53 protein-coding genes (1 of these 53 running past the window's edge) are annotated in these 56,894 nt (G+C 74.7%); 24 read left to right on the plus strand and 29 right to left on the minus strand.

Translation table 11 applies throughout. From position 1 onward, the window contains the following. Position 1 precedes the first annotated feature (1 nt). Both BLT39_RS21085 and BLT39_RS21090 read right to left on the minus strand, forming a co-directional pair. Positions 2-1,564 (minus strand): class I SAM-dependent DNA methyltransferase, encoded by a 1,563-nt coding sequence (locus BLT39_RS21085; protein ID WP_242658600.1) that lies wholly within the window; start codon positions 1,562-1,564, stop codon positions 2-4. 44 nt (positions 1,565-1,608) lie between these two features. After that, entirely contained in the window at positions 1,609-3,468 is a 1,860-nt protein-coding gene (locus BLT39_RS21090; RefSeq protein WP_091069043.1) for a hypothetical protein, read from the minus strand. Between the two features lie 171 nt (positions 3,469-3,639). Between BLT39_RS21090 and BLT39_RS21095 the strand changes: the two genes are divergently transcribed. Then, positions 3,640-5,064 carry a hypothetical protein gene (locus tag BLT39_RS21095; RefSeq protein ID WP_091069046.1) on the plus strand — a complete coding sequence of 475 codons (1,425 nt, stop codon included), beginning with the start codon at positions 3,640-3,642 and terminating at the stop codon, positions 5,062-5,064. A 58-nt stretch (positions 5,065-5,122) separates the two neighbouring features. On the opposite strand, the gene BLT39_RS21100 is transcribed toward BLT39_RS21095, so the two are convergent. Further along, a complete protein-coding gene (locus tag BLT39_RS21100) occupies positions 5,123-6,154 on the minus strand; it encodes an aldo/keto reductase (protein ID WP_242658601.1) in 1,032 nt (343 codons plus the stop codon). Between the two features lie 73 nt (positions 6,155-6,227). On the opposite strand from BLT39_RS21100, the gene BLT39_RS23595 reads away from it, so the two are divergent. Together BLT39_RS23595 and BLT39_RS21110 are read left to right on the plus strand one after the other, a co-directional pair. Then, positions 6,228-6,860, plus strand: a complete 633-nt coding sequence (locus BLT39_RS23595; RefSeq protein ID WP_207508298.1) for a MerR family transcriptional regulator — start codon at positions 6,228-6,230, stop codon at positions 6,858-6,860. After that, positions 6,857-7,714 (plus strand): hypothetical protein, encoded by an 858-nt coding sequence (locus tag BLT39_RS21110; RefSeq protein WP_091069056.1) that lies wholly within the window; start codon positions 6,857-6,859, stop codon positions 7,712-7,714. The genes BLT39_RS23595 and BLT39_RS21110 overlap by 4 nt, the downstream gene beginning before the upstream one ends. Positions 7,715-7,802: 88 nt before the next feature. Here BLT39_RS21110 and BLT39_RS21115 read toward each other — a convergent pair whose 3' ends face one another. After that, positions 7,803-8,351 carry a GIY-YIG nuclease family protein gene (locus BLT39_RS21115; protein ID WP_131801534.1) on the minus strand — a complete coding sequence of 183 codons (549 nt, stop codon included), beginning with the start codon at positions 8,349-8,351 and terminating at the stop codon, positions 7,803-7,805. A gap of 37 nt (positions 8,352-8,388) precedes the next feature. On the opposite strand from BLT39_RS21115, the gene BLT39_RS21120 reads away from it, so the two are divergent. From BLT39_RS21120 to BLT39_RS21135, 4 genes are all read left to right on the plus strand, one after another. Further along, positions 8,389-9,573 (plus strand): hypothetical protein, encoded by a 1,185-nt coding sequence (locus BLT39_RS21120; protein WP_091069064.1) that lies wholly within the window; start codon positions 8,389-8,391, stop codon positions 9,571-9,573. Between the two features lie 147 nt (positions 9,574-9,720). Next, complete coding sequence (locus BLT39_RS21125; protein ID WP_091069068.1) at positions 9,721-10,917, plus strand: NADH:flavin oxidoreductase/NADH oxidase; 1,197 nt, start codon at positions 9,721-9,723, stop codon at positions 10,915-10,917. A gap of 151 nt (positions 10,918-11,068) precedes the next feature. After that, the gene (locus tag BLT39_RS21130; protein WP_207508300.1) at positions 11,069-11,722 is read left to right on the plus strand and encodes a type IV toxin-antitoxin system AbiEi family antitoxin domain-containing protein; all 654 of its coding nucleotides are present in this window, start codon (positions 11,069-11,071) and stop codon (positions 11,720-11,722) included. After that, complete coding sequence (locus BLT39_RS21135; protein ID WP_207508302.1) at positions 11,632-12,504, plus strand: nucleotidyl transferase AbiEii/AbiGii toxin family protein; 873 nt, start codon at positions 11,632-11,634, stop codon at positions 12,502-12,504. Before BLT39_RS21130 ends, BLT39_RS21135 begins: the two co-directional genes overlap by 91 nt. A gap of 19 nt (positions 12,505-12,523) precedes the next feature. On the opposite strand, the gene BLT39_RS21140 is transcribed toward BLT39_RS21135, so the two are convergent. The 3 genes from BLT39_RS21140 to BLT39_RS21150 form a co-directional block, all read right to left on the minus strand. Next, positions 12,524-12,991, minus strand: a complete 468-nt coding sequence (locus tag BLT39_RS21140; protein ID WP_131801535.1) for a hypothetical protein — start codon at positions 12,989-12,991, stop codon at positions 12,524-12,526. A gap of 120 nt (positions 12,992-13,111) precedes the next feature. After that, positions 13,112-14,239, minus strand: coding sequence for an RNA polymerase sigma factor (locus BLT39_RS21145; RefSeq protein WP_091069077.1), 1,128 nt, complete (start codon positions 14,237-14,239; stop codon positions 13,112-13,114). Next, positions 14,236-14,643 carry a YciI family protein gene (locus BLT39_RS21150; protein ID WP_091069079.1) on the minus strand — a complete coding sequence of 136 codons (408 nt, stop codon included), beginning with the start codon at positions 14,641-14,643 and terminating at the stop codon, positions 14,236-14,238. Before BLT39_RS21150 ends, BLT39_RS21145 begins: the two co-directional genes overlap by 4 nt. 187 nt (positions 14,644-14,830) lie before the next feature. Here BLT39_RS21150 and BLT39_RS21155 point away from each other — a divergent pair, with 187 nt between their 5' ends. Next, complete coding sequence (locus BLT39_RS21155) at positions 14,831-15,283, plus strand: PASTA domain-containing protein (protein ID WP_091069082.1); 453 nt, start codon at positions 14,831-14,833, stop codon at positions 15,281-15,283. A gap of 40 nt (positions 15,284-15,323) precedes the next feature. On the opposite strand, the gene BLT39_RS21160 is transcribed toward BLT39_RS21155, so the two are convergent. The 3 genes from BLT39_RS21160 to BLT39_RS21170 all read right to left on the minus strand — a co-directional run bounded on the left by BLT39_RS21160 (position 15,324) and on the right by BLT39_RS21170 (position 18,164). Next, positions 15,324-16,697, minus strand: a complete 1,374-nt coding sequence (locus tag BLT39_RS21160) for a DUF4407 domain-containing protein (RefSeq protein ID WP_165640357.1) — start codon at positions 16,695-16,697, stop codon at positions 15,324-15,326. A 17-nt stretch (positions 16,698-16,714) separates the two neighbouring features. After that, positions 16,715-17,557, minus strand: a complete 843-nt coding sequence (locus BLT39_RS21165; protein ID WP_131801536.1) for a hypothetical protein — start codon at positions 17,555-17,557, stop codon at positions 16,715-16,717. A gap of 112 nt (positions 17,558-17,669) precedes the next feature. Next, positions 17,670-18,164, minus strand: coding sequence for a MarR family winged helix-turn-helix transcriptional regulator (locus tag BLT39_RS21170; RefSeq protein ID WP_091069090.1), 495 nt, complete (start codon positions 18,162-18,164; stop codon positions 17,670-17,672). Between the two features lie 36 nt (positions 18,165-18,200). Between BLT39_RS21170 and BLT39_RS21175 the strand changes: the two genes are divergently transcribed. The 11 genes from BLT39_RS21175 (at position 18,201) to BLT39_RS21225 (ending at position 32,986) form a co-directional block, all read left to right on the plus strand. After that, the gene (locus BLT39_RS21175) at positions 18,201-19,382 is read left to right on the plus strand and encodes an FAD-dependent monooxygenase (protein ID WP_091069093.1); all 1,182 of its coding nucleotides are present in this window, start codon (positions 18,201-18,203) and stop codon (positions 19,380-19,382) included. Beyond that, the gene (locus BLT39_RS21180; protein ID WP_091069096.1) at positions 19,379-20,077 is read left to right on the plus strand and encodes an SDR family NAD(P)-dependent oxidoreductase; all 699 of its coding nucleotides are present in this window, start codon (positions 19,379-19,381) and stop codon (positions 20,075-20,077) included. Before BLT39_RS21175 ends, BLT39_RS21180 begins: the two co-directional genes overlap by 4 nt. Continuing rightward, complete coding sequence (locus tag BLT39_RS21185; RefSeq protein WP_091069099.1) at positions 20,071-20,652, plus strand: fasciclin domain-containing protein; 582 nt, start codon at positions 20,071-20,073, stop codon at positions 20,650-20,652. Before BLT39_RS21180 ends, BLT39_RS21185 begins: the two co-directional genes overlap by 7 nt. A 137-nt stretch (positions 20,653-20,789) precedes the next feature. Beyond that, positions 20,790-21,164 (plus strand): hypothetical protein, encoded by a 375-nt coding sequence (locus tag BLT39_RS21190; protein WP_091069103.1) that lies wholly within the window; start codon positions 20,790-20,792, stop codon positions 21,162-21,164. A 96-nt stretch (positions 21,165-21,260) separates the two neighbouring features. Then, positions 21,261-21,983, plus strand: a complete 723-nt coding sequence (locus BLT39_RS21195) for a class F sortase (RefSeq protein ID WP_242658602.1) — start codon at positions 21,261-21,263, stop codon at positions 21,981-21,983. Between the two features lie 98 nt (positions 21,984-22,081). Further along, positions 22,082-22,903: a hypothetical protein gene (locus BLT39_RS21200; protein ID WP_131801537.1), complete on the plus strand. Its 822-nt coding sequence runs from the start codon at positions 22,082-22,084 to the stop codon at positions 22,901-22,903. A 56-nt stretch (positions 22,904-22,959) separates the two neighbouring features. Continuing rightward, positions 22,960-25,134 carry a putative bifunctional diguanylate cyclase/phosphodiesterase gene (locus tag BLT39_RS21205; RefSeq protein ID WP_091069110.1) on the plus strand — a complete coding sequence of 725 codons (2,175 nt, stop codon included), beginning with the start codon at positions 22,960-22,962 and terminating at the stop codon, positions 25,132-25,134. 52 nt (positions 25,135-25,186) lie between these two features. Then, positions 25,187-27,352 (plus strand): putative bifunctional diguanylate cyclase/phosphodiesterase, encoded by a 2,166-nt coding sequence (locus tag BLT39_RS21210; RefSeq protein ID WP_131801538.1) that lies wholly within the window; start codon positions 25,187-25,189, stop codon positions 27,350-27,352. Positions 27,353-27,444: 92 nt separating this feature from the next. After that, on the plus strand, positions 27,445-28,878 hold the full coding sequence (locus tag BLT39_RS21215) for a DUF3375 domain-containing protein (RefSeq protein WP_091069115.1): 1,434 nt from the start codon (positions 27,445-27,447) through the stop codon (positions 28,876-28,878). Next, the gene (locus BLT39_RS21220) at positions 28,875-29,507 is read left to right on the plus strand and encodes a DUF4194 domain-containing protein (protein WP_091069118.1); all 633 of its coding nucleotides are present in this window, start codon (positions 28,875-28,877) and stop codon (positions 29,505-29,507) included. The genes BLT39_RS21215 and BLT39_RS21220 overlap by 4 nt, the downstream gene beginning before the upstream one ends. Beyond that, the gene (locus tag BLT39_RS21225) at positions 29,504-32,986 is read left to right on the plus strand and encodes an ATP-binding protein (protein ID WP_242658603.1); all 3,483 of its coding nucleotides are present in this window, start codon (positions 29,504-29,506) and stop codon (positions 32,984-32,986) included. The genes BLT39_RS21220 and BLT39_RS21225 overlap by 4 nt, the downstream gene beginning before the upstream one ends. Here the strand turns inward: BLT39_RS21225 and BLT39_RS21230 are convergent. From BLT39_RS21230 to BLT39_RS21250, 5 genes are all read right to left on the minus strand, one after another. Then, positions 32,970-33,755 (minus strand): alpha/beta fold hydrolase, encoded by a 786-nt coding sequence (locus BLT39_RS21230; protein ID WP_091069121.1) that lies wholly within the window; start codon positions 33,753-33,755, stop codon positions 32,970-32,972. The genes BLT39_RS21225 and BLT39_RS21230 overlap by 17 nt on opposite strands. 17 nt (positions 33,756-33,772) lie before the next feature. Beyond that, positions 33,773-34,687 (minus strand): zinc metalloprotease, encoded by a 915-nt coding sequence (locus tag BLT39_RS21235; RefSeq protein ID WP_091069124.1) that lies wholly within the window; start codon positions 34,685-34,687, stop codon positions 33,773-33,775. A gap of 37 nt (positions 34,688-34,724) precedes the next feature. After that, positions 34,725-35,258: an NUDIX hydrolase family protein gene (locus BLT39_RS21240; protein WP_091069218.1), complete on the minus strand. Its 534-nt coding sequence runs from the start codon at positions 35,256-35,258 to the stop codon at positions 34,725-34,727. Between the two features lie 29 nt (positions 35,259-35,287). Then, positions 35,288-35,971 carry a zinc metalloprotease gene (locus BLT39_RS21245; RefSeq protein ID WP_131801539.1) on the minus strand — a complete coding sequence of 228 codons (684 nt, stop codon included), beginning with the start codon at positions 35,969-35,971 and terminating at the stop codon, positions 35,288-35,290. A 78-nt stretch (positions 35,972-36,049) separates the two neighbouring features. Further along, a complete protein-coding gene (locus tag BLT39_RS21250; protein WP_242658604.1) occupies positions 36,050-36,958 on the minus strand; it encodes an HNH endonuclease family protein in 909 nt (302 codons plus the stop codon). Between the two features lie 68 nt (positions 36,959-37,026). Between BLT39_RS21250 and BLT39_RS21255 the strand changes: the two genes are divergently transcribed. Further along, on the plus strand, positions 37,027-37,518 hold the full coding sequence (locus BLT39_RS21255; protein WP_242658605.1) for an acyl-CoA thioesterase: 492 nt from the start codon (positions 37,027-37,029) through the stop codon (positions 37,516-37,518). Between the two features lie 6 nt (positions 37,519-37,524). Here the strand turns inward: BLT39_RS21255 and BLT39_RS21260 are convergent, their stop codons facing one another. The 9 genes from BLT39_RS21260 to BLT39_RS21300 form a co-directional block, all read right to left on the minus strand. Then, positions 37,525-39,024: a class I adenylate-forming enzyme family protein gene (locus BLT39_RS21260; RefSeq protein WP_091069135.1), complete on the minus strand. Its 1,500-nt coding sequence runs from the start codon at positions 39,022-39,024 to the stop codon at positions 37,525-37,527. Continuing rightward, positions 39,021-39,998 (minus strand): LLM class F420-dependent oxidoreductase, encoded by a 978-nt coding sequence (locus BLT39_RS21265; RefSeq protein ID WP_207508306.1) that lies wholly within the window; start codon positions 39,996-39,998, stop codon positions 39,021-39,023. The genes BLT39_RS21260 and BLT39_RS21265 overlap by 4 nt, the downstream gene beginning before the upstream one ends. Continuing rightward, entirely contained in the window at positions 39,995-40,390 is a 396-nt protein-coding gene (locus tag BLT39_RS21270) for a nuclear transport factor 2 family protein (RefSeq protein WP_207508308.1), read from the minus strand. The genes BLT39_RS21265 and BLT39_RS21270 overlap by 4 nt, the downstream gene beginning before the upstream one ends. Then, entirely contained in the window at positions 40,387-42,111 is a 1,725-nt protein-coding gene (locus tag BLT39_RS21275) for a class I adenylate-forming enzyme family protein (protein WP_091069139.1), read from the minus strand. Before BLT39_RS21275 ends, BLT39_RS21270 begins: the two co-directional genes overlap by 4 nt. Before the next feature lie 64 nt (positions 42,112-42,175). Continuing rightward, entirely contained in the window at positions 42,176-43,471 is a 1,296-nt protein-coding gene (locus BLT39_RS21280) for an ABC transporter substrate-binding protein (protein WP_091069144.1), read from the minus strand. Beyond that, complete coding sequence (locus BLT39_RS21285; protein WP_207508310.1) at positions 43,468-44,634, minus strand: branched-chain amino acid ABC transporter permease; 1,167 nt, start codon at positions 44,632-44,634, stop codon at positions 43,468-43,470. Before BLT39_RS21285 ends, BLT39_RS21280 begins: the two co-directional genes overlap by 4 nt. After that, positions 44,631-45,527, minus strand: coding sequence for a branched-chain amino acid ABC transporter permease (locus BLT39_RS21290; protein WP_091069147.1), 897 nt, complete (start codon positions 45,525-45,527; stop codon positions 44,631-44,633). The genes BLT39_RS21285 and BLT39_RS21290 overlap by 4 nt, the downstream gene beginning before the upstream one ends. 13 nt (positions 45,528-45,540) lie before the next feature. Continuing rightward, positions 45,541-46,248, minus strand: coding sequence for an ABC transporter ATP-binding protein (locus BLT39_RS21295; RefSeq protein WP_091069162.1), 708 nt, complete (start codon positions 46,246-46,248; stop codon positions 45,541-45,543). Beyond that, positions 46,245-47,030: an ABC transporter ATP-binding protein gene (locus BLT39_RS21300; protein ID WP_207508311.1), complete on the minus strand. Its 786-nt coding sequence runs from the start codon at positions 47,028-47,030 to the stop codon at positions 46,245-46,247. Before BLT39_RS21300 ends, BLT39_RS21295 begins: the two co-directional genes overlap by 4 nt. 215 nt (positions 47,031-47,245) lie before the next feature. On the opposite strand from BLT39_RS21300, the gene BLT39_RS21305 reads away from it, so the two are divergent. From BLT39_RS21305 to BLT39_RS21320, 4 genes are read left to right on the plus strand one after another with little or no spacing between them, the layout of a single operon-like run. Next, the gene (locus BLT39_RS21305; protein ID WP_207508312.1) at positions 47,246-47,821 is read left to right on the plus strand and encodes a nuclear transport factor 2 family protein; all 576 of its coding nucleotides are present in this window, start codon (positions 47,246-47,248) and stop codon (positions 47,819-47,821) included. After that, positions 47,818-48,588 (plus strand): SDR family oxidoreductase, encoded by a 771-nt coding sequence (locus BLT39_RS21310; RefSeq protein WP_091069165.1) that lies wholly within the window; start codon positions 47,818-47,820, stop codon positions 48,586-48,588. The genes BLT39_RS21305 and BLT39_RS21310 overlap by 4 nt, the downstream gene beginning before the upstream one ends. Next, positions 48,585-49,655, plus strand: coding sequence for an NAD(P)H-dependent amine dehydrogenase family protein (locus BLT39_RS21315; RefSeq protein ID WP_091069167.1), 1,071 nt, complete (start codon positions 48,585-48,587; stop codon positions 49,653-49,655). Before BLT39_RS21310 ends, BLT39_RS21315 begins: the two co-directional genes overlap by 4 nt. Continuing rightward, entirely contained in the window at positions 49,652-51,295 is a 1,644-nt protein-coding gene (locus BLT39_RS21320) for an AMP-binding protein (protein ID WP_091069169.1), read from the plus strand. The genes BLT39_RS21315 and BLT39_RS21320 overlap by 4 nt, the downstream gene beginning before the upstream one ends. Before the next feature lie 49 nt (positions 51,296-51,344). On the opposite strand, the gene BLT39_RS21325 is transcribed toward BLT39_RS21320, so the two are convergent. The 5 genes in view from BLT39_RS21325 to BLT39_RS21345 are tightly spaced (at most 29 nt apart) and all read right to left on the minus strand, a layout consistent with a single transcriptional unit that may run on beyond the window. Beyond that, a complete protein-coding gene (locus BLT39_RS21325) occupies positions 51,345-52,097 on the minus strand; it encodes a hypothetical protein (protein ID WP_207508313.1) in 753 nt (250 codons plus the stop codon). Then, positions 52,094-53,659 carry a long-chain-fatty-acid--CoA ligase gene (locus BLT39_RS21330; protein WP_165640358.1) on the minus strand — a complete coding sequence of 522 codons (1,566 nt, stop codon included), beginning with the start codon at positions 53,657-53,659 and terminating at the stop codon, positions 52,094-52,096. Before BLT39_RS21330 ends, BLT39_RS21325 begins: the two co-directional genes overlap by 4 nt. Next, positions 53,656-54,669: a winged helix-turn-helix transcriptional regulator gene (locus tag BLT39_RS21335; protein WP_207508314.1), complete on the minus strand. Its 1,014-nt coding sequence runs from the start codon at positions 54,667-54,669 to the stop codon at positions 53,656-53,658. The genes BLT39_RS21330 and BLT39_RS21335 overlap by 4 nt, the downstream gene beginning before the upstream one ends. Then, positions 54,666-56,183 carry a carotenoid oxygenase family protein gene (locus BLT39_RS21340; protein ID WP_091069171.1) on the minus strand — a complete coding sequence of 506 codons (1,518 nt, stop codon included), beginning with the start codon at positions 56,181-56,183 and terminating at the stop codon, positions 54,666-54,668. The genes BLT39_RS21335 and BLT39_RS21340 overlap by 4 nt, the downstream gene beginning before the upstream one ends. A gap of 29 nt (positions 56,184-56,212) precedes the next feature. Next, positions 56,213-56,894 carry the 3' portion of an acetyl-CoA acetyltransferase gene (locus BLT39_RS21345; RefSeq protein ID WP_091069173.1) on the minus strand. Its footprint extends 554 nt past the window's final position, so only the last 682 of its 1,236 coding nucleotides appear in the window; the start codon falls outside the window, past its right edge; it ends in the stop codon at positions 56,213-56,215.

A 56,894-nucleotide genomic window follows, 5' to 3' on the forward strand; every position in this document is an offset into this window, starting at 1 on the left:
CTCAGGCATGGAGGCGCTCCAGTTGGGTGCGGACGAGCTGTTCGAGTCGGTTGGATTCGTCGAAGGCGGCCAGGAGCTCGCCGCGGAGCCGGTCGATCTTTGCGTCCAGGGGTTCGCCGTCGTCCTCGACCGCGGCCGCCCCCACGTAGCGGCCGGGGGTCAGCGCGTAGTCGGCTTCCTTGATCTCGGCCAGTGGCACCGAGCGGCAGAAGCCGGGCACGTCCTCGTACGACAGCCCCTTCGCGACGGCCGATTGCGAGCCGCGCCAGGCGTGGAAGGTGTCGCCGATCCGGACGACCTCTTCGTCGGTGAGCGCCCGCTCGGCCCGGTCGACCATCACACCCAGCTCCCGGGCGTCGATGAACAGCACCTCACCGGCGCGGGCACCCTTATCGCGCGCGAAGAACCACAGGCACACCGGGATCCCGGTCGAGCGGAACAGCTGCGTGGGCAGCGCCACCATGCACGACACCAGGTCGGCCTCGACGATCGCCGCCCGGATGTCGCCCTCACCGTTGCTCTGCGAGGACATCGATCCGTTGGCCATCACCACGCCGGCCTGTCCGCGGGGCGCGAGCTTGGACAAGATGTGCTGAATCCACGCGTAGTTGGCGTTGTTCGCCGGCGGCACCCCGTACACCCAGCGCGGGTCGTCCGTGCTGCGCGTCCAGTCCTTCACGTTGAAGGGCGGGTTGGCGAGCACGTAGTTCATCTGCACATCGCCGTGTTGGTCGCGCGCGAAGGTGTCACCCCACCGCGCACCAAGGCCCTTGTTCTCGATGCCGTGGATGGCCAAGTTCATCTTCGCCATCCGCCAGGTCTCCTCGATCGACTCCTGACCGAAGATCGCCACCTCGCTCGGGTCGCCGTCGTGCTCGCGCAGAAACTTCGTCGTCTGCACGAACATGCCCCCCGAGCCGCAGCACGGGTCATAGACCCGGCCCTTGGTCGGCTCCAACACCTCGACCAGCACCCGCACCACCGACGGCGGGGTGAAGAACTCCCCACCGCGCTTACCCTCCGCCCGCGCGAAGTTGCCCAGGAAGTACTCGTAGACCTCGCCCATCAGGTCCCGGGCCCGGTGCTCGCCCTGCCGGCTGAACCGGGCGCTGTTGAACAGGTCGATCAGCTCGCCCAGACGGCGCTGGTCGATGTTGTCGTTGTTGTAGAGCCGGGGCAGCGTGCCGCGCAGGTTCTCGTTGGCCACCATGAGCGCGTCCATCGCCGCCACGATCAGCTCACCGATCGTGCGATCGGGTTCGTGGCCCTCGGCCGGCTTGCCCTTGGCGTACTGCGCCAGATAGGCCCACCGAGCCACCGGCGGGACGACGAACACCCCGTACCCCTGGTACTCGTCCCGGTCGTCGATCAGCCCGGCGATCTGGTCCTCGGTCCACCCGTCTGCCTCGGCATCGGCACGGATCTGCTCGCGCCGCTCGTCAAAGGCGTCGGACACGTACTTCAAGAACACCAGCCCCAGGATCACGTCCTTGTACTGGTGCGCCGACAACGAACCGCGCAGCTTGTCGGCGGCCTTCCACAGAGTGTCCTTCAGCTCCTTCATCGTCGAAGGAGCCGTGGACTGCTTGGCACGTGGAGGCACGAGGCTCACCTGTTCTCGAGAGTTGTAGTGGTATCCGGGACAGCCAGCGAACCCGCCGCAACCCCTCGGACGAGCGCGTCAGCCCAGGCGGTTAGCGCCTGTTCCTTCCGACGGAGTTCGGTGCGGTAACGGGTGACCTCAGCGAGCCGGGTGCTAAGTGCCTGCGCCTCGGCGCGTGGGAGCGCAGGCACCTCCCAGGTCTGCCACTCGGTGCCCGGCCGAGCCTGGTTGATCCGCGCGGCCAGTATGTGGGCACTGACCGGCGCGTTTTCGGCCAGGCGCAGGATGCGACTTGGTGTAGCCACCAGGTTGCCGCCGCGGGTGTCGACCATGGCCCGGGGCTGTGGCCTCTCCAGGAAGACGACGTCCCCGGGCTCGGTCCAGCCGCCGCTGCGGGCGCGGGCGTCGAAGGGGTCAAGCCGGACGGCATCCAAAGCCCCGTCGGCGGTGAGTACGTGCACCGTGCCGGTGAGGTCGGCGTCCGTGGGCGCGATGCGCCGGCCCTGACGCAACGTCAGCCGCTTGGCGGCGACGAGCTGACCCAGCGACACCAAGCTCACGACCATCCGCCCGTGCCCCGCCGTGACTGCTGTCGTGACCTCAGGCAGTGGCTCGGAGAGCACCGCCGCCGCCGCGTGGGCACGGTCCAGTAGTCCGTCCTCGACGAGTAGATGCTGGGCCCGGGCGCCGCGCGGCACGAGCGGACCGCCGGCCAGCACCCCCTCGCGTTCCCCAGAGCGCAGATAACGGTAGGCGCGCGCTTCGGTCCTCCCGCTGCCCATCGGCGCCAGCGCCTGGGCGATGTCGGCAGACAGGTCGGTCAGATCGAGGGCGGCTCCGTCGTCCAGGTCTGCGAGACGCACGTCTCTGCGACCGGCGCCACCAGTCAGAACCCAGATCGCTGCGCTCTGCCGATGGGCGGTACGCCACATCCCCCGGGGGAGACGGAGCACGGCGGCCAACGGCCCGGGGCGCACCGTCATGGCGCGCAGCTTCTCGGCTTGGCCGGTAAGCGCGTCGGTCATCGTCGCCGCAGGTCCGAGCGCTACTGCGACATCCCCCGGTCCGAGACCCACCGCCAACTTGTCCAGAGCATCCAGGACGTCGTCCCGAGGCCGACCGAGCAGCGACCGCACCCGGACGACGGGGCTGGTGGTCTCACCGGTCGTCACGGCCCAGCCCAGGATGGCGGCCTGACGACGAAGCCTGCGGTCGTCGGACAGCACAGCGGCGAAGTGCGGCGCCAACGCTCGGTCCAGCCGCTTGTCACCGGTCGGGTCAAGGACGGCGTCCTTGCGCCCGGCGGTGGCGACGCTGGTGACCAGGTCGACCAGCTCCGGGGTGCAGCCGCGGTCGCCCACCTGACGGGCGAGGCGGCTGCCGTCCAGGCGGTTCAGCGCATCCTCGGGGCCGAGGGAGGCGGCGACCAGCTCGTCGATGTGACCGGCGAGGTCAGCGGGCCAACCTCCATCGCGCACCTCGCCGAGCAGGAAGGCGTCGTCCGGATCTACCTCGGTGGCCAGCGCGACGAGATCAGCGCGGGCCAGGTCCTCGCCGGTGACCAAGGCCAGCGTCAGCAGCATCTCGGCAGAGGTGTGACCGGCATCAACCGGTGATGCCATCGTCGGGGCGTCCAGCGCGTACTCCGGGTTACGACCGCGTCCGGTGGCGGCCAGGTAGGCGACGACGTCGTCCATGGCGAAGTACTCGACACTGTTGATGACATCGACAGCGACCGGAAACGGGATCGTCTCGCCGCGGACGGAGGTCCGGGTACGCCACATCGACGGCACCGGGCGTTGCACGCCGGCCAGGGCCGCGATGTCAGGCAGGGTGAGCAGGCGGGCTGGAGTGGACGTCGACATCGGGCACCTCCTCGTATCGATTGGCATGACCGTAGCCCACGACGAGTCACCTGCCGGCTGCGAATCGTGATAAGCCCCCTTATCAGTGATAATTTTTGGCAGGTGGACCAAACGTAGAGACGGTGGACGCAGGTCATCCGCCGCGTGGCCCCACTTCCGAGGAGCTGCGCCATGACCCAGCACGAGCCCCACGAGCCCGCCGTCCACCTCGACCTACGCGAGCCCGCGCTCGTCGTCCGCACCCTCCGCCTGACGGATGAGGCCGTGGTCCGGGAGGCGCGGCACTGGACGACGGGCCGGCGTGGGCCGGCGGTCGAAGGCGTCAACACGGACGCCGATCTGTCGGTGTTCCTGACCGAGGCCGTGGTGCTCGGGGCGCGGGCCCTGGCAGCGATGGGACAGTCCGGTGAGGCCCGTGCCGTGGAGGCAATGCTCCGGGAGGTCAGGGAGAAGACGGCCTCTGCCACGCATGAGGCCGCGCAGCTGACCCGGCGCACCGTGTCGGCTGCTGCCGAGACGATGGACAAGGCGACCACATCGGCCAAGCGGTCGATCACCGAGGCCGAGGAGCGCAGCCGTAAGGAGCTGACGGCGGCGGTGGACGCAGCGCAGAAGGCCATCGTCGCGGAGATGCAGCGCACTCTCGGCGGGGAGAACCCCGCCCTGGTGGAACGGTTGAGGCCCCTGCTCGACGCCTTCGGTACCAGCGTCGGTGAGTCTGCGCGATCTGCCACGGATGAGCTGCTCCGTCAGGCGGTCAAGCAGTTCGACCCGGCCGACCCGACCTCTCCGGTGGCCAAGCTGGCTTCCGCACTCGCCCAGCAACAGGAAGTCGTCACCGCCAAGCTGGACAAGAACCACGCCGAGCTGGCGGTCGCTGTCGCTGAGCTGGCCACTGTGGTCAAGGTCGAGCGGGGCAAGTCGAACGTCGTCCACCTGACCACGCTGAAGGGCCGCCCGTTCGAGGACTCCGTCGGCGGGCTGCTGCGAGAGCTCGCCGCCGGCCTTGGGGACGAGTACGCGGTGACAGGCACCAGCGCTGGTCGGCTGCCGAACAGCAAGAAGGGTGACGCCGTCCTGCACGTGGGCGGTGCAGACGTCCGAGTAGTGGTCGAGGTGACGGACTCGACCGCCCGCCGGCAGTGGATCCCGTACTTCGACGAGGCAGAGCGGAACCGGGATGCGCTCGCCGCGCTGGGCGTCGTCCGGACCATCGAGCAGAACGGGGGTCAGCACGTCCGGATCCTCGGTCCGCGGCGGGTGGTCGTCGCCTTCGACCCGGAGCATGACGAGCCGGAGCTGTTGCGCACCGTCCTGCAGCTCCTGCGGGCCGCCGCCTTGGCAGCAAGTGCACGAAGTGGGGCTGCGGAGGTAATAACTGCCACTGAGCACATCGCCGCCGCAGTCGCTCAGCTCAGCGTCGTCGACAGCATCAAGAAGGCAGCCGCCGGCATCCAGAAGAGCGGGTTCGCCATCGAAGGGGACTGCGCGAAGGTCACCACTGCGATCCGTCGTTCGCTGGACCTGGCGCTGGCCGCTCTGGGCGGCATCACATCGTCTGAGCTCTCGTCCGCTGAGAAGTTCGGCGCCGCCTGAGCGCACGGACCAGCTCAGGGTGCCGCGGCACCTTGAGCTGGTCAGATGACCCTTCCGATCACCTCCGACGCAGGGCCGCATCCGTGATCGCGGGCGGGGCGTAGCCGGCGTCGTCCGCGCGGATGTTCGTCCCCGGCGGCACGATCGCGTCGATGGCGTCCAGGACGTCGTCCGACAGCTCGACGTCCACCGCCGGCAACTGACTCGTCAGCTGCTCCATCGTCCGCGGGCCGATGATCGACGACGTCACTCCCGGGTGCCGGATCGTGAACGCGATCGCCAGCTGCGGCAGGCTCACCCCCGCCTGCTCGGCCACCCCGGCCAACGCGTCGGCGGCGTCCAGCTTGCGCTGGTTGACCGGGTCCGAGAGGTCGTAACGCGACGCCATCCGGCCACCCATCAGCGACGCACGTGCCGTCTGCGGCGCATCGGCACCCTTGCGCCACTTGCCCGACAGCCACCCACCGGCCAGCGGGCTCCACACCAACGTCCCCATGCCGTACTCCTGCGTCACCGGCAGCAGCTCGCGCTCGATCCCGCGCACGAGCATCGAGTACGGCGGCTGCTCGGCCACGAACCGCCCGCTGTGCCGCACCGACGCAGCCCACTGCGCCTGCACCACCTGCGACGGCAGGAACGTCGAGCTGCCGAAGTAGCGGATCTTGCCCGCCCGCACCAGGTCGGTCAGCGCGTCGAGGGTCTCCTCGATCTCCGTCTCGGGCGACGGACGGTGGATCTGGTATAGGTCGATGTGGTCGGTCTGCAGCCGCCGCAGGCTGTTCTCCACCTCGGTCACCAGCCACCGCCGGCTGTTGCCCTGCTGGTTGGGGTCCTCCCCCATCGCGCCGTGCGCCTTGGTCGCCAGCACCACGTTCTCCCGCCGTCCACCGGCGAGCGCCTTGCCGACGATCTCCTCGCTCTCCCCCGCCGAGTACACGTCCGCGGTGTCCACGAAGTTGATCCCGGCGTCGAGCGCGGCGTGGATGATCCGCACCGACTCGTCGTGGTCGGGGTTGCCCCACGCCCCGAACATCATCGCCCCCAGGCAGAGCGGGCTGACCTTCACACCGGTGCGTCCGAGCGTGCGCATCTCCATGTCCCCTTCCTACGCCTCGCGGCTGCGCCGGGTTGACAGCATCACTATCGATAGTGATGCTGTCGACGTGCGCATCGCCGAGCTGGCCGAACGGAGCGGGGTCAGCGCCGCCTCGATCAAGTGGTACGTCAGCGAGGGGCTGCTGCCCGCCGGCGAGCGCACCGGCTACAACCAGACCTCCTACGACGACGACCACCTGGCCCGGCTCCGGCTCATCCGCTCGCTGATCGAGGTCGGCGGGCTGTCGGTTGCCGCGGCCAAGGACGTCCTCGCCGCCGCCGACGACCCCGACCACCCGTTCGGCAACACCCTCGGCGTCGCGCAGGCCTCGCTCCCCCGCGTCGCCGCCCCGCCGTCCGCGGAGTCGCTCCGCCGCGTCGCCGACGTCGCCCGCCGTCAGGGCTGGACCGTCCACGACGGCAACCCCGGCCTGGTCGCGGCCGCCGCCGTCCTCGACCGGTACCTCGCCCTGGGACGCGACGATCTCGCCGCCGTCCTGCCCGCCTACGCCCGCGCCGTCGAGCTCGTCGCCGAGGCCGACATCGACACCATCAGCAAGACCCTGGACGCCGGCCCCGCGACCGCCGCCCAGACCGTCGTCGTCGGCACCGTGCTCGGCGACGCCCTCCTCGCCGGACTGCGCCGCATGGCGCAGGAGAGCGAGTCCGTCCGCCGCTTCGGAACCGGGAGCCCGTCATGACCGCCGTCCTCGACCGCCCCACCACCACCCCGCCCCGGCTGAACCGCGTGCTGCTCGCCGTCGCCGGGGTCATGGTTGCGACCGCCGTCGTCACCGCCGTCCTGGCCGTGGTCGACCCCGTGCAGATCATCGGCCGCAACGGGTGGCTCAAGCCGCTGAAGTTCTCGATCTCGATCGCCGTCTACGCGCTCACCATCGCCTGGCTGCTCACCCTGCTGCCCGCCCGCCGCCAGCGGCTGGGCCGGGGCATCGCCTGGGTCATCGCGATCGCCATGGCCGTCGAGATGACCGCCATCGTCGGCGCGGTCGCACTCGGTACGACCAGCCACTTCAACGTCTCCACCCCGCTGCACAGCGCGGTGTGGGCGTCGATGGGCACCGCGATCGCCGCCGTCTGGCTGGTCACCGTGGCGCTCGCCGTCCTGCTGTGGCGGGCCGTCGACGACCCCGCCCGGCGGCTGGCGATCCGGGCCGGGCTGGTCATCGGCCTGGCCGGGATGGCCGTCGCGTTCCTCATGACCTCGCCCACCGCCGACCAGCTGAACGACTACTCCGGGATCGTCGGCGCGCACGCGGTCGGGGTGCCGGATGACGGCCCGGGCCTGCCGCTGCTGGGCTGGTCCACCACCGGCGGCGACCTGCGGGTGCCGCACTTCGTCGGCATGCACGCCCTGCAGGCGCTGCCGTTGCTCGCCTTCGGCCTCGAGGCACTGCGCCGGCGCGTTCCTGCCCTCGACAGCCCGCGCAGCCGGTTCCGGGTCGTCGCCGCCGCGTCGGTGGGCTATGCCGCGCTGGTCGGGTTCTTGACCTGGCAGGCGCTGGCCGGCATCCCGGTCACCGGCTTCCTGGGCTGACGCGCAGGAAGTTGATCATCGCCAGGTGGCTGGTCGACACCCCGTCGGCGGCAGCCACCTGACGATGATCAACTGCGCGGTGGAGGCATCAGCGGCCGGCGGCCCGGGCCTCCTCCCGCCACCGCTTGCGGGCGGCCGCAACGACGGCGTGCATCGGGTGCGAGCGGTTCTCGGCCTGGTTCAGCGGCGGCTCCAGCTCGACGATGACGTCGGCCTCCACCGACCACGGCTCCTGGTGCTCGGCCCAGCTGACGTGCAGGGTCGCCGCCATCCACTCCGACAACGCCAGCTCGTCGCGGTTCAGCAGCACCGGCCGTGTCGTCCACCGGCTGCGCCACCCCTGCTGCTCCACCAGCAGCGCCGCCAGCGACCGGCGCAGGGTGGAGGACCCCGTCGTCCCGCGGATGTGATCGCCCACGACGCGCGACCGCAGGGTCGCCGCCGACGTCGGCCCGTTCGGCGCGATGCCGACGTACAGCAGCTGCACCGGCGCGGTCGGGTGCCTCGGGCCCGAGACCCCGGGCAGCGCACCGAAGCGGCCCCACCAGGCGTAGAGACCGGCTGCCTTCGGGATCGCGTCGGGCACCTCGGGCACCGGCAGGGGCACCGAGCGGAGGGCGTCGAGCACGGGTTTCACGGCTCCAGTCAACCGCCGGCCCTGCGAGCATGTCCCGATGCGTCCCCGCCTCGTCGTCCTCGGCGCCGCGCTCGCGCTGACCGCCTGCACCTCCTCCGCACCGGACGACGCCCCGCAGGCCGACCTGCCCAGCGGCGTCCTGCTCGACCAGGTGCAGGACGTCGACACCGGCCTCGCGCTGACCGGCGGCACCGGCCGGCTGCTGCAGGCCGCCCTCGACAGCACCGACACGCCCGTGCTGCTCAGCACCACCGACCCGGCCGGGCAGGCCGGGATCACCCGCGGCACCGACCTGTCCGCCCGCGTGACGATCGCCGCGCTCGGCCAGTTCGGCGGCGTGGCCGAGATGGGCATCGCAGCCGACGACACGGCCGTCCTGGTCGGGGACGCCACCGACGGGCCCGCGGTCATCCGCGTGGCCCCCGACGGTGGCGAGCAGGTGCTGCCGGTCGCCCTGCCCGAGGCGCTCGGCATCAATTCGCTGTCCTCGGTCTCCCCGCGCACCGTTGACTTCACGCCCGACGCCTCGCGCGTCGTCGTCACCAGCACCCCGACCGACTACTCCCAGGGCACCCCCGTCGCGACCGGCACGCTGCAGGTCGCCGTCGTCGACACCACCACCGGGACGACGACGCAGGCCACCCAGGTGCAGCTCGCCCAGCCCGCCGCCGTCATCCCCGGGACCGACCCACCGGTCGCCGTCGAGGACACCCTGATCACCGCCGACGGCAGCGTCCTGGTCGCCGTCGGCCTGGCCGGCCAGGAGTCGCAGCTGCTGCGGTTCGACCCGTCGCTGACCCCGGGCGCCACGGCGCTCTACGACCGGCCGGACGTCGACGGCACCACCTTCCTGGCCGCGGACGACGACGGCTCCGCCTACCTGACCCAGACCGGCGTCGGCGTCCAGCTGCTCCGCGTCCCGGTGGGCGGCACCGCGCCGGAGGAGGTCGCCGTGCTCGAGGACGGCCCGGCGACCGTCGGCGGGCTGGTCGTCGCCAGCGGCCACGCCTACTTGTCCGGCATCACCGACACCGAACTCGGCCAGACCGTGCGGGCCGTCGACCTGGCCACCGGCGACACCACCCCGGCGGTCGGGTTCTGCCGCGAGGGGTCGAACTCCGTGCCGGCGCTCGGCAGCTCCGGCGACACGCTGCTGGTGTCCGCGCTGTGCAGCGACGAGTCGACCAACGAGCAGCACCTCTACCTGTTCCGGGCGCCCTGACCGGGGCCTGGCAACCTCCCGGACACGCTCCGCACCGACCCGTCCCGCCGTCCGTGCGGAAAGGTTGACCGCAACTCTTCCTCCGCGGAACCCGGCCGATCCCGGGCGGCGGTGAGCTGGGCTCCTCCCACCGAGAGGACCATTGCCGTGCCCGACCTCTTCTCCCCGTTCACGCTCAAGGGCGTCACCCTGCGCAACCGCATCGCGATGTCGCCGATGACGATGTACGGCTCCACCGACGGCCAGATGGACGACTACCACGTCATGTACCTCGGGGCCCGGGCCGCCGGAGGGTTCGGGCTGGTCTTCCCGGAGCAGATCGCCATCACCCCCGAGGGCCGGACGACGACCTCGTGCGCCGGCATCTGGTCCGACGACCAGGTCGAGGGCCACCGCCGGGTGACGAGCATGATCAAGCGCTTCGGCGGCGTCGCGGGCATCCAGCTCGGCCACACCGGCCGCAAGGGCAGCGAGCTCCCGCCGCACAAGGGCGTCAACGAGATGGGCACCTGGAAGGCGCTGGCCCCCGACCACCCGGACGGCTGGCTGACGTCGGGCCCCTCGGCCATCCCCGCCGGCGGCGACCACTCCTACCCCGTGCACGCGCTGACCGTCGAGGAGATCAAGGGCCTGCACCGCAGCTACGCCGACGCCGCCCGCCGCGCCGCCGACGCCGGCTACGAGTGGCTGGAGATGCACTTCGCGCACGGCTACCTCGCGGCCAGCTTCTTCTCCCCGCTGGCCAACCAGCGCACCGACGAGTACGGCGGGTCGGTCCGCAACCGCGCCCGGTTCCTGCTCGAGGCGCTGGACGCCGTCCGTGAGGTCTGGCCCGAGCACCTGCCGCTGACCATGCGGCTGGGGTCGGACGACTTCCACCCCGACGGCACCCAGTTCGAGGACTCCATCGAGGCCATCGGCTGGATGAAGGAGCACGGCCTGGACCTCGCCGACCTCTCGATGGGCGGCAACACCGACGACATGCGCGACCCGCACTTCTTCAACGAGCCGGCCGGCTTCGTCCCCCGCGCCACCCGGGTCCGCCGCGAGGTGGGCATCCCGGTGGCCACCAGCTGGAACCTCGGCGTCCCGCAGACCGCCGACGCGGTGATCCGCGAGGAGCTCATCGACGTCGCGATGATCGGCCGACCGGCGCTGTCCAACCCGCACTGGCCGGTCTGGGCCGCCCGCGAGCTCGGCCACCCGGCTCCGTTCGACCTGGTGCCGGCCGACTGGCGCTGGTGGCTGTCGAACTTCCGCGGCCACGCCCCGAGCATCGGCCTGCCGCCCACGCCCGAGGAGGCCTTGGCCGCCGCCCAGGCGGGCGCCACGGTCGCTGCCTGACCGGTGCACCCCGGTGGCCCGGAACCCCAGCGGTTCCGGGCCACCGGCGTACGGAGGTCCCGCCGGACCCGCGCTCGCCGAGCGGGCGGTGCACACCCGATGCCTCAAGTCAACCGATGACTAGCCGAATACTTATCCAGAGGATAAGTTCGTGCAGATCATCCGGGAGGTGGATGTGGCCGCTGCACCAGATGCGATGACCCGAGCACCGTTGCGGACTGTCCGCCCGCAGGACCTGGCGAACGTCTACACCCAACCCAACGTGCAGCTTGCCCGACTGGTCCGCCAGGGAGTGGTTCGCAGAGCCGCGCCCGGTCTCTACTACGCCCTCCCCGACGACCGGGAGCGGGACTGGGTGCCGACCCTGGAGGGACTGGCTGCCGGTGCCGCGACGGCGCTGTACGGCGATCGCGTGCCGGTTCTCATGCACCTGACCGCGGCCCGGGTGCACGGCGCGCTCCCGCGAGCCATCGGCGTCGCCGTCGTCGCAGTACCGGGACAGCACCGACCTCTGCAGGTCGCCGATCGAGCCGAGGGGACCATCACCTTCGTCACCCGGGACGTCGACGCACTCGACGCCGTGCTCCTGCGCACCGACCTCGGTCCGGCGCTCGTCACCACGCCCGAGCAGACCGTGCTCGACCTGACCAAGCGGCCCCATCTCGGGGGCCTACCGGCCGAGAGCGAGGACGCCGTCCGCACGCTCCTGCCACGATGCGCGCCGGAGCGGCTCGAACGGCTCGCCGAGGAGCAGCGGATGGGCGCGACGCTCAAGCGGCTGCGCGCAGCGCACGCACCCGCATGACGCGCGGGTCCCGCGGCCCCGACCCGGCACAGCTCGCGACCGTCCGCGACGGCTTCGGCGTCGCGGACGAGCAGGTGCTCCGCGACCACGCCATCAGCCATGTCCTGGCGGCCATCGCCGACAGCGACGTGCAGGACCAGCTGGTGTTCATCGGCGGGACCGCGCTGTCCCGCACGTTCCTGCCGGACCTCAGGCTGAGCGAGGACATCGACCTCCTCGCGACCGGTCCCCGTGCCGCCGTCGCTGCTGCGATCGAGGATGCGGTCCGGAGGGGCCTGCAGCGGACGCACGGGCCGACGACGTGGCAACCGCCGATCGCCAGCACCCGAGGGGCGCAGTCGAGCGTGCTGCTCGTCGGGGACGACATCAGGATCCGGGTCCAGCTGCTCGCCGCGGCCGGCTACCCCGCGTGGCCAGGAGAACGCCGACAGATCGAGCAGCGGTATTCGGACGCGCCACCCGCGACCCTGACGACACCCACCGCCCCCGCCTTCGCCGCCTGGAAGACCGTCACCTGGATGGACCGCCACGCACCCCGCGACCTCTACGACCTCTGGGGTCTCGGTCGCGCCGGCCACATCGACGCCGAGGCCGCCTTGCTCTTCCGCAAGCACGGCCCGACGGCCGGCCCCGTGCAGCCGTGGATGTTCGACCGCGCGCCCGGTCGGACGGACTGGACCACCGCCCTCAGCCACCAGGGACGCATCGAGGTGGGGCCGGAGGAGGCGCGCGACCAGGTGCGCGCCTGGTGGAACGACGCGGTGGCTGCGGCGAGCACCTGATCGAACGCGATGGAAACCGTCAGCAGTCGTCCTGCTTCCACTGCCCCTCCTCGCGGGCCCAGGGCTCCGAGGTCTGGTTGATCGCGGAGACGTCGTAGGTGTAGGTCACGCGGGCCAAATTGCCCGACACCTCGGCCGAGTAGCTCGTGATGGGCAACGCCGAGCCGTACAGCTGGGAGGCCGCCGCGACTATGCCCGTGAACTGAGCCAGCGAGGTCCGGTCCTTGCAGCGAACCGTGAAGAGGTCGTAGGCGGCGACCGCGTCGCCGGTCAGGAAGGCGTTCGAGTAGCTCTGCACCGCGTCGCGGAGACCGTCCTGTGCAGGCTCGCTGCTGGTGGCGGCGCTCGACGTACTGGTGCTCTCGGATGACGTGCTCGTCCCTGCGGGGATCGACGAGGTCGCAGCCGCGGACTCCTCCGGGGTGGACCCGCAGCCTGCGAGGCCCAGCAGACCAGCCGCGACGCCCAGGACAACGCTCTTGTTCATGTGCACCGCTTCCGCTCCGGGGAGTCCTTACCTGGGGTAAGGACAGAGAGGCGGAACCTACCGATTTGGATCCTGTCGCTCCCCCGACCGCCGATGCGGGATCGCTCACACCTCCACGGGTCAGCGCTGCAGCCGCGCGGCCTGGCGCTGGAGGTGGTCGCGCTCGGCGGTGTTGGTCGCCGCCCGCGCGGCCTCGGCGTACAGCTGGGCGGCGCGCGCCAGGTCGCCGTCCTCCTCGTGCAGGTGCGCCGCCACGGCCGCCCACCGCGGCAGCCCGGGGTCGACGAGAGCGAGCGCGGCGAGGCCGGCGCGCGGGCCGTCGGCCTCCCCGACCGCCACGGCCCGGTTGAGCCGCGCCACCGGTGACCCGGTCAGCGCGACCAGCTCGTCGTACCACTCCACGACCTGCACCCAGTCGGTCTCCGCGGCCGAGGCGGCGTCGCAGTGCAGTGCCGCGATCGCCGCCTGCGCCTGGTACTCCCCCAGCCGGTCCTGCGCGAGTGCGGTCTGCAGCAACGAGACGCCCTCGGCGACCAGCCGGGTGTCCCAGAGCGACCGGTCCTGCACCGCGAGCGGCACCAGCGCGCCGTCCGCCGAGAACCGGGCCGGACGGCGGGCCGCGTGCAGCAGCATCAGCGCCAGCAGGCCGGCGACCTCCGGGTGGTCGAACCCGCGGTGCAGCTGCCGGGTGAGCCGGACCGCCTCGGCGACCAGGTCGACGTCCCCGCTGTAGCCCTCGTTGAACACCAGGTACAGCGTCCGCAGCACGGTGCCGACGTCCCCCGGCGCGTCCAGCCGGACGCCGGAGACCATCCGCTTCGCCCGGCTGATCCGCTGCGCCATCGTCGCCTCGGGCACCAGGTAGGCCTCGGCGATCTGCCGGGTGGTCAGCCCGCCGACCGCGCGCAGCGTCAGCGCGACCGCCGACGACGGGGTCAGCGACGGGTGCGCGCAGAGGAAGTACAGCTGCAGCGAGTCGTCCCGCCCGGAGACCTCGACGGGCTCCTCGGGCGGGGCCTCCTCCCGGCGCTGCCGGGCGACGTCCGACCGGACGGCGTCCAGGTACCGCCGCCACGCGACGGTGACCAGCCAGGCGCGGACGTCGCGCGGCGGGTCCGCCGCCCAGGTGCGCAGGCCCTCGACCAGCGCGTCCTGGACGGCGTCCTCGGCGGCGGCGAACTCGGCGCCCCGGCGGACCAGGGCGCCGAGCACCTGCGGGACGGCGGCCCGCAGGTCGGCGTCGGTCACTCCGTGATGACCGGCGGCTCGCTCATCACCGGGCGCAGCTCCAGCCACTCGCCCAGCGGCTTCCCGCCCGCGGCCGGGGCCGACGACAGCTCCCCGGCCAGCTCCAGCGCCCGGTCGTAGTCGGCGACGTCGATGATCATCCAGCCGGCGATGAGGTCCTTGGTCTCGGCGAACGGGCCGTCGGTGACCGGCGGCTTGCCCTCGCCGTCGAAGCGGACCCAGGTGCCCTCGGGCGCGAGCGCGTCGGCGGACACGAACTCGCCGGTGTCCTGCAGCCGCTCGGCGAAGTCGCGCATGAACTGGATGTGGTCGCGCCACTCCTGCGGCGTCCAGTCGTCGCCCGACACGTTGTTGGTCGGGGCGGGCGCGCCGCGGTAGTGCTTGAGCATCAGGTACTTCGGCATGGTCGTCTCCTCGCGTCCGTGCGGCCCATCCTGACCGCCTCCACCCAGGGGACGGAACCGGCTCCGCGTTCTCGACATGCACCGTCCTTCGCCGCACAAAAGGAACTCATCGGTACCGCGTGGTGCAGTCCGTGCCGATGGTGAGGGAGGCCTACGAACGAACACCTGTACCTACGGGGGAACCACAGTGATCACCACCCGCACCGCCCGACTGACCACCTGGGGCATGGCCCTGGCCGTCGTCGCCTCGACCACTCTCACCGGCTGTGGCAGCGACGAACCCACCGCCACCCCTGCGGCCACGTCGGACACCACCTCGGCACCGACCACCGAGGCTCTCCCCACCACCGCCGCCCCGCTGCCGACGACTCAGGCACCGACGAGCTCGGTCGCCGCCCCCGTCGTCGACTTCGTCATGCCCGACCTCGTCGGCATCGATCTGCAGACGGCGCAGAACACCATCCAGACCCTTGGGGTCTTCTACACGGTCTCGCACGACCTGTTCGGCTCCCGCAACCAGGTGCTCGACTCGAACTGGATCGTCTGCGACCAGAACGTCGCAGCCGGCCAGCAGGTCACCGGTGCGGCCGAAGGATCGATCGACTTCGGCGTGGTGAAGCGGGAGGAGACCTGCCCCTGATGTGCCACGGTCGGGGTCGCCCACGGCGACCCCGACCGCCTCAGGTGGCGGGCGGGGCCGACGGACGCCCAGCGCCGGCCATCTCCTCCTCCAACGCGGTGAGCAGAGCCTGGTCGGTCCCCGGGGCCGGTCCCGACGCCGTGAACCGGCTGCGCTGGTCGTCCTTCCACCGCCGCACGCTGTCCCGCGTGACGGCCAGCTGGGCGTCGAGCACCATCCCCGTCGCCTTCGACTCGGCCTCGAGGGTCCGGGCGGCCCGCGCCTCCGCCGCCGCGATGCCCGCACGGGCCATCGTCTCGGCCTCCTCGTACTCGGTCTGCTGCCGCAACCGGGCACGGGCCTCGACCCGCTCCTCGTCCAGGGTCATCAGCCGCTCGTAGAGGGACGGCGGCGCCAGCGCCAGCATGGTCTTGAAGAAGATCGGCAGGCACTCGAGCGCGGTGAGGAAGAGGAACAGCAGCAGGTGCGCCGTGCCGAGGACGGGATCACGGTCCTGGATGCGCTCGAGAGCGGAGAGGCGGGCCAGGATCCCGCCGCTGTTCTCCTGCTCGGCGTCGTGCGACGCAATCGCCGCGGATCGCTGCGTCTCCGCGGCGTCCACCTCGCCCTGCAGACGGTCGACCGTGGCCTGCTGGTCCGCGGTCCGGGTGGCCTCCTCCGCCTCGAGCTGGGTCCGGACCTCGGGGACGAGCGCCGTCAGCTGACCGTCCAGGGCCTGCCACTCCCCCTGCAGCCGGTCCCGCTCGGCCATCTTCGCCAGCGACACGTCGCCCACACCGCGGTCCCCGGTGCCACAGGTGCCGTCGTTCTCGCACTGCACCGCGGCCGCGGCATCGTCGTAACGCAGTCGCGCCTGGTCGACCCGGGCCTGCAGGTCGACCACGGCGGGATCGGCCCGGACGTCGGCGTCGGTCACACCATCGGCGATGTCGGCCTGCAGGCCGGCGATCTGCTGGCGCTTGTCCCCGATGTCGGCGAACCGGCTGTCCGAATCCAGCTGCTGGGCGAAGGCGTTCTCGCTCTCCGCGCTCATCCGCTCGAGCTCCACGTTGATCTCACTGCTGAAGACGGCGAGCGTCAGGGGTGTGGACACCACGGCACCGATCAGGACGGCGAGCAGCACGCGCGGCAGGGCCATGCCCAGGGTGCCGATCTTGCTGCGCAACCGCGGGCTGGACACGACCAGCCAGCGGTCCATGTTGAGGATGATCAAGCCCCACACTGCGCCGCCGACGAGCGCCCACGGCAGCGACGAGTGCAGCGCGATGACCAGCGCGTAGCTGGCAGCCGCGACGGCCAGGCTCGCCACCGAGACGAGGACCGCGCCCATGGCCACCTGCTTGGTCCGCTCCTTCGGCGCCTCGGCGAGCACCTGCCGGTTCGCGCCGGCGACGGTCAGCAGGACCTCGGACACCCTCGACTTCGCCGACATCACCGGTCACCCCCGCGGCGGGACCAGGCCTGCAGCACGACCCGTGGAACACCGACGACCGCAGCCGGGCGGCCCACCGGGCCGCGGATCTCCTGCTGGGCACCGAAGAAGGCGTCCAGCGTCGCGGTGACAGGACGCGCGGCACCGAGGGAGACACCGACGTCAGCGTGCAGGGCGACCGGCGGAGGTGCAGCCGCTGACCCGAGATCGACCTCGGGCACCTGGACGGCGACGACGGTGGGCGTCGCGACGTCGGTCCGCCCACGACGGCCGAACGCGGTCAGCTCGACACGGCGCGTGACGTCGACGAATACGGTCGTCTCGCCGCACGCCGGGTGGCCAGGCACGCCGTCGACCACGACGTCGCCCGCACCCTGGAAGCACCACGTGACGCTGACCCGGGAGCCGGGCCGCACGATCGTGTGGCTGACCGAGAGCGCCCGGACGACGGGCGGACGCTGGTCGCTGCTCTCCCCCAGGTGGCCACCGTGCCGGCAGTGGCCGATGGCCGGACGGGCGGCGTCGGCCGCCGCGACGGCATCCTGCCGACCTTCGCGCAACCAGTTGTCGGTCCAGGGCAGCGCGGTGAAGGGCGCGTGCGGGCGCGGCTTCCCGCCGGGCACACGGTGCTGCAGCCAGAGCCGGAACCATGCGGCCAGCCACAGGAGCATCCCGGACACCAGGACAGCGAGCAGCGTGTCGGCGACGAACCCGCCGACGCGGTCGGCCTCGACGTGTCCGCTCCAGGTCGTGTTGCTGTCGAGGGCGACGACGGCGCCGATCGCGACCAGGAAGGCCCAGCCCACGAACAACGGATCGCGGCGCAGCGGATGACGGAGCACGTTCCCCCCAGCTGAGGGACGCGTGGCGATCCCGGATGAGCGTCGTCGCACGGCCGGCGGCCAGGACGTCGGCTGCAGCATCACGCTCGGTGATCGTCACCGACAGCGACCGTCACCCGGTCGGGCGCACCGGTCTCGTAACTTCACCTGAACCGGTGGACGGGGAGTCACCACTCCGGAGGGCATGCAGCGATGCCACCTCGCGCAGGTAGCGGACCACCACGGCCCGCTCGTCGGGCGTCATGGCGCGGGCGACGGCGTCCATCGCCCGGATGACCGGCTCCCAGTGCGCCCAGCTCTCCGCCGCCCCGGCCGGGGTCACGTCGACCAGCACGCTGCGCCGGTCGTCGGGGTGCGGGCGCCGCACGACCCGACCGGCGGCCACCAGCCGGTCCACCAGCACGGTCGCCGACGCCGTCCGGACGTCGAGCCGCCGCGCCAGCGTCCCCACCGTCATCGGGCCGAGCTGCAGCAGCAGGCCGACCGCGGTCACGTCGGTGACCGGCATGCCGAGGTCGCGGGCGATGCGGGAGGCCAGCTCGCGCGAGGCGTGCATGGCCGCCTGCATGCCCGTGGTCACCTCGGTCAGGTCCGGCAGGCTCTCCATTTGCTAGGCAATCTAGCAACCTGCAGGGTGGTCGGCATGACCTCCGTGCTCGTCTCCGGCGCCAGCGTCGCCGGCCCCACCACCGCCTCCTGGCTCGCCCGCGCCGGCCACGACGTCACCGTCGTCGAACGCGCCGACTCGCTGCGCGACGAGGGCCAGAACATCGACGTCCGCGGCGCCGCCCGCGAGGTGCTGCGCCGGATGGGCCTGGAGGAGACCGCGCTGGCCCACGGCACCGGCGAGCAGGGCACCGTCTTCCTCGGCGAGGGCGGCCGCGAGCTGGCCCGCTTCCCCGCCAGCTCCGACGACACCACCGGCCCGACCGCGGAGCTGGAGATCCTGCGCGGCCGGCTCGGCCAGCTGCTGTTCGACCACACCGAGGACGACGTCGCCTACCGGTTCGGCGACCAGATCACCGCCCTCGACCAGGACCCGGACGGCGTCGACGTCACCTTCGCCTCCGGCACGCAGGAGCGCTACGACCTCGTCGTCCTCGCCGACGGCGTCAACTCCCGCAGCCGCGAGCTGGTGCTGCCCGACGCCCCGCGCCGGTACCTCGGCATGGTCATCGCCTACCTGACCATCCCGCGCGCCGACGACGACACCGACTGGTGGCGTTGGTACGTCGCCGGCCGCGGCCGCGGGGTCAACCTGCGCCCGGACGACACCGGCACCCAGCGCGCGATGCTCAACCTGATGACCGACGTCCGCGGCATCGACGCCCTCGACCGCGACGCCCAGGTCACCCTGCTGCGGCGGGCCTTCGCCGGCGCCGGCTGGCAGACCGACCGCATCCTCGCCGAACTGGACGACGCCCCGATGTACCTCGAGGACCTCGCCCAGATCCACCTCGACCGCTGGTCGGTCGGCCGGGTCGTGCTCACCGGCGACGCCGCCTGGTGCGCCACCCCGGTCAGCGGCATCGGCACCACGCTCGCGCTGACCGGCGCCTACACCCTGGCCGCCTGCCTGGCCGCGCACGACGACCACCGCGCCGCCTTCGCCGACTACGACGCCCGGATGCGCCCCTTCGTCGAGAAGGGCCAGTCGCTGCCGCCGGGCACCCCCGGCCTGGCCAACCCGCAGACCGACCTGGGGCGCAAGCTCCTGGGGACGGCGCTCAAGCTGGCCGCCAGCCCGGTGGCCACGAAGCTCGGCGGCATCGCCGGCCGCTTCGGCAACCCGCCCGCCGACGAGTACGAGCTGCCGGCCGCATGAGCACCGTCCTGGTCACCGGCGCCACCCGCGGCATCGGACGGGAGACCGCCCGGCAGTTCGCCGCGCTGGGCCACACCGTGTTCCTGGGCGCACGGGACCTCGAGCGCGGGCGCGCCGTCGCAGCCGAGGTCGGCGCGCTGCCGGTGCTGCTCGACGTCACCGACACCTCGTCGGTGGCCGGCGCACTGGCCGCGGTCGGTGCACGGTCGGGCCGGCTGGACGTGCTGGTCAACAACGCCGGCGTCCCGGACAACACGGTCGAGGTGGCGGACGTCGACGGCGACACCGCCCTGCGGGTGCTCGACACCAACGTGGCCGGCGTCGTCCGGGTGACCCAGGCCGCGCTGCCGCTGCTGCGGGCAGCCGAGGACCCGGTGGTGGTCAACGTGGGCAGCGGCCTGGGCTCGTTCGCCGCCACCACCGACCCCGACCGGCCGGAGTCGCAGACCCCGCTCATCGTCTACGCGGCCAGCAAGGCGGCCCTGGCCATGCTGACGCTGAAGTACGCGCGGGCGCTGCCCGGCGTCCGGGTGGTCGCGGCCTGCCCCGGCCTCACCGACACCGACTTCGCGGCCGGCTTCCCGGGCGCCCGGCCGGTCGGCGAGGCCGCCGCGGTCGTGGTGTCGGCCGCGCTGGCCGGGCCGGACGGGCCCACCGGCGTCGTCCTCGAGGAGGACGGGCCGCTGGCGTGGTGAGCCGGGGCGCCTCCCTGGTGGTCCTGGTGCTGGCGCTCGCCGGGTGCACCGGCGGCGACCCGGACCTGCCGGACGCGACCGCGACCAGCACGAGCTACCAGCCCTTCGGCGAGCCGTGCGCGACGGTGCCGGCGGGCTACGCCGCGACCAGCGAGCAGCCGGTCTCGGCCGCCATCGCCGGCGAACCGCTGTTGTCCAACCTCGACGTCGTGCTGCAGCAGTCCGGGCTGGGACCCGAGCTGGACGCCGCGCCCGCGTTGACCGTGCTGGCCCCCGTGGACGCCGCCGTCGAGGTGCTGCCCCGCGACACCTACGCGCTCGACCTCACCGGACCGCGCCTGGCGCCGCTGCTGGCCCACCACGTGCTCGACGTCCGGCTCCCCGCCGAGCAGCTCGCCCCCGGGCAGGACACCCGCAACGGCGACCGGGTCACCGTCGAGCAGGCGGACGGCGTCGTCCGGGTACCGGCCGACGGCACGCTGCTCGGCCAGGTCCCGGCCACGGTCTGCGGCACGCTGGAGACGGCGAACGCGACGGTGCTGCTGGTCGACCAGGTGCTCCGCCCGCGCCCCTGACACGCCCGGGGGCGGACGCGCCGCGCCCGGACCACGCGCCCTGCCAGCCGGCACCCGACGGCGTATCAGAACCACACCGTTCCGCCACGCCCGTGCCACAGCTGAATCTCAGGTCACACCACGACCCGGAGGCCACCATGCGCCTGCGCACCGCCCTCACCGTCCTCGCCGCCACCGGCCTGACCCTCTGCACCACGGGCACGGCGTCCGCCGCCGACCTCGACTGCGCCGACTTCCCCAACCAGGCCGCCGCGCAGGCGAACCTGGACGCCAACCCCAGCGACCCGAACGGCCTGGACGCGAACGACAACGGGCGGGCCTGCGAGGACTACGCCTACGCCGCCAGCAGTGGCGCGCAGGTGTCCACCCGGCCCCAGGGCGCGGTGGCGGCCGGCGACGGCAGCGCGTCGGAGGGCCCGGGCGTGCTGCCGTACGCCGTCGGCGGTCTCGCCCTCCTCGGCGCCGCCGGTGCCGGGGTGGCCGCCCGCCGCAGCGCCCGCGCCACCGCCTGACCGCACCACCGGCCGACCACGCCACCGGCGGACCACCCCGTGCGGCACCGCGCACCCGAACCCGACCTCCCTGGGCCGCCGCCCAGGGAGGTCGTGGTGCGCATCGGCGGCCCGTACCCGCCGCCGCTGGTGCACGTCACCCGGTACGAGCGGCCCCGGTCCCGGTACGCCACCCAGGGCTGGACGGCGCTGTCCGCGTCCCTGGCCGCCGTCGGTGTCGGCGTCCTGCTGCTGGCACCCGGCAGCCCGGCCCCGCTCCGGCAGGAGGTCGCGGCGTCGGTCCCGGTGAGTGCCCCGGTTGCGGCCCCGCTGGCCGTGCCCGACGCGGTCCGCGCCGAGCCTGACCTCCCGGGCCCGTTGCTGCTCGCGCCCAGCGAGCCCCTCGCCGTCCGCATTCCGGTGCTCCGCACCACCGCGGACGTCGTCGACCTGGGTCTGGACGACGACGGCGCCCTGGAGACACCCGACGGCGCCGAGCCCGTCGGCTGGTACACCGGCTCCCCCACCCCGGGCGCCCTCGGCCCGGCGGTGCTCGCCGGGCACGTCGACTGGGCCGGCGAGCCGGGCACCTTCCTCGGCCTGCGCGAGCTGCTGCCCGGCGACCAGGTCGAGGTGCAGCGCGCCGACGGCAGCACCGCGGTGTTCGCCGTCGACCGGGTGACCGAGCACGGCAAGGACGACTTCCCCACCGAGGAGGTCTACGGGGACACCACCACCGCCCAGCTGCGGCTGATCACCTGCGGCGGGGCCTTCGACGAGGACACCGGCCAGTACCTGGACAACGTCGTCGTGTTCGCGAGCCTCGTCGGCGTCCGGTGACCATCGGCAGGTGGCCGGTCGACGCGCCGGCGGCGGCAGCCACCCGCCGATGATCACGACGGGAGAGCGCGCGGGAGAGCGGGTGGGACCCTGGGGGGATGCGCACTCGACTGGTGGTCCTGACCAGCCTGCTCGCGCTGGCGGCGTGCGGGCAACAGGGCACCGGCGGCCCGGCCCCGCAGCTGCCCGACGACGGCGACGCCCTCGTGCTGCGGGTGGTCGAGACCGGCGGCTCCGGACCCGGGTTCGACCCGGCCCCGCTGCCCTTCGTCACCGTGCACCGCGACGGCCGCGTGCTCAGCCTGGGCCCGGTCGCGGCGATCTACCCGCCGTTCGCCTGGCCCAACGTGCAGCTGCACCGCGTCGACGACGCCGTGCTGGCCGAGCTGGTGCAGGCCGCGCAGGACGCCGGGGTCACCGGCACCGCCGACCTCGGCGACCCGCAGATCGCCGACGCGCGCACCACGTCGATCACCCTCGTAAACGACCAGGGCACCACCACCCGCGACGTCCCCGCCCTGCGCGAGGGGATCGGCGCCCCCTCGCTGACCGCCGAGCAGACGGCCGCCCGGCGGGCGCTGGTCGCCCTGGTCGACCGGCTCCGCGACCTGGCGACCACCGGGCGCCCGGAGTCCTACCGCCCGACCGCGGTGGCCGCGGTCGCCCGGCCCTGGACCCCGGTCGACGGCCCGCTCCCGGAGCAGCCGGCGGTGTCCTGGCCCGGCCCGGCACTGCCCGGTGAGCCGATCGCCCCCGGTGTCGGCTGCGCCCTGGCCACCGGGGAGCAGGCCGCCGCCCTGGTCCGGGCCGCCACCTCCGCCTCCACGCTCACCCCCTGGACCGACGGCGGCCGCACCTGGGCGGTGACGTTCCGGCCGCTGCTGCCCCACGAGTCCGGGTGCGCCGACCTCGTCCCGTGACCCGCAGGGGTGAGCCCCCGGTCAAGGACCGCCAGAACCGCTCCGACCCGTATCCCATGAGCCCGGCCACCCGTCTGCGCGCCCTCGTGCTGGCGGCGGCCGTCCTCGCCCTCGGTGCCTGGCCCACCACCCGGGTCGCCACCGTCCTGACCATCACCGCGCTGGCCGCGCTCGCACCGCTGGTCGCCGTCCGCCGGTACCGGCCGGACCGGCCCGAGCCGTGGCTGGCGATCAGCGCGATGCTCGCCTGCTGGTGGTCCGCCATCGCGTTCGGTCACAGCGCCCCGACGGTCGCGGTGACCACCCAGGCGCTGGGCATCGCCGTCGCCACCGGGCTGTTCGCCGTCCTGTTCGCCCGGCAGCGGCGGGCCGCGCCCCGCGACCGACGGCGCAGCCGCCGCGAGGTCTGGGGCCGCCGCAGCGACCAGGCCATGGTCGCCGTCGTCATCGCACTGGCGCTCGCGCAGGCCGTCGCCGGCGCGCTGGTCCCCGGCGCACCGTGGTCGGTCGCCTTCGCCCCCTTCGACCTGGTGCTCATCTGCCTGCTGCTGCGCTTCACCGCCTCCCGCGCCGACCTCGGGCCGAGCATGCGGCTGCTCGTGGTGGGCGGCATCGGCGCCGCGGTCTACGACTGCCTGGCCGCCGACTCCGGCGTCCGCATCCCCGGCCCGCAGGCGACCCAGAACGTGGTCTGGGTCGCCGCGATGCTGTTCTTCCTGGCCGGCACCTTGCACCCCGGGATGGCCACCGCCTTCTCCCCCGCCCGGCTGACCCGGCTGCGCTCGGAGTCCGCCCGGCTGCTGGGCACCGCGCCGCTGGTGCTGGTGCCCGTCGCCCTCGCGCTGCTCGACAGCGCCGCCGCGCTCCCGCTCACCGTGCACCTGGCCGCCGCGGCCGCGGTCGCCGCGCTGGCCATCGCGCGCGGCGCGCAGACCATCCGGGCCAGCGAGGGCCTCGCCCGCCGCGACCCGCTCACCGGTCTGGCCAACCGCCGCGGCCTGCGCGCCGCCTTCGAGGACCTCGTCCCGCCCACCACCGACCCCGCGCACCGCGTGGGCCGGCTCGCCGTCCTGGACCTGGACGACTTCAAGCACGTCAACGACACCTACGGGCACGAGACCGGCGACGCGCTGCTGGTCGCCGTCGCCGGCCGGCTGACCGACGCGGTCGGCGCGTCGGGCACCGTCACCCGCTCCGGCGGCGACGAGTTCGTGCTGCTGCTGCGCCCGGGCGCCCGCGACGTCGGCGCAGTGCTCGCCACCGCCTTCGCCGCACCGGTGCCGCTGGCCGGCCTGTCGTTCGGGGTCCGCTGCAGCGCCGGCTGGGTGGACCTCACCGGCGCCAGCGAGCTGCCGCTGGCCCTGGCCGACGCCGACGTCGCCCTCTACGCCAGCAAGGACGGCGCCCGCGGCCGCGCCACCGGCTTCTCCCCCGAGCAGCGCGAGCAGGTGCTGGGCTCCCTCGCCCTGGGTGCGGACCTGCGACGGCTGGTCGCCGGCGACCCCGCGGCCGGCGAGCTCATGCTGCACTACCAGCCGCTGGTCGCGCTGCCCTCCCGCACGGTGCGCGGCTGCGAGGCGCTGGTGCGCTGGCGGCACCCCGAGCGCGGGTTGCTCTCCCCCGACACCTTCCTGCCCGTCGCCGAGGCGCAGGGCACCGCCGCCGCGATCGACACCTGGGTGCTGCGCGAGGCCTGCCGCTCGGCGACGACCTGGCCCGACCCCGACTGGACGGTGAGCGTCAACCTCGGCCGCTCGTCGATGGTCTGCCCCGACCTCGCCGCCACCGTGCGGGCCACCCTGGCCGAGACCGGCCTGCCGGCGGCCCGGCTGCACCTGGAGATCACCGAGCACGACCAGCTGCCCGCCGACGCCGGCGTGCTGGCCCTGCACGAGCTGGCCGCCGACGGCGTGGGCCTGGCCCTGGACGACTTCGGCACCGGCTACACCTCGGTCGCCTACCTGCAGCGCTACCCGATCACCGTGCTCAAGCTCGACCGCAGCGTCACCGGCTGCGACGCCTCGCCCGCCCTGCTCAGCGGCCTCGTCGGGCTGGCCGACGCCCTGGGCACCACGGTGCTCGCCGAGGGCATCGAGACCGACGAGCAGTGCACGCGGCTGGCCCGGCTCGGGGTGGACGCCGGCCAGGGCTGGCTGTTCGGCCGCCCGGTGCCCGCCGACCGGCTGGGCGACCTGCGCCCGCTGCCGGCCGGAGCAGCCCCGGAGGGATGAGTTGCGGACCCGACCGGTCAAGACCGACCCGTCCGGGGCCGACAACACGGGGGTGACCGTCCCCGCCCGCCTGCTCGCCGCCGCCACCGCCGTGGCGCTGGCGCTGTGCCTGCTGCCGGGCACCCGGGCGGACGCCGTCGTCGGCATCAGCGTGCTGGCCGCGCTGGCCCCGCTCATCACCTTGCTCCGGCACCCGGCCGCCTGGCTGATGTGGTCGCTGGTGGCCGGCATGCTCGGCACCTGGGCGGTCTCCATGGCCGTCACCGACATCTCCCCCGCCCTCGCCGGGGCGACCCAGCTGCTGGGCCTGGTGCTCGCCGTCTCCCTCGTCGTCACCCTGTACGCCCAGCACCTGCGGGCCCGCCCGGCCGACCGTCGCCGGCACGAGCGCGGCAGCTGGGCGCGCCGCGCCGACCAGGCCGCCCTCGCCGTCGTCACCGGGCTCGCGACCGCCCAGATCGCCACCACCGCGCTGTCCCCGACCGCCCCCGTCGGCGCGGCGTGGGCGCCGGTCGACGCGCTCGTGGTCGCGGTGCTGCTGCGCTTCGCCTGCTCCCGGGCCGGGCTCACCCGCAGCCTGCAGCTGGTGCTGGCCGCCGGCGCGGTCAACTGCCTCTACGACATGGTCGCCTCGTCCTCGGGCGTGCGGCTGCAGCCGCTGGACCGGCCGGTGCAACTGCTCTGGGCGCTGTCGATGGCCCTGTTCGTCGCCGGCGCCCTGCACCCCAGCGCCGGCACCGCGTTCTCCTCGTCCTCCCTGCGCCACCTGCGCCCGGAGTCCGGCCGGGTGCTCGGGCTGGTCGCGCTCGCGCCCGTGCCGCTGGTGCTGGCCCTGCTGAACCCGGGCGGGCGGCTGCCCTGGCTGGTCTACGTTGCCGCCGGCACCGCGCTGGCCGCGCTCACCACGGCCCGCGGCGCCCAGGCGCTGGCGGCCAGCGAGGCCTACGCCCGGCTCGACCCGCTCACCGGCCTGGCCAACCGCCGCGGCCTGCAGAGCGCCTACGAGGCGCTGCTGCTGGCCGCCTCCTCCACCGGCGGCCCGGTCGGCCGGCTCGTGCTGCTCGACCTGGACGACTTCAAGGTGGTCAACGACACCCACGGCCACGAGTCCGGTGACCAGCTGCTGTGCGTGGTCGCCGACCGGCTGCGGACGGCGGTCGGCGGCGCCGGCACCGTCGCCCGGTCCGGCGGCGACGAGTTCGTCCTCGTCCTGCACCCCGGCGCCCCGCCGGTGGACGCGCTGCTGCGCGCCGCCCTGGACGGGCCGGTCACCCTCGCCGGGGCACCGGGCACCCGCTTCGACGTCCGGGCCAGTGCGGGCTGGGTCGACCTGGAGGAGGACAGCCGCCTGCCGCACGCCCTCGCAGACGCCGACATCGCGCTCTACACCAGCAAGGCCACCCACCGCGGGGCCGCGACCGCGTTCGTGCCCGCCCAGCGCCAGGAGGTCCTCGGCCAGCTCGGCCTGGGCGAGGACCTGCGCCGGCTGGTGGCCGGCGGGTCGGGCGCCGGTCAGCTGTTCCTGCTGCACCAGCCCCTGGTCGACCTGGTCGACGGCCGGGTGCTCGGGTACGAGGCGCTCGTCCGCTGGCAGCACCCCACCCGCGGCCTGCTCGCCCCCGACTCGTTCCTGCCCGTCGCCGAGAGCCAGGGCCAGGGCGCCGCGCTGGACGGGTGGGTGCTCGCGCAGGCCTGCGCCACCGCCGCGGGCTGGCCGGCCGACCTCACCGTGAGCGTCAACCTGGGCCGCTCCTCGATGGTGGACCCGCTGCTGGCCGACCGGGTGCGCGCGGCGCTGCGCGACAGCGGCCTGGACCCCCGTCGGCTGCACCTGGAGATCACCGAGCACGAGGCGCTGCCCGCCGACGCCGGCGTCGCGGCGCTGCACGAGCTGGCCGACCTCGGCGTGGGCGTCAGCCTCGACGACTTCGGCACCGGCTACACCTCGCTGGTCTACCTGCACCGCTACCCGGTCGGCGTGCTCAAGCTCGACCGGTCCATCACCGGCGCCGACACCAGCGACGAGCTCATCGCCGGGCTGACCAGCCTGGCCTCGGCCCTGGGCATCCGGGTGCTCGCCGAGGGCGTGGAGACCGAGGAGCAGCACCGCCGGCTGGCCGGGTTCGGCATCGACGCCGGCCAGGGGTGGCTCTTCGGCCGCCCCGTCCCGGCCGCCGACCTCGTGCACCGGGCCGAGCCCGTCAGCAACCCCATGTAGCTCAGTAGTCACACCCCGGAGTGCCCCGCCGGGTCGAGCCCGACCACCGCCCTACCCTCGCGCCGATCACGATCACGGCCGGGAGGGGTGACATGCAGGTCGACGACGTCCAGTCGCTGCAGCAGCACGCGGCCTGGCGGCTGCTCCGCGCCGACGACGCGCCCCTCGTCGTCGCGTTCCTCGCCCGCGTCTTCACCGAGGGCGGCGCGCACGGCCTGCCCGCCGGCGAGCTCGCCGACCGCCTCGCCGACCTGCTCGCCGAGCTCGACGGCACCCCCCGCGTCCCGGTCGACGCCCGCGGCTACCTCGACGGCTGGGCCGGCCCGGACGGCGGCTGGCTGCGCGCCTGGTACCCGCCCGGCTCCGACGAGCCGCTCATGGACGCCACCCCCGCCGCCGAGCTCGCCGTCGCCTTCGTCCGTGGCCTGCAGCCCCGGCCCTTCGTCGACACCGCCGCCCGGCTGGGCGCCGTGGTCGACCTGCTGCGCGCGCTGGCCACCGAGGACGTCGAGCCGGCCCTGCAGCGCGACCGCTACCTGCACCTCACCGCCACCGCGACCGGCCTGCTGGCCGACCTGCGCGCGGTCGAGGCCGCCTTCCGCGCGCGCGACCGCGAGCTGCGCGACGCCATCGCCGCCGGGGACGGCGCGCTGGCCCTCGACGTCGCCGCCGGCCGCCGGGGCATCGCCGAGACCGACCAGGGCCGCAGCTTCCACGCCTGCTACGACCGGCTGCTCTCCCCCCGCCTGCAGGACGAGCTGATCGAGCTGCTGGACCGGGTGCACGCCCTGCCCGCGGTGCGCACCTGCACCGACCCCCGGATGCGGCGCATCCGGCACGACCTGGTCGCCGCCGCCCAGCACACCCGCCAGGTGCTGCGCGGGCTGGTCGACGTGCTGCGCACCGGCCTGGACGACCGGGTGTGGCAGGAGAACCGCCGCGTGCTGGACCTGGTGGCCGGCATCGAGACCCGCGCCCGCACGCTGTCGGCGGGCCTGGCCGACCTGGACGGGTTCGCCGTCGAGCTCGACGACCTGCACCCCACCGTCGTGCTGCCGATGGAGCGCCACCTCTACGCCCCGCCCCGCCGCGCCGCCGTCGACAGCGCCCGGCCCGAGGCCGGCGACGAGGACTTCGCCGCCGCGGCCCTCTTCGACCAGGTGCAGGTCGACCCGGTGCCGCTCACCGCGCACGTGCGCCGCGCCCTGCTGCAGCGCCCCCGCGTGGAGCTGGCGACCGTGCTGGAGCAGCACCCGCTGCAGCACGGCCTCGCCGAGCTGGTCGCCTACCTGTCGCTGCGCGACGAGGCCTTCGACGTCGTCCTGCCCGCGCCCTCGGACGAGGACCAGCCCGGGGACGACGACACCGTCGCCTGGACCGACCCCGACGGCCGGGCCCGCACCGCCACCCTGCCCCGCGTGGTCTACGCCCGCCGCGACACCGACCCGCGCGCCGGCTCCCGGCACCCGGCCGGCCGCCGCGCCCACCCCGCCGTCCCGACCGTGCTCGCGGAGGACCCCCGATGACCACCCTGCTGCCCCCCGCACCGCCCCGGGCCGAGCTGAGCCTGCCGCTGGTGGTGACCTCGTTGATGCGCGGCGTCGTCCAACGTGAGTCTCAACCGGAAGTGTGGCGGCACCTGCTCGCCCTGCAGCCGGACCTGCGCGACCACGTCGCCGTCCTCGGGCTGGTGCCGGTGGTCGACGAGACCGAGGGCTACGCCTTCCTGCGCCAGCGCCCCGACGAGGAGCCCGACGGCGGCGTCCCCGTGCCCCGGCTGGTGGCCCGCCGGTCGCTGTCGTTCCCGGTCAGCCTGCTGCTGGCGCTGCTGCGCCGCCGGCTGGCCGCCACCGACGCCGGTGAGGCCGGCAGCCGGCTGGTGCTCACCCGGCTGGAGATCGTCGACCTGCTCGCCGACGTGCTCCCCGACCCCGGCCGCCGCAACCGGCTGGTCGAGCAGGTCGACGGGCACATCGCCAAGGCCGTCGAGCTCGGCTTCCTGCGCCGGATGCCCGGCCCGGACGGCGGCTTCGAGGTCCGCCGGGTGCTCAAGGCCTTCGTCGACGCGCAGTGGCTGGCCGACTTCGACGCCAAGCTCGCCGAGTACGCCGCCGCCACCCAGCAGCTGCAGCCCGCCGTGGAGGACCTGCCGTGACCACCCTCCCGCCCGTGCCGCACCTGCTGCTGACCACCGAGGACGACGGCCCCGACGGCCCCGCCCCCCGCGCCGGGTTCCGGCTCGACCGCCTCGAGCTGCTCAACTGGGGCACGTTCGACCGCAAGGTCTGGACGCTGCGCGCCGACGGGCAGAACACGCTGCTCACCGGCGACATCGGGTCGGGCAAGTCGACCATCGTCGACGCGCTGACCACCCTGCTGCTTCCCGCGGCAAGGGTCTCCTACAACGAGGCCGCCGGCGCCCCCACCCGCGAGCGGGACCTGCGCTCCTACGTGCAGGGCCACTGGCGGGCCGAGCGCGGCTCCACCGGCGGCACCCGCACCGTCGGCCTGCGCCCGGGCAGCACCTGGACCGCGCTGCTGGCGGTGTTCCGCAACGAGGGCCTGGACGAGGTCGTCACCCTCGGCCAGGTGTTCTGGCTGCGCTCGGGCGAGGTCGGCCAGCCCGACCGGTTCCACCTCGTCGCCGACCGCGACCTCTCGATCGCCGGCGACCTCGCCGACTTCGGCAGCGACCCCGCGGCACTGCGCCGCCGGCTGGCCGCCCGGCCCGACGTCGAGGTCTTCGGCACCTTCACCGAGTACGGCCGCGCCTTCCGCAACCGGCTGGGCATCGCCTCGGAGCAGGCGATGGACCTGTTCCACCAGACCGTGTCGATGAAGACCGTCGGCGACCTCAACGGCTTCGTCCGCAGCCACCTGCTCGAGCCCGGGGACTCCGCCGGCTGGGTGGACCGGCTGCTCGGCCACGTCGACCACCTCACCCGCGCCCACGACGCCGTCGTCACCGGCCGCGCGCAGCTGGCCCAGCTGCGGCCGGTGCTCGCCGACGCCGACCGGCACGCCGTGCTCACCGAGCAGATCGCCACCGTCGACGCCGACCTGGCCGCGCTCCCCCGCTGGGCGGACACCCTGCGCGAGAAGCTGCTCGCCGCCCGCGCCACCACCCAGCGCGCCGAGGTCGCCACCGTCGACCGCGCGCTGACCCAGGGCATCACCAACCTGGACCTGGCCCGCGCCCGCGAGCTGTCGCTGACCATGCAGCGCACCGGCAACGGCGGCGAGCGGCTGCGCTACATCGACGACCAGCTGCTCGAGCTCGAGGAGGCCCGCCGCGAGCGGCGCACCCGGGCCGGGGTGTTCGCCGGCCTGCTGGAGGCCACCGGACTGGACCCGGTCGTGGACGGCGAGGACTTCGTCGTCCGGCGCACCGAGGTCGCCGAGGCCCTCGCCCGCGCCGTGGAGAGCGAGGCCGAGGCCGAGGACCGCCTCGCCGAGGTCGAGGTGGCGCTGGCCGCGCTGCGCTCGCGCGCCGCCGGCATCGGCCACGAGCTGACCGGGCTGCGCGGGCGCACCGGCGCCGTCCCCCGCGAGCAGGTGCTCCTGCGCGACCGGCTGGCCGCCGCCCTCGGGGTCGACGCCGCCGCCCTGCCCTTCGCCGGCGAGCTGGTCCGCGTCTCCCCCGTGCACGCCGAGTGGCTGCCCGCCGCCGAGCGGGTGCTGCGCGACTTCGCGCTCACCCTGCTGGTCCCCGCGCAGCACTACGCCGACGTCTGCGCCTGGGTGGAGGCCGCCGACCTCGGTGCGCAGCTGGCCTACCTGCCGGTGCCCGCCGAGCTGCCCACCGCCGCACCCATGCCCGCGCCGCAGTCGCTGGCCGCCGTCCTGGAGGTCCGGTCCTCCCCGCTGGCGGCCTGGGTGGAGGGCCAGCTGGCCCGCCGCGCCCCGCACCTGCGGGTCGACGACGTCGAGGAGTTCGCCCGCACGCCCGTCGCGGTCACCCGGACCGGCCAGGTCAAGGACCGCACCGGCCGGCACGCCCTGGACGACCGGCACCCCACCGGCGACCCGGTGCACCGCGTGCTGGGCTGGGACAACGCCGGCAAGATCCGCGCGCTGACCGCCGCGGAGAACGCCCTGCTGCCCCAGCTCGCCGAGCTCACCGCCGCCCGCGACGCCGTCCGCGCCGAGCGCTCCCGCGCCGTGGCCCGCGGCCGCGACCTCGCCCAGCTGTCGGCCTACGACAGCTGGCGGGCGCTGGACTGGCAGGGCGCCATCCGGCAGATCGCGGAGCTCGGCCGGGAGCGGGACCTGCTGGTCGCGGCCTCGGGCGTGCTGTTCGGCCTGGACGGCGCGATGGACGACGTCCGCCGCGACATCGTGGCCCTGGCCACCGCGCAGGCCACCCTGCAGCAGCGCCGCGGCGCCGCCGCGCACGCCCTGGGCGAGACGTTCTCGGTGCTGGAGGGCGTGCGCCGCCGGCTGGGCGCCGCCGGTGCCGCCGACGAGACCCCCGACGTGCGGCCCGCGCAGCTCGCGGTGGACGACGGCTCCGCGGTCGCCCGGGCGCTGCGCATCGACCGCTCGCTGACCGCCCCCGAGCGGCTGGACCGCCGCGCCCTGGTGGCCTCGGTCCCGGTGACCGACCTGGCCGACGTCGACGAGCGCGAGCGGAACATGCGCGCGCTGCTGGAGCGCGAGCGCACCACCCAGGTGTCGGTGCGCGCCGAGGTCGAGGAGCGGATGGTGCGCGCGATGGCCGCCTTCCGCGCCCAGCACCCCGACGTCGCCGCCTCCCTGGACGCCTCGCGCGGTGCCGTGGAGTCCTTCCGGGCGCTGCACGAGCGGCTGCGCACCGACCAGCTGCCCCGCGCCGAGGCCGCGTTCACCGCGCTGCTGGAGCAGGACACCGTCCGCGACGTCGCCGGGTTCCTCGCCGAGCTGGAGCACCGCGCCGACCAGGTCACCGAGCGGGTGGCGGCCATCAACGGCTCGCTGCACGACATCGACTACCACCCGGGCCGCTACCTGGCCCTGGAGGCCCGGCGCTCGGGCGCCCCGGAGATCGAGGACTTCCGCGCGGACCTGCGGGCCTGCGCCGAGGCCGACGGCACCGACCCGGAGGAGCGCTTCGCCCGGGTCGCCCGCGTGGTGCACCGGCTGCGCGGCCGCGCCGGGCACGCCGCCGAGGACCGCCGCTGGGCGCGGCTGGTCACCGACGTGCGCACCTGGTTCGAGTTCACCGCGACCGAGCGGTGGCGGCACGACGGCGCCGAGCACGAGACGCACACCGACGCCGGCGGCAAGTCCGGCGGCCAGAAGGAGAAGCTGGCCTACACGGTGCTCGCCGCCTCGCTGGCCTACCAGTTCGGCATCGACCCGACGCGGACGATGGCCCGCGACTTCCGGTTCGTGGTCATCGACGAGGCGTTCGGGCGCGGGTCGGACGACTCCACCCGGTTCGCCCTGGACCTGTTCGCCCGGCTGGGCCTGCAGCTGCTCGTCGTCACCCCGCTGCAGAAGATCCACACCATCGAGCCCTACGTGGCGTCGCTGGCCTACGTGGACAACCAGCAGGGCGACGAGTCGCGGCTGCAGTGCCTCACCGTCGCGGACTACCGCGCCCGCCGGGCCCTGTCGCGCACGGTGCGGGACGGCGTCACCGCCCTCGGCTGAGGGCCTCCTCCAGGGCGGCGGCGAACGCGACCGGGTCGCCGCCCTGGCCGGGGTGGAACCCGCCGTGCCCGCCGGGGAAGGTCAGCAGCGGCAGGCCGTGCTCGGCGGCCACCGCGGCCGCCGTCCGCCCGGTCGTCGCCTGCCCCGACCACGCACCGACCCCGACGGCCACCCGTCCCTCGGGCAGGTCCCCGACCCGGTGCGAGGTGATCGACCGCAGGCCCAGCACCATCCGGGTCATCGCCCGCTGGTCGGCCTCGCCGGGCAGCTCCGGCGGCGGCGGGAAGCCGTTCTGCCGGGCGAACTCGCCCATCGCGGCCAGCAGGCCCTGCTCCCGGTGCAGGCGCTGCACCTCGTCGCCGTTCGCGCGGTGCAGGTCGGCGTCCGCCAGGTACTCGACCAGCGGCGGCTCGTGCGCGACCACGGTGCGCATCTGCTCGGGGTGGGTGGCGGCCAGCTCCAGCGCGGTGATGGCGCCGCCGCTGGACCCGAACACGTCGGCCGGCTCGGAGGTGACCGCGGCCAGCACCCGGGACAGGTCGTCGGCCAGGGTGGCGACGTCCGGCGGCTGCGCGGAGTCGGTCATCGTGCTGGCGCCGGTGCCGCGCGGGTCGTGCAGCACGACGGTGTGCGCCCCGGTCAGCCGCTCGGCCAGCGGCCGGAACCCGTCGGCGGGCATGGGGTGGCCGATGAGCGCCAGCACCGGGCCGCTGCCGAGCACCTCGTAGGACAGGACGGCGCCCGGGGCGTCGAGGGTGTGGGTCGTCACGCGGGCAGTCTGCCGCGCTAGAGCTCCGGGATGCACACCCCGGCGCCGAGGCGCGCGAGGCCCGCCAGGTCGCCGTCGGCGAAGTCGAGCACCTCGCCGCTGGTGGTCGACGCCATCAGCTGGTCTGCGTCCCAGACGTGCGCCAGGCCGACGACGTGGCCGAGCTCGTGCAGCAGGATCGCCCGGCCCACGGCGGCGTCCCCGCCCGCGGCCAGCTCGGCGTACTCCGGGCCGTCCAGGGTCACGCTGCCGGTCACCCAGGCCAGCGGACCGCCCTCGGGCCCGGCCGACGCGCTGCCGCCCAGACCCGCGACGTCGCCGGCCAGGCCCGGCTCCTGGTCGGGGGTGCGCCAGCCGACCAGCACCGGCGCCCACCGGTCGCCGTACCGGTCGGGCTGGTAGGCCGCGCGGTCGCCCCCGGGCAGCTCGTCGGTGGTGCCCTCGTAGCGGAACTGCAGCCCGGTCACCTCGGTCATCCGGGCCAGCGCGTCGACCAGCAGCGGCTCGGCGTCCGCGGGGGCGCCGTCGGGGCTGAGCACGACCGCGACCGGCCGGCACGGGTCCCAGGCGACCGGGGTGATGCCGTCGTCCTGCTCCGCGACGAAGGCGAAGACGTCACTGGCCGGGGCCGGCGGCGGGGCGCCCAGGGGCTCGTCGGACTCCTCGTACCCGGGGGTGGGCACGGTGCGCGGCGCGGTCTCGGCCGCCACCGTTGGGTCGGCCCGCGGCACGGGCGGGGCCTCGCCGGTGCGCAGCCACCAGCCGGCGGCGACCAGGCCTACGACGGCGACGGCCACCACGAAGGCGCGCAGCACCCGCGACCCACGACGGGGCGGCGGTGCCGGCGGCAGCGCTGCCTGGGCCGGCGGGGGCTGGGTCGGCGGGGGCCAGGGCGGCAGCGGGTAGCGCTGCGTGGCCGGGTCCTCGGTCATCGCCCCCAGTGTGCGGGACCGGCCGCCCGGACCGGCGTCACACGCCGAGGTGCGCCAGCGCCTGGACCAGCAGGTGGCTCTGCCCGTTGGCCAGCTCGGCGAGCACGCCGGGGTCGCGGGCCTCGTCCGGGGTGAACCAGGTCAGCTCCAGGGCGTCCTGCTGGGGCTCGCAGTCGCCCTCGACCGGCACCACGTAGGCCAGCGAGACCGCGTGCTGGCGGGGGTCGTGGAAGGGGGTGACGCCGGGGGTCGGGAAGTACTCGGCGATGGTGAACGGCTGCGGCGAGGCCGGCACCCGGGGCAGCGCGAGGGGGCCGAGGTCCTTCTCCAGGTGGCGGAGCAGGGCCGCCCGCACCCGCTCGTGGTAGAGCACCCGGCCCGAGACCAGCGCCCGCTTGATCTGGCCGTCCTCGCCCGCGCGCAGCAGCAGGCCGATCTTGGTGACGGCGCCGTGGTCGTCCACCCGGACCGGGACGGCGTCGACGTAGAGGATCGGCAACCGCTCGCGCGCGCTGTCCATCTCCTCCCGGGAGAGCCAGCCGGCGTCGGTCAGGGTGGTCGCCTCGGTCATGTGCACTGTCTAGTCCACGACACGCCCGATCAGGCGCAGCGGGGTCCGCTCCGCGGGCCGAGCTCGGCCAGGCCCTCGAGGTCGCCCTGCTGGTAGACCCGGCCCCGCGACCCGCCGCCGTCCATCAGCTGGCCGGGGTCGTCGACGTGGCCCAGTCCGACGAGGTGGCCCAGCTCGTGCAGCAGCGTGCCGCGTGCCTGCTCGTGCGACGCCTCGGCGAAGTAGTCAGCGTCCAGGGAGACCTGGCCCCGGGTCCAGACCCCGCCGGTCGCCGTCGGCCGCGCCCAGGCCAGGGCCTCGCCGTCGCGGTACAGCTGCTCGTCGGCGCCCGGCACCCAGGAGATGAGCACCTCGGCGCCGGCCGGCAGGACGTCGACGGCGCTGGCCGACGTCGGCGACACCCGCGTCGAGCCCAGTGCCTGGAAGGTCAGCCCGGTGGCGTCCTCGACGGTGTTCACCGCCTCGCCCAGCAGCGCCAGCGCGCCGTCGGGGGCGTGGTCCCAGTTCACGGCGTAGCCGATCGGGCTGCACGGGTCCCAGGTGACCGGGGTGCCGTCGGGGTGCTCCTGCAGGAACGCGTGCGCGCCGGGCTCCAGGGCCCGGGCGGGCGAGACGGTGTTGGCCACGAACAGCGCAGCGGCCAGCGGTACCTCGAGGGCGAGGACGACGAGGGCGGCGGCCCGGATGCGGGAGCGGCGGCGCGGGGAGGTCACCGGCACATCGTGGTGCCGGAACCTCCCTGTTCTCACGCTGTGTCACCGAATCGGTGGCCGACACCACCCGGTCGGGCGTCACCCGGCGGTCGGCAGCGGCTCCTGCGGGCACGTACCGAGCACGGTGGCCATCGCGTCGTGCTCGGCCTGGGTGGTCCACAGGCCGTAGGCGGCCTTGACCGCGACCTGGCGGGCGACGTAGGCGCAGCGGTAGCCGCGGTCGGGCGGCAGCCAGGTCGCGGCGTCGCCGTCGCGCTTCTGGGAGTTCAGCCCGCCGTCGACGGCGAGGAGGTTGAGCGGGTCGTTGGCGAAGGCGACCCGGGTGGCGGCGTCCCAGCCCTGCGCACCGGTCTGCCAGCTGTTCGACAACGCCACCACGTGGTCGATCTGCACGGCCTCGCTGGTGCCCTGACCGCGCTGGAACAGGATCGTGGCGCCCGAGTACGGGTCGACCAGGACGCCGCTGGTGACCACGCAGTCGCGGGTGCCGGGGCGGAACTGCTCGGCGGTGAGGTCGCGGGCGAGCACGTCGTTGCGGGTGTCGCAGCCGTTGCGGTCGGTGTCGACCCAGCCCTCGCCGTACTGGTCGCGCTCGTAGCCGGTCTGCGGCGCCCGGCCGCGCACGGGCAGCTGGGCCAGCGCGGCCAGCGCCGTGCCCGGGGCCGCGGCCACCGGGGACTGGGTGGCCACCGGAGGCTGGGTGGCCACCGGAGGCTGGGTGGCCACCGGAGGCTGGGTGGCCTCCGGGGTCGTTCCGGCCGACGACGGCACGGACGACGACGGTGCCGGCGATGCCGGCAGCTGGGTGCTCGCGGTGGGGACCGGCGCCGGGGCCGCGTCCTCCCCGCCCAGCACGCCGAACCCGACGCCGAGCAGCACGGCCAGCGCGCACACCGCCGACAGCAGGGCGCGGCGGCTGCGCCGGGACGGGCCGGTGCGGGCGGGGCCGGCCCGCTCGGACCGGACGCGCACGGGTCGGGAGCTCACCGCTCGAGGGTGCCGACCGCGTCCGCGCGGGTGCCCCAGCGACACGCGTTCTGGTTGGATCGGCCGCCGTGACCGGTGACGACGAGCTGCACCGCCTGTCCATGACCGTGCTCATGACGCCGGACATGAGCAACTTCTCCGGGGACGTGCACGGCGGGCAGCTGCTCAAGCTGCTGGACCAGGTCGCCTACACCTGCGCCTCGCGGTACAGCCGGACCTACGCGGTCACCCTCAGCGTGGACCAGGTGGTGTTCCGCGAGGCCATCCACGTGGGTGAGCTGGTCACCTTCCAGGCCAGCGTCAACCACACCGGCCGGACGTCGATGGAGATCGGCATCCGGGTGACCACGGAGGACCTGCGCGCCGGGGAGGTCCGGCACACCAACAGCTGCTACTTCACGATGGTGGCGCTGGACGGCGACCGCCGTCCGGTGCCCGTGCCGCCGCTGAAGCTGGCGACCGAGGAGCAGCGCCGGCGGCACGCCGCGGCGGTGGCCCGGCGGGAGCTGCGCCGGGAGATCCAGGCCCGGTCCGAGGCGATCCGCGCCACGGTGCCCTGACGGCGCTCAGCCCAGGCGGCGGCGCAGCTCGTCCTTGCGGACCTTGAGGCTGGCCGTCCGCGGCAGGGTGTCCACGAACTCCACCCGGGCCGGCAGCTTGTAGGACGCCAGCCGGCCGCGGCCGAACTCCCGGACGCCGGCCGGGTCCAGGCCCGCGCCCGGCCGCGGCACCACCACGGCGGTGACCGCCTCGCCCCAGCGGGCGTCGGGCAGGCCGAGCACGCTCACCTCGGCGATGCCCGGGTGCTGGGCGAGCACCCGCTCCACCTCGGCGGGGTACACGTTCATCCCGCCGCTGACCACCATGTCCTTGGCGCGGTCGGTGATGTAGACGTAGCCCGCGGCGTCCACCCGGCCGACGTCGCCGGTGCGCAGCCAGCCGTCGCGCAGCACCTCGGCGGTGAGGTCGGGGCGGTCCAGGTAGCCGGCGGTCATCGTCTCCGACGCCACCTCCAGCTCGCCGGTGCCCCCCGCCGGCAGCGGGCCGCCGTCCGGGCCGACCGCGCGCACCGACGCGATCGTCGCCGGCCGGCCGGCGGAGGACAGCACGTCCTCGGCGGCGCAGCCGGGCAACCAGTCGCCGGGCACGGTGGCGGTGACCGGGGCGCCGGTCTCGGTCATGCCGTAGGTCTCGACGAACCGGCCGCCGATGACGTCGACCAGCGCGGCGGCGTGCTCGCGCGGCAGCACCGACGCCGAGTGCAGCACGGTGCCCAGCGTGCCCAGCACCTCCGGGCGGGCGCGCAGCGCCTCGACCAGGTCGGGCACCAGCGGGCTGGGCGCGTAGGTGAACGTGGACCCCTCGGCGGCCATCCGGTCCACCCACGCGTCAGCGGGCAGCCCGGCCATGAACGACACCACCGACCCCAGCGCCAGGTGCGGCAGCACGACGCCCCAGATGCCGGCGGCGAAGGCCAGCGTGCCGGTGAACGCGCACGAGCCGTAGGGCCGCAGCCCGTCGTGGGCCGGCATGTGCGCCAGGATCCGGTGCACGCCCTCCTGCGTGTGCACCACACCCTTCGGCGTGCCGGTGGTGCCGCTGGTGGAGCCGACCAGGGCGGCCGCGGCGGGGTCGACGAGCGGGCCGGGCAGGGTGTCGGCCGCCGCGTCCCCGGCGTCCAGGTCGACCACCGGCAGGCCGGGCCGGGCGCCGAGCGCCGCGTCGACGAGGTCGGCCCGGCCAGCGGTGTGCAGCACGACGTCCGCCCGGGACGCGTCGAGGACGGCGGCGACCTCGGGGGCGGCCCACCGGTCGTTGACGTGCAGCGCGGTCGCCCCGCACAGGCCCGCGGCCAGGTAGCCCTCGATGCCGGCGGCGCTGTCCTGCACCACCAGCGCGACCCGGGACCCGGGCCCGACGCCCCGCGCGGCCAGCTGGTGCGCCAGGCCCGCGGCCCGGCGGGCGACCTGCCGGTGCGTGCGCTGGCCACCGGCCCAGCGGACGGCGGGGTGGTCACCGGCCCGCAGCATCCGGGTGACCACCGGGTGCGCCCAGGTCGGGGTCACGCGAGCCCGCGCACCGTCTGCAGGGTGCCCACGCCGGCCGGGTCGGCGTCGGTGCACGCGGGCACCAGGACGACGGTGCCCACCCCGGCGTCGGCGTAGGCGGCCAGCGCGGCGCGGGCGTCGTCCGGCGTCCCGACCACGCCGACCGAGGCGACCATGGCGTCGGGCACCTCGGCCAGCAGCTCGGCGGGCGGCGCGCCGGCGCGGGCGCGGGCGACGACGTCGCCGAAGCCGGCCCGCTCGAACGCCTCGGCGTAGCCCGGCGCCGCGAGGTAGGGCACCAGGCCGCGGCGCAGCTGGTCGACCGCGCCCGCGGGCGGGCCGTCCGGGCCCACCGCGGCCGGGCTCCACACCGCGACCTCGGGCAGCGGCCGGCCGAGCCCACCGGCGATCTCCCGGCAGCGGGCGACCAGCCGGGCGGCGAGGTCCGGGCCGACGAGGTTGAGCACCAGCTGGTCGGCGTGCAGCACGGCTGCCCGCAGCGCCCGGTCGCCGAACGCGGCGACCACCAGCCGGCCACCGGGCGGGGCCAGCCGCAGCCGGTAGCCGCTGGTGGACACCACCTCCCCGGCCAGCTCGCCGCGGCCGCCGGCCAGCAGCGTGCGCAGCACCTGCGCGGACTCCGCGAGCGCGGTGGCCGAGCCGCGGCGGGACCGGCCGTGCCAGCGCTCGACGACGACGGTGCTGGAGGTGCCAAGCGCCACCGACACCCGCCGGCCGGTCAGGTCGGCCACCGACGCCGCGCCGACCGCGACCATCGCCGGGTCGCGGACGGTGACCGCCAGCGGCCCGACCACCAGCTCGGCGGGGCCGGGACCCAGCGCGGTGGCGAGCGCGAACGCGTCGTAGGTGGCCATCTCCCCCACCCAGACGCAGGGGTAGCCGGCCCGCTCGGCGGCGGCCGCGGTGGCCCGCACCTCGGCGGCCGGCCGGTCCTGCCACAGCCCGAGGGAGACCTCCAGCCGCACGCTCACTCCGCGAAGTCCTGGGTCATCCCCATGCCGGCGAGCAGGGTGGCCCGGTCGTAGTACTCCAGCCACTCGGTGACGCCCTCGGGCCCGACGGCCAGCACGCCGACCACGGGCACCTCGCCGTGCACGCCGGCCCGGTCGAAGACGTCCCGCCGCTCGACGAAGACCCGCCCGTCGACCACACCCATGGCGCGGACCCGCAGCTCCAGGGAGGTCAGGCCCTCGGCCAGCACGGCCAGCCGCTCCGCAATCGCGGCGCGGCCGACCAGCGGGGTGCTCATCACGCTGTGCAGCACGCCCTCGGGGGCGAACAGGTCGACGACGGCGGCCCAGTCCTGCCGGTCCCAGGCGGCGACCATGGCCCGGACGACGTCCATCTTCTCGTCGTCGGTCACGACGCCGCCTGCTGCGCGCGCAGCTCGCGCTTGAGCACCTTGCCGACCGGGTTGCGGGGCAGCTCGGTGCGCAGCTCCAGCCTCTCGGGCAGCTTGTACGAGGCGATCCGCTGCTGTCGCAGGAAGTCCACCAGCTCCTCCAGGGTCAGGGTCGCGCCGGCCCGGGGGACGACGACGGCGGCCACCCGCTCCCCCAGCACGTCGTCCGGGTAGCCGACCACCGCAACGTCGGCGACCGCCGGGTGGGCCCCGATCAGGCCCTCCAGCTCGGCGGGCGCGATGTTCATGCCTCCGCGGATGACCAGGTCCTTGGCCCGGTCGACGTAGCGCAGGAACTCGCGCCGGTCGCCGGCGACCTCGAAGACGTCGCCGGTGCGCAGCGCGCCGGTCTCGTCGAAGGGCGAGGGCCGGCCGTCGCCGTCCAGGTATCCGGCGAACACCGTCGGCCCGGACAGCCGCAGCTCCCCCGGCGTCCCCGGCTCGGTGACCTCCGCACCGGTGACCGGGTCGACCAGCCGGACGCCGACCCAGTCGGCGACCCGGGTGGTCCAGGTGACGCCGGGGGCGCCGAAGCGGGGGAAGTAGCGGGCGCGCTGCTCGGGGTCGGGGACGTCCTGCGGGTCCGACAGCAGGGCGACGCCCTCGTTGGACCCGAAGAAGTTGATGATCGCGATCCCGCGGTCGGCCCAGCCGCGGACCATCGTCGGCGACAGCGGCGTGGAGCCCGAGCCGATCCGGGTCAGCGTCGACAGGTCCACCCGCGACAGCAGCGCCTCGTCCTGCAGCAGCACGGTGAGCAGCGCCGGCGGGGCGACGGTGTAGGTGACGCCCTCGGCGGCGATCTGGCCGAGGAAGACCGGGACGTCGAAGGGATGGTGCTGCACCAGGACGGCGCCGGTGCGCAGCCAGGGCAGGAACATGCCGTTGATGCCGGCCATGTTGATCATCGGGAACGGGTTGAGCAGCACGTCGTCGGCGGTCATCCGCGGCGCGTCGACGGTGGCCCAGCAGATGGCCAGCCAGTCGTGGGCGCAGCGGGGCACGCCCTTGGGGCGGCTCTCGGTGCCCGAGGTCCAGCAGACGGTGAGGCAGGCGTTGGGGTCGGCCGGGTGCTCGGCGACGTGCGCGGCGACGGCGGCCCGGTCGGCGTCCGAGGCCGGGCCGGTGGGCACCACCTCGACCCGGTCGGGCAGCGCGGCCGGTGCCGCGGCGGGATCGCCGAGCGCGACCAGGTGCACCAGCCCCGGCAGCGCGTCGGCGTAGCCGGCGAGCTCGGCGGCCGGGGACCGGTCGCCGAGCCGGGCGCAGCTGACGAACACCCGGAACCGCGCCTGCTCGGCCAGGTCGCGCACCTCGTGCTCGCGGTACTGCACCGGCAGCGGGCTGACCACTACCCCGATCCGCCAGGCGGCGAGGTAGACCTCGACCAGCTCGACGGAGTTGGGCAGCTGCACACCGAGCAGGTCACCCGGGCCCAGGCCCAGGTCCAGGAACCGGGCGGCGAGCGCGGTGACCTCGTCGTCCAGCTCGCCCCAGGTCAGCCGCCGCGGCGGGCCGCCGGTGAGGTCGGCCTTGTTCGCGGGGTCCACCAGCGCCAGGCGGTCGGCACGGGCGGCGACCTGGGCGTCCAGCAGACCCTGCACCGTCTCGTCGGTCCACCAGCCGCGGGCCCGGAAGTCGGCCACCCGGTCGGCGGGGTGCAGGGCCAGCAGGTTCGTCATCGGGTCCCTCCGGGGAGGTCGGTGCGCCGGGTGGCCGGGACGCGCCCGGCCACCCGGCGGTGGGTCACTGATAGCGGGAGGAGATGTCGACGACGTCGCCGGCGGACTCGAACTCGGCGGCCGCGGCGTTCCAGGTGTAGGGCTCGAACGCGAGGATCCCGAAGGACTGCGTCGGGCTCATCTGGTAGCTGATGCCGTCGATGAACATCGGCGGGGCGTAGTCCTGGGTGCGGGCCGCCTGCATGATCGACAGCCGGCTCAGCCCGTCCTCGGAGTCGGCGGCCTGGGTGAACACGTCGACCATCAGGTCGGCGATGACCCAGCCGTTGACCGTGTAGCTGTTGGTCGGGTCGTCGGCGCCGTTGGCCTGCGCCTGCTCCAGGTACTGCTGCACGTCCGGGTCGTCGGCGAAGGCCGGGTTGGCCGGGTCCTTGAGCCAGCGCAGGATCTGCTGGCCGTCGGCCGCCTCGCCCGCGGGGGCGTAGAGGGTCGCGCCGTCGGCGCAGTTGGAGGGCTGGATGACCGTCTCCGGCGCCCAGCCCGCCCGGCCGATCGCGTTGGTCAGCGCCAGGCAGTCGGTGGTGACCCCGGCGTCGACCAGGATCTGCGCGCCGGTGGCCTTCAGCGTGCTGGCCGCGGTGTTCGGGTCGGTCAGCGGGGCCTCGCCGACCAGCTCGAAGTCGGTGCCCTCGAAGGCATCGCGGTAGGCGTCGGCGATGCCCTGGCCGGACTCGCTCTGGTTGACCGCCATGGCCACGGTGGCGCCGTCGGGGTACTGCGCGGTGAGGCTCTCCACGACCACCTGGGCCTCCACCTCGGCCGAGGGCAGGTACTCCGTGGTCCACGGGTACTGCTCGACGTCGCGGTAGGCCGGGACGCTGGCCTGGGCGAACAGCAGCGGCACGCAGGCGTCGGTCTGGTCGTCGGCCATCGCCGAGAGCTGCCCGGAGCCGAAGGTGTCCAGCACGTCGACGCCCTCGCTCTGGATGAGCTCGCCGACGTTGGCCTTGGCCCGCTCGGGGTTGAAGGCGTCGTCGCGGGTGACGACCTCCAGCTGCACGCCGTCGATGCCGCCCTCGTCGTTGGCGACGGCGAAGCGGGCCTCCATGCCGGCGATGACGTTGCCGACGGCGTCGGCCAGCGGGCCGGACAGCGGGGCGGACCAGCCCACCTTGAGCGTGTCGGTGATCTCGGCGGTGGCGGCGTCGGGGTCGGCGCAGTCGTCCGCGGTGACCACCGAGGCGGCGTCGGCGGTGTCCCCGCCGTCCGTCCCGTCGTCGGAGGCGCCGGTGTTGGTGCCGCAGGCACCCAGCAGCAGCGCGGCGAGGGCGGCGGTGGCGACCCTGGTCGTCCTTCTCATCGTGGCTGGTCCTCATCGGTCGAGGGGGGCGGTCCGGGCTGCTGCCCGTCCGGTTCGGGGGGCCCGCCGGGGTCGCGGGCGGTGCGGGCCAGCGCTGGGTGGTCGGCGTCGACCACGGTCACCACGCGGCGCAGCGCGATCTGGGCGCGGCCCACGACGCCCTCGGGCATCAGGAAGACCAGCGCGATGAGCAGCACGCCGAACGCGATGCCCGACACCGGGCCGGGCGCGACCAGCGAGGTCAGGTAGGGCAGGAAGACCACCGCGACGGCGCCGACGACCGGGCCCAGCAGGGTGGCCGCACCGCCCAGCACCAGGCCGGTGACCAGCTCGATCGACTTGAGCAGGGTGAAGGACCCGTCGGGGGCCAGCGCCCCCACGTACATGGCGAACAACGCCCCGGCCAGACCGGTGATCGCCGCGGACAGGCCGAAGGTGAGGATCTTGACCCGCGCGACGTGCACGCCCTGCGCGGCGGCGGCCAGCTCGTGGTCGCGCACCGCCCGCATGGCCAGGCCGGCCCGGCTGCGGGTCAGGTTGCGCACCAGCAGCAGGACCAGCACCAGCGCGATCGCCGAGACCCAGAACAGCCAGATGCCGCGCTGGGCCCGGCTGATCCCGGTCCACTCCGGCGGGGTGAGCAGCCGGGCCCGGATGACCAGGCCCGCGGCACCGCCGGTCAGGTCGTCGAAGCGGCGGACGAGCTCGGGGAAGGCGACGCCGACGGCCAGCGTGACCAGGGCCAGGTACAGCCCGTGGATGCGCAGCGACGGCAGCCCGACCAGCAGGCCGGCGACGAAGCAGAACCCGATGGCCACCGGCACGGTGAGCATCGCGTCGAAGCCGTACTGCACCACCAGCACACCGGTCGTGTAGGCGCCCAGGCCGAAGAAGGCGGAGTGCCCGATCGACAGCAGGCCGGTGTAGCCGGTGACCAGGTTCAGCCCGGCGATGGCGATGGCCAGCACGAACACGTTGGTCAGCTGGCCCATCCGGAACAGCGGCCAGGTGGAGGCCCACACCAGCAGGGCGACCACGAGCAGCAGGCCGGCCACCTGCAGGCCGCGGTGGGCCGCCGAGCCGCGCACCAGGACCCGGCCCGGTGCGACCGGCCGCCCGCGCGGGGCCGGGGTGGTGGTGGGACGGTCGGCCACGGCGGTCACACGCGCTCCAGACGTCGGCTGCCGAACAGCCCGGTGGGCCGGACGAGCAGGATGAGGACGATGACCACGAGCACCGTGGTCTGCTGCATGGCCCCGCCCAGCGCCGGCACGTAGCCGGTGACCAGGGCCTCGAGGACGCCGATGACCAGCCCGCCGACGATCGCGCCGCCGAGGCTGTCCAGGCCGCCGAACAGCGCGGCGGCAGAGGCGGCGATGAAGACGGTGAACATCGTGGTCAGCGACAGCTGCTGCGGCGCCAGCGGCGTGACCAGCACGCCGGCCAGCCCGCCGATCGCCCCCGACAGGCCCCAGCCCAGCGCCAGTACCCGGCTGGTGGGCACCCCGGCCAGCGCCGCGGACTCCGGGTTGTCGGCCACGGCCCGCATGTGCAGGCCCACCCGGGTGCGCCGGAACAGCAGCGACACCAGGCCGACCAGCACGACCAGCACCACCCAGACGCCGAGCGCGTCGCCGTAGAGCCGGGCCCCGCCCAGGGACACGTAGTCGTCCAGGCCGTTGGGGAAGGGGCTGGGCATCACCTTGGTCTCGGTGCCGAACAGCAGCGCGTCCAGCGCGTTCAGCCCGGTGAACAGCCCCAGGGCCACGATGAGGACGGCGGTGTCGTTCTTGCGCTGCACCGGCCGGACCAGCAGCCGCTCGATGCCGGCGCCCAGCACGAAGCCCAGCGCGATCGAGGCCAGCACGGCCAGCCACACCGGGGAGCCCAGGGTGGTCAGCCACCAGGCCACGAAGGTGGTGAACAGGGCCAGCTCGCCCTGCGCGAAGTTGATCGTGCCGCTGCCCCGGAACACCACCACCAGGGCCAGGGCCAGCAGCGCGTACACCGAGCCGTTGGTCAGCCCGGAGACCAGTCTCTCCAGCAGGAGGTCCATGTCGGCGATCCCCTCAGAAGCCCAGGTAGGCGCGCCGGACGGCGTCGTCGCGGCGGAAGTCCTCGGCGGTGCCGGTGGCGGCGACCTCACCGACCTCGAGCAGGTGCACCCGGTGCGCCAGGTCCAGCGCCAGCTCGGCGTTCTGCTCCACGACCAGCAGCGCGGTGCCCTGCTCGGCGTTGATCGCGCCCAGGGTGGCGAACAGGCCCTGCACCACGATCGGCGCCAGGCCCAAGCTGGGCTCGTCGCACAGCAGCAGCTGCGGCCTGCTCATCAGCGCGCGGGCGACGGCGAGCATCTGCTGCTCGCCGCCCGAGAGCAGCCCGGCGGACTGCCCGGACCGCTCGCGCAGCACCGGGAAGGTGTCGAACCAGCGCTCGACGTCCTCGGCGATGCCCTTCCGGTCCTTCCGGGTGGCCGCCCCGACGTGCAGGTTGTCCAGCACCGAGAGGGTGGCCAGGGTGCCGCGGCCCTGCGGCACCAGGCTCATCCCAGCGGCGACCACGCGGTCGGGCCGGGTGCCGAGCTCGGCGCCGCCCAGCCGGACCTCACCGCGCCGGGGCAGCATCCCGGCCAGCGCCTTCATGGTGGTGGTCTTGCCGGCGCCGTTGGCGCCCAGCACGACGGCGACCTCGCCCTCGTCGACGGTCAGGTCGATGCCGTGCAGCACGTCGGCGGCGCCGTAGCCGGCCCGCAGCCCGCGGACCTCGAGCAGGCTCATGCCGCGCGCCCCAGGTAGGCCGCGACCACGGCGGGGTCGCGGCGGACCTCGTCGGGGCTGCCGGCGGCGATCCGGCGGCCGAAGTCCATCGCCACGACCCGGTCGGAGATGCCCATGACCAGGCCCATGTGGTGCTCGACCAGCAGCGCGGCGAAGCCGAACCGGTCGCGCAGCGCGACCAGCAGCCCGCCGAGCTCGTCGACCTCGGCGTGGGTGAGCCCGCCGGCCGGCTCGTCGAGCAGCAGCAGGCTCGGCTCGGCCATCAGCGCGCGGGCCAGCTCCACCCGCTTGCGGGTGCCGAAGGGCAACCCGGCCGCGGGCAGCAGGGCCACGTCGAGCAGCTCGAGCTGCTCGACCAGCTCCCACGCCCGGGCGCGCAGGGCGGCGGTGCGCCGGGTGGCGCCGGGCCAGGCCAGCAGGCCCGGGACGATGCCGGTGCCCGGCTGCGCGGCCGCGCCGGTGAGCACGTTGTCCAGCACGGTCATCGACCCGAACAGGGCCAGGTTCTGGAAGGTGCGCGCGATGCCGAGGCCGGCGATCCGGTGCGCGGGGACGGCGAGCAGGTCCCGGCCGGCGAACCGGATCGACCCCTCGGCGGGCTCGTAGATGCGGGTGATGCAGTTGAACAGCGTCGTCTTGCCCGCGCCGTTGGGGCCGATCAGCCCGCAGATCTCGCCGGGGCGGACGTCGAAGGACAGGTCGCGCAGCGCCGTGACGCCGCCGAAGCGCACCGCCACGCCGCGCACCTCCAGCAGCGGGTCGTGCGCATCCGCTCCGGGCACGGCCCCTCCTCGCTCGTCCGGCCGAACCGCCCCTGTGCGGTTCCGGTGTGATGGCGATTACTACAGCAGACAGAGCGACTGGTCAACGAAGTCGTCGGTTGCGTGGCGCAAGGACTGTCGTGGGCGCCGTCCCGTGCGTTTCTTGACCCCAGCGTGTGGAGTGGTTCACTCTGTCAGCTGTAGTGCTGTGCGTTCGTCGACCCCAGGGAGAAGCCTTGACCGACCGCCCCGACCCGACCGCCGCGACCCTGGCCCGGCTGGTCGCCAAGCAGGAGGTCGCGGACCTGCTGGCCCGGTACCTGCGGGCCATCGACCGGGGCGACGTCGAGGGCCTGCGCGCCTGCTACCTGCCCGGGGCGACCGAGGACCACGGCGGGGTGTTCACCGGCGACGCGCAGGCCTACGTCGACTCCGTCGCCGCCACCCTCGTCCACCCGCGCGCGGTGGGCACGCACGCGCTGACCAACGTGCTGGTCGAGGTCGACGAGGACGCCACCACCGCGGTCGCGGAGTCCTACGTGCTGGCCTTCGCCCGGGTGCGCACCCCCGACGGCCCGGTCGCGGACTCCCTCACCGCCGCGCGGATGGTCGACCGGCTGCGCTGCGTCGAGGGCCGCTGGGGCATCGAGCACCGCACCCTGCGCTTCGACTGGAACCACGACATGCCGCGCACGGAGGGCTGGCTCTACGGCCTGCTCGCCGGCGACCCCGCCGAGCTGCGCCGCAGCGGCCGGTTCCCCGACGACCCGATCTACACCGCCGCCCCCGCCCCCGCAGGGAGCGCCGCGTGAGCGGGACGTCGATCGAGGGCGCCACCGTTCTGGTCACCGGCGCCAACCGCGGCATCGGCCTGGCCTTCGTGCAGGAGGCGCTGGCCGGCGGCGCGGCGCGGGTGCACGCCGGCGTCCGCGCACCCGAGGGCGTCGTCCCCGACAGCCCCGTGCCCGGCGACGACCGGGTGGTGCCCGTGCGCCTGGACGTCACCGACCCCGCCCAGGTCGCCGCCGCCGCCGCGGCCTGCGCCGACACCACCGTGGTGGTCAACAACGCCGGCCTGCACACCGGCACCCGGCTGGTGCGCTGCGCCGACCCGGCCGACGCCCGTGCCGAGATGGAGGTCAACTACTTCGGCGTGCTCGCCATGACCCGGGCCTTCGCCGACGTCATCGCCGGCAACGGCGGCGGCGCGTTCGTCAACGTGCTCTCGGTGGCCGGCATGGTGCCCGCGCCGTTCATGGGCGGCTACTCCCCCGCCAAGGCCGCGGCGCTGTGGCTGTCCACCATCGCCCGGGCCGAGCTCGCCGGCGACGGCATCGGCGTCACCGCGCTGATCGTCGGGTCGGTGGACACCCGGATGGCCGCGCATGTCGACGGCCGCAAGGAGGACCCCCGCGACATCGCCCGGGCCGGGTACAAGGCGCTGCGCCGCGGCGAGCCCGTCGCCGACACCGACTGGATGGCCGTGGACGCCCGCGCCCGGATGGCCCGCGACCCCGCCGGCTACGAGCGCGCGCTGGCCAGGCTGCTCGACGTCGCCGAGCTGCGGACCAGCCGGTGAGGCCCATCCGGGTCGCGCAGTGGGCGACCGGCGCGATCGGCAAGACCTGCCTGCGCGGGGTCATCGACCGACCCGACCTGGAGCTGGTCGGGCTCTACGTCTACTCCGACCGCAAGGCCGGCCGGGACGCCGGGGACATCGCCCGCCGCGGGCACACCGGCGTCACCGCCACCCGCAGCGTCGACGAGCTGCTGGCCACCGGCCCCGACGTCGTGCTGCACACCCCGCGGCTGCAGGTGCCCTACGAGACCCACGACGCCGACATCTGCCGCCTGCTGCGCGCCGGCGTCGACGTGGTCACCACCGCCGGCCACCACTTCCCCCGCGCGCACGGCCCCGCGCGGGAGGCGATGTTCCTCGACGCCTGCCACGCCGGCAGCGCCACCCTCTACGGCGTGGGCATCAGCCCCGGCGTGGTCGGCGAGCGGCTGGCCCTGGCGCTGACCGGCGTCTCGGTGGACCTGGACGCCGTCGAGATCGACGAGGTGCTCGACGCTCGCCGGATGCCCGACCCGGAGTTCGTCTTCCGGGTGATGGGCATGGGCGGGCCGGTCGAGGCGCTCGACACCGGCGGGGAGCTGCCGGTGCTCTACGGGAAGCTCTACCGCGAGACGCTGCTGTTCATGGCCGAGCGGATGGGCCTCGTGGTCGAGGACGTCGTGCCCGACCACCGCGTCGTCCCGGCCAGCCGGGACCTGCAGGTCGCCGCCGGCACCATCCGGGCCGGCACCGTCGGGTCCACCGAGTGGCGCTGGCACGCCGTCGTCGGCGGCCGCCGGGTGCTGAGCCTGTCGATCATCTGGACGATGGAACCCGACCTGCCCGACTACGCCGGGCGGGACGAGTGGACCGTGCGGGTGCACGGCCGCCCCGGCGTCGTCATGACGCTGAACCTGGTCGAGCCCGACGACCCCACCAGCCGCACCACCGCCGCGCAGTTCGTCACCGCCGGCCCCGTGCTGCGCGCCGTCGTCCCCGTGCACGAGGCGCCCCCCGGGATCCTCGAGCCCCCCGTCTTCGGCCCGTACCAGCCCGTTGCCCGCCCCGTCCTGCAGGAGACGCCATGACCGTCGAGACCGCAGCCGCGCCCGCGCCGTGGACCCCGCCGCCGGTCCCGGTGCCGGCCGCCTACCGCGACCCCGACTACGCCCTGCTGCCCGACGGACGACGGGCCGAGCGGCTGGCCGACATGCTGCGCGCCCGGGCCGCGGCCACCCCCGACGTGGACGCCGTGCTCGAGGTCGGCCGCACCACCAGCTGGGCGGAGCTGGACCGCACCGCCAACCGGGTCGCGCAGGCACTCGCCCGCGACGGCGTGCGGGCCGGGGACCGGGTGGCCTACGTGGGCGCCAACGCGCCGTCCTTCCTGGCGGTGCTGTTCGGCGCGGCCAAGCTCGGCGCGGTCCCGGCGCCGCTGAACGCCCTGCTCGCGGTGCCGGAGCTGTCGGTCGTGCTGGCCGACGCCCGCCCCGCGGTGCTGGTGGTCGGCGCCGGCAGCGGCCCCGCGGCCGCCGCGGCGACCGGGTCCACCCGGATGGTCGCGGTGGACGACGGCGTGGCCGGCGCGGTGCCGTGGGACACCTGGCTGGCCGGGGCCGACGACACCGACCCCGGCGTGGTGGTCGACCCGCAGGACACCGCGGTGCTGTTCTTCAGCTCCGGCACCACCGGCCGGCCCAAGGGCATCGAGCTCACCGGCGCCAACCTCGGCCAGGCGCTGGCCGCGTCCTACTACCTGCTCGACCTCGACGTGCGCAGCGTGGCCATGGCGCCCATCCCGTTCTTCCACGTCGCCGGCATCGGGCTGGCCCTGGCCGCGGTGCTCGGCGGCAGCGCGCTGCTGCTGGAGGCCCCGACGGACCTGGCAGGGGTCGCCGAGCTGTGGCAGCGGCGCGCGGTGACCCACGCGGTCGCCGTCCCCACGGTGCTGCAGATGCTGCTGCAGCTGCCCGCGGTGCGGCAGGCCGACTGGTCGACCCTGCAGTACGTCATCTACGGCGCCTCGCCGATCCCGGTGCCGGTGCTGACCGACGCCGCCGAGGTCTTCGGCTGCCGGTTCCTGCAGAGCTACGGGCTCACCGAGTCCACCGGCGGCATCACGATGCTCATGCCCGAGGACCACCGGCCCGACCCGGCCGACCCGGTCGCGGTGGCCCGGCTGCGGTCGGTGGGCCGGCCGATGCCCGGGGTGCCGGTGCGGGTGGTCGACCCGGTGACGCTGGAGGACCTGCCGCCCGGGCAGCGCGGCGAGGTGCTCATCGGCGGCGGGCACGTGATGAAGGGGTACTGGGAACGGCCCGAGGACACCGCGGCGTCGCTGCTGCCCGGCGGCTGGCTGCGCACCGGCGACGGCGGCTCCTTCGACGATGGCGGTTACCTGTTCCTGCACGACCGGCTGAAGGACATGATCATCACCGGCGGCGAGAACGTGTTCCCGGCCGAGGTGGAGAGCGTGCTGACCGGCCACCCGGGCGTGGTGGAGGTCGCCGTCGTCGGGGTGCCGTCGGGCCGCTGGGGCGAGTCGCCGCACGCCGTCGTCGTCCCGAGGGACCCGGCGTCCTTCGACCCCGACGAGCTGCTCACCTGGGCGCGGGAGCGGCTGGCCCACTACAAGTGCCCGGTCGGGGTGACCGTCGTGGGCACCCTGCCGCGCAACGCGTCGGGGAAGCTGCTCAAGCGCCAGCTGCGCGCCGACCTCGCGAGCTGACCCCCGCGCCCACGGGCCCGGCTCCCCCGGGGGCCGGGCTCGTGGGCGTTCAGCGGAAGCGGACCGGCATGCCGCCGAAGGTCAGCGGCTCGTCGGGTGCGGTGCACCCCGGGCGCAGCGAGAGCTCCACACCGCACAGCCCGCTGCCCTCGGCGGTGAACCGCACGGTGCGGCCGGGCCGGCCGGGGGCGGCGAGCACCAGCTGCGGGCACCCGTCCGCGCCGGTGGTGACCGGGACGCCGAGGATCGAGCCCAGGACGGCGGCTCGCGCCTGCGGGTCGGGGCCGCCGACGTCCACGCCGAGCACGTCGTCGACCAGCGCACCCGAGGACCGCTGCATCGGCACGTCGTCCCAGAACCAGACGTCGGGGTCGGCGATGCCGTCCAGCTCCACCAGCAGCCCGAGGTCGCCGGGGCGCAGCTGCACGATGCGGTGGCCGTAGACCTCTTGGTCGGCCACCACCCGCACCCCGGCCGCGGCGGCGGCGGCCACCCCGGCGGCGACGTCGTCCACCTGGATCGACAGCCCGTACCCGCCGCGGCCGCCGACCTTGGTCAGCCACCGGACCAGCGGGACGTCCTGGCGCAGCGGCCCGACCAGCTCCAGGAACGCCCCGCCGCCGGCCGGGCCCTCGTGCGCGGCGCCGATCGGCAGCGATTCGTCGGCCATGCCCACGGTCTCCAGCACCGGGTCGGGGAAGCCCGGCGCCAGACCGAGCGCGGCCCGGGCGGCGGCCGAGTCGCCCGGGAGGTCGCGGGTGGCGCTGATGACCTGGCGCAGCTGGGCCCAGCGGGCGCTCACGCGATGCCCCGGTCGTGCCCGGCCCACAGCGGGGCGCGCAGCTCGCGGCGCAGCACCTTGCCCGAGGGGTTGCGCGGCAGGGCGCCCACCACCTGCACCCGGCGCGGGCACTTGTAGTGCGCCAGCCGCTCGCGGCAGCCGGCCAGCAGGTCGTCCGGGTCCAGCCGGGCGCCGGGGACGGCGACCACGAAGGCCACCGGGGACTCGCCCCACCGGTCCGAGGGCTCCCCCACCACGGCGACCTCGGCGACGCCGGGGTGCGCGGCCAGGGCGTTCTCCACCTCGGCGGGGTAGACGTTCTCCCCACCGCTGACGATGACGTCCTTGATCCGGTCCCGCAGGTAGAGGTAGCCGTCGGCATCGAGCTCGCCGACGTCGCCGGTGCGCAGCCACCCGCCGGGCAGGAACACCTCGGCGGTCGCGGTCGGGTTGCGCCAGTAGCCGGTGGTGACCACGGGCCCGCGGACGACGACCTCGCCCACCTCGCCGGCCGGCAGCGGCGTCCCGTCGACGTCGACCACGCCCACCTCGACCCCGGGCACCGCGCGGCCCGCCGAGCGCAGCCGGTGCACGGTCGCCGGGTCGGGCACGTGGTCCGCGGGCGGCAGCAGCGTGGTGACGCCGAGGGTCTCGGTCAGCCCGTAGCTCTGCGACAGCTGCGCCCCGAAGAGCGCCTGCGCCCGCCGCATGAGGGTCTCCGAGATCGGGGAAGCGCCGTAGACCACGTGCCGGAGCGAGGAGAGGTCGGCGCGGGCGGCGGCCGGGTCGGCGCAGAGGATGCCGATGATCACCGGGACCATCGCCGCGTGGGTGGCCCGGTGCGCCACGATTGCCTCGAGCATCGCGGCCGGCGTGGGCTCCCGGAACTGCACCAGCGTGCCGCCGGCAGCGAGCGTGATCAGCGACCAGCCGCCCGCCGCGATGTGGTAGTAGGGCGTGGGCACCAGGCTGACCGAGTCGGCGTCCACGTCGAACAGCGCGCCGAAGGCCTCGACCGCGGCGAGCAGCCCGGCGACGGTGATCTGCACGCCCTTGGGACGACCGGTGGTGCCCGAGGAGTACATGAGCGCGGCCAGGGCGTCGCCGTCCCGGTCCCGGTGCGGGTCGGTGGCGGGCTGGGCGGCCAGCCACGCCTCGTACGCCGTCCGGTCCCCCGCCGGGCCGTCGAAGACCAGGGCGGGGACGGCCAGGTCGGCCGGCAGCAGCGACGCGAGCTCGGCCTCCACCAGCACCGCGGAGACCTCGGCGTCGGCCAGGATCCAGGCGACCTCGTCGGCGGCCAGCCGGAAGTTCAGGGGGACGACGACCAGCCCGGCCTTCTGCGTGCCGGCGAACAGCTCCCAGTACTCGGTGGCGTTGTGGCCCAGGTAGGCCACCCGCTCCCCGGCCCGCAGGCCCAGCGCCACCAGGCCGGCGGCCAGCCGGTCGGAGCGCTCGGCGAGCTCGCCGTGGGTGCACGCGCGGCCGGCACCGACGACGGCGGGGTGCTGCGGCGAGCGGGCGGCCGGGGCACGCAGCAGCGCGGCCAGCGTGGTGGCCCGGCTGTCGATCAAGGTCGTCACGGGGTCTCCTCGTCCAGGGAGGGCGCAGCGGCCCCCACGATCTCGATGTCGGCACCGCGCAGCCGGGACCGGCAGACGTCGCAGGCCAGGCACGGCTCGAAGGTCTGCCCGCAGCCGCGGTGCACCTGCACCACGGCCGGCCCCTCGGGGGCGCGGAACCAGTCCTGGCCCCAGCGCAGCGTGGTCTCCACGACCGGGAAGAAGGCCCGGCCCTTGTCGGTCAGGTGGTACTGCGCCCAGTCGGCGCGCTCGGGGTCGGGCCGGGGAGCCAGCACGCCGAGGTCGGTGAAGGTGCGCAGCCGGTCGGACACCACCGTCGGCGGGGCACCCAGGAAGGTCTGGAACTCCCCGAACCGGGTGGCGCCGCGGAACGCCGCACCCAGCAGCGCCGAGGACCAGCGGTTGCCGATCAGCGCCATGGTCTCGGGGAACATGCCCGGCCCGTCGGTCACCCCGACCACCGGCGCGGCCGGGGCCGCCCGGCGGCGCGTGGTCGCCGCCGGCACCGACCGCTCCCAGGAGCCGCTGGGGCCCCAGCTGCCGGCGACGTCCCGGGGGTGCACCACGCCGCCGCAGGCCTCGCAGGTCAGCAGCGCGCGGAACGCCGACCCGCAGGACCGGTGCACCTTGTGCGGGAGCGCCGCGGCGTGCTCGGGCACCCAGCGGCGCTCCCACTCCCAGATGGAGAGCATGACCGGCCACAGCGCTCGGCCCCGGGCGGTGAGCAGGTACTCGTGCCGCTCGGGCCGCTCGGAGTACTGCTGCCGCCGGTGGACCCCGACCTCGGTGAGCCGGGTCAGCCGGTTGGTCAGCACCGAGTTCGAGATCGGCAGCCGTGCCTTCCACTCACCGAATCGGCGGGCACCCAGCAGCGACTGCTGCACCAGCAGCAGGTTCCACTCGTCACCGATCAGCGGCAGGGTGGCACCGATCTGGTTGACCCCGCCGGCCGGCAGCGGGGTCGGCGACTCGCCGGGGTCGGCGTCGGCCGCGCCCAGCGGGAGGCTCACAGGCCCACCGCGGTGGCCGGGTCGTCGCTGGTCGCCCAGCCGGGCAGCGAGTCGCCGGAGGCCCAGGTCGAGTGCGTGCCGCTCGAGATCCGCTCGGGCAGTTGCAGGGTGCACACCGGCCCGTCCGACAGCCGCGCCGCGTCGAACACCAGGCAGTAGGACGCGTCGGCACGCATGTCCGTGGTGAGGGTGACCAGGTAGCCGTCGTCCTCGGCGGTGGAGCCGACCCGCGGGGCCATCGCGGTCTCGCTGCCGTAGACGCCCTCGCCGAAGGAGATCCGCTCCTCCGTGCCGGTCTTCAGGTCGTGCCGCACCAGGCCGTCGAAGAGGAACCAGGCGGGCTTGCCGGTGGCGGCGTAGGCGTAGCGGTAGTCCCGGCCGGCGTAGCCGCCGTTCATCATCCCGAACTCGGTCACGGTGTCCGAGAGCTGCTCCTCGCGGACCAGCCCGGTGCGCAGGTTCAGCCGCCACCGGTGCAGCCGGGACTGCATGCGGTCCAGCGCGAGGAACCGGAAGGCGCGCTCCCACTTGTTGCCCATGCCGTTGTCGGCCGGCTCGGGGTCGCCCTGGAAGAAGCCGTCCAGGACGATCTCTTCGCCGTCCTCGTAGGCGTTCACCCAGTGCAGCACGTAGGTCGACTCCGCCTCGAACCAGCGGATGGACTCCGGGCCGCCACGGCGCGGGATGACCCCGATCCGGGTGGGCAGCTCGGGGTGGAACCGCGCCGCGTAGTGGCCCTGGCCGATGAGCTCGGGGTCCCAGAACAGCGGGCAGTCGTTGAGGATCGCGTAGTTCTCGGTGTAGGCCATGTCGTGCGGCAGCCGCGGGCCGGGCAGCTCGACGTCGACGTAGTGCACCAGCTTGTCGTCGGCGTCGACCACGCCGTAGTGCATGTACGGGGCCTGCGTGCCGTAGTTGAAGAACAGCAGCTCGCCGGTGCGGTCGTCGGCCTTGGGGTGCGCCGACACGCCCCAGTCGAAGGGGAAGTCCCCGCCCCAGGTGGCCTTGCCGAGGGTCTCGGCGGTGCGCGGGTCCAGCCGGTAGAGGTCGCCGCACTGGTAGAAGGTGGTCAGCGCCGTCCCGTTGTGCACCACCACGTCGGTGCTGGAGGCGTCCTTCATCCGGCCGCGCGCGCCCCAGCCGTCGTCCCGCTTGGCGATGGCCGGGCGCTCGGCCAGCCCGGCCCACAGCGGGCCGCCGGCCTCGGCCTCGGCCAGCAGGCCGTCGGTGCGCACGAACCGGTTGCGGTAGAAGGCCTCCCCGCCGCGGAAGCCGACGACGTGCACCATGCCGTCGCCGTCGAAGGGGTGGTAGTTGCGCAGCGCGGGGTGCACCGGGTTCTCGGTGTTGCGCAGGTACACCCCGTCCAGGTCGGTGGGCACCTCGCCCTGCACGACGGTGAGGTCGTCGGCCCGGAACTCGGTGGTCTGCGGCCGCCAGGGCCCGGTGCGGTAGGGGTGGTCGTCGTCCGCCGGGAGGGTGGACAGGACACGACCGACGATCTCGACGTCCACGGGTGGTTCCTCTCTCGCAGGTCGGGTGGTCAGGCGGCGGGGGCAGACCCGACCACGAAGCTCACCGTGGTCGTGGTGCTGCCGCCGATGTTGAGGGTCATGAAGGTGTCGGCACCCTCGACCTGGTACTCGCCGGCCGTGCCGGTGACCTGCTTGGCGGCGTCGACGAGCATCCGGACGCCGGTGGCGCCGACCGGGTGGCCGCCGCCGATGAGCCCGCCGCTGGGGTTCACCGGTAGCCGGCCGCCGATCTCGAGGTCACCGTCCTCGACCGCCTGCCAGTTCTTGCCCGGCTCGGTGAGGCCGACGTGGTCGATGGCCAGGTACTCCGAGGGCGTGAAGCAGTCGTGGGTCTCCAGGCCATCGACGCCGTCGAGGGTCACCCCGGCCCGACCGAAGGCGTCCTGCACGGCCTGCCGCACGTGCGGCAGCAGGTAGGGGTCCTCGGCGGAGCGGTCCAGCTTCTGCTGCAGGCCCAGGCCCACCGTGCGGTGGCCCCAGCCCAGCATCCGGGCCAGCGGACGGCGGGTGGCCTGCGGGTGCGCGGCCAGCCAGCGGTCGGAGACCAGCACGACGCCGGCCGCGCCGTCGGTGACCTGGCTGCAGTCGTAGCGCCGCATCCGGCCCTCGACCACCGGGTTGTCGGCCCGGTCGGTGGCGGTGCCGACCAGCTGGCCGACCTCCCACCCGCGGGTCTGCGCGTTCGGGTTC

Origin of the sequence: Klenkia brasiliensis (assembly GCF_900100695.1) — a bacterium.
Classification (GTDB): domain Bacteria; phylum Actinomycetota; class Actinomycetes; order Mycobacteriales; family Geodermatophilaceae; genus Klenkia; species Klenkia brasiliensis.

Bases quoted from the DNA above. Each gene is read 5' to 3' on its own strand.
- BLT39_RS21085 (WP_242658600.1), bottom strand. From the start codon at position 1,564: ATGAAGGAGCTGAAGGACACTCTGTGGAAGGCCGCCGACAAGCTGCGC.
- BLT39_RS21090 (WP_091069043.1), bottom strand. From the start codon at position 3,468: ATGTCGACGTCCACTCCAGCCCGCCTGCTCACCCTGCCTGACATCGCG.
- BLT39_RS21095 (WP_091069046.1), top strand. From the start codon at position 3,640: ATGACCCAGCACGAGCCCCACGAGCCCGCCGTCCACCTCGACCTACGC.
- BLT39_RS21100 (WP_242658601.1), bottom strand. From the start codon at position 6,154: ATGCGCACGCTCGGACGCACCGGTGTGAAGGTCAGCCCGCTCTGCCTG.
- BLT39_RS21110 (WP_091069056.1), top strand. From the start codon at position 6,857: ATGACCGCCGTCCTCGACCGCCCCACCACCACCCCGCCCCGGCTGAAC.
- BLT39_RS21120 (WP_091069064.1), top strand. From the start codon at position 8,389: ATGCGTCCCCGCCTCGTCGTCCTCGGCGCCGCGCTCGCGCTGACCGCC.
- BLT39_RS21135 (WP_207508302.1), top strand. From the start codon at position 11,632: ATGCGCGCCGGAGCGGCTCGAACGGCTCGCCGAGGAGCAGCGGATGGG.
- BLT39_RS21140 (WP_131801535.1), bottom strand. From the start codon at position 12,991: ATGAACAAGAGCGTTGTCCTGGGCGTCGCGGCTGGTCTGCTGGGCCTC.
- BLT39_RS21150 (WP_091069079.1), bottom strand. From the start codon at position 14,643: ATGCCGAAGTACCTGATGCTCAAGCACTACCGCGGCGCGCCCGCCCCG.
- BLT39_RS21170 (WP_091069090.1), bottom strand. From the start codon at position 18,164: ATGGAGAGCCTGCCGGACCTGACCGAGGTGACCACGGGCATGCAGGCG.
- BLT39_RS21175 (WP_091069093.1), top strand. From the start codon at position 18,201: ATGACCTCCGTGCTCGTCTCCGGCGCCAGCGTCGCCGGCCCCACCACC.
- BLT39_RS21180 (WP_091069096.1), top strand. From the start codon at position 19,379: ATGAGCACCGTCCTGGTCACCGGCGCCACCCGCGGCATCGGACGGGAG.
- BLT39_RS21190 (WP_091069103.1), top strand. From the start codon at position 20,790: ATGCGCCTGCGCACCGCCCTCACCGTCCTCGCCGCCACCGGCCTGACC.
- BLT39_RS21200 (WP_131801537.1), top strand. From the start codon at position 22,082: ATGCGCACTCGACTGGTGGTCCTGACCAGCCTGCTCGCGCTGGCGGCG.
- BLT39_RS21205 (WP_091069110.1), top strand. From the start codon at position 22,960: ATGAGCCCGGCCACCCGTCTGCGCGCCCTCGTGCTGGCGGCGGCCGTC.
- BLT39_RS21215 (WP_091069115.1), top strand. From the start codon at position 27,445: ATGCAGGTCGACGACGTCCAGTCGCTGCAGCAGCACGCGGCCTGGCGG.
- BLT39_RS21220 (WP_091069118.1), top strand. From the start codon at position 28,875: ATGACCACCCTGCTGCCCCCCGCACCGCCCCGGGCCGAGCTGAGCCTG.
- BLT39_RS21235 (WP_091069124.1), bottom strand. From the start codon at position 34,687: ATGACCGAGGACCCGGCCACGCAGCGCTACCCGCTGCCGCCCTGGCCC.
- BLT39_RS21240 (WP_091069218.1), bottom strand. From the start codon at position 35,258: ATGACCGAGGCGACCACCCTGACCGACGCCGGCTGGCTCTCCCGGGAG.
- BLT39_RS21275 (WP_091069139.1), bottom strand. From the start codon at position 42,111: ATGACGAACCTGCTGGCCCTGCACCCCGCCGACCGGGTGGCCGACTTC.
- BLT39_RS21280 (WP_091069144.1), bottom strand. From the start codon at position 43,471: ATGAGAAGGACGACCAGGGTCGCCACCGCCGCCCTCGCCGCGCTGCTG.
- BLT39_RS21290 (WP_091069147.1), bottom strand. From the start codon at position 45,527: ATGGACCTCCTGCTGGAGAGACTGGTCTCCGGGCTGACCAACGGCTCG.
- BLT39_RS21295 (WP_091069162.1), bottom strand. From the start codon at position 46,248: ATGAGCCTGCTCGAGGTCCGCGGGCTGCGGGCCGGCTACGGCGCCGCC.
- BLT39_RS21320 (WP_091069169.1), top strand. From the start codon at position 49,652: ATGACCGTCGAGACCGCAGCCGCGCCCGCGCCGTGGACCCCGCCGCCG.